This is a genomic window from Nostoc sp. JL23, assembly GCF_017115065.1.
GTDB classification, from domain to species: Bacteria; Cyanobacteriota; Cyanobacteriia; order Cyanobacteriales; family Nostocaceae; genus Nostoc; species Nostoc punctiforme_A.
Window position 1 is genome coordinate 1 of record NZ_JABXKN010000059.1, and the last position, 57,671, is coordinate 57,671.

The 57,671-nt window shown below is 39.5% G+C and carries 44 protein-coding genes (1 of these 44 running past the window's edge); 25 read left to right on the forward strand and 19 right to left on the reverse strand.

The features are described 5' to 3' along the window. Positions 1–244: 244 nt before the first annotated feature. The 3 genes from HWQ42_RS11815 to gvpA all read right to left on the reverse strand — a co-directional run bounded on the left by HWQ42_RS11815 (position 245) and on the right by gvpA (position 2,083). The gene (locus HWQ42_RS11815; protein ID WP_292812162.1) at positions 245–490 is read right to left on the reverse strand and encodes a hypothetical protein; all 246 of its coding nucleotides are present in this window, start codon (positions 488–490) and stop codon (positions 245–247) included. Between the two features lie 564 nt (positions 491–1,054). Continuing rightward, positions 1,055–1,525 carry a gas vesicle protein GvpC gene (gene gvpC / locus HWQ42_RS11820; RefSeq protein WP_292812164.1) on the reverse strand — a complete coding sequence of 157 codons (471 nt, stop codon included), beginning with the start codon at positions 1,523–1,525 and terminating at the stop codon, positions 1,055–1,057. Between the two features lie 342 nt (positions 1,526–1,867). Further along, the gene (gvpA, locus tag HWQ42_RS11825; protein WP_015080752.1) at positions 1,868–2,083 is read right to left on the reverse strand and encodes a gas vesicle structural protein GvpA; all 216 of its coding nucleotides are present in this window, start codon (positions 2,081–2,083) and stop codon (positions 1,868–1,870) included. Positions 2,084–2,530: 447 nt separating this feature from the next. On the opposite strand from gvpA, the gene HWQ42_RS11830 reads away from it, so the two are divergent. The 7 genes from HWQ42_RS11830 to HWQ42_RS11860 all read left to right on the forward strand — a co-directional run bounded on the left by HWQ42_RS11830 (position 2,531) and on the right by HWQ42_RS11860 (position 16,264). Further along, entirely contained in the window at positions 2,531–2,797 is a 267-nt protein-coding gene (locus tag HWQ42_RS11830; protein WP_292739129.1) for a hypothetical protein, read from the forward strand. Between the two features lie 977 nt (positions 2,798–3,774). Next, on the forward strand, positions 3,775–5,670 hold the full coding sequence (locus HWQ42_RS11835) for a CheR family methyltransferase (RefSeq protein ID WP_292812166.1): 1,896 nt from the start codon (positions 3,775–3,777) through the stop codon (positions 5,668–5,670). Positions 5,671–5,865: 195 nt separating this feature from the next. Continuing rightward, complete coding sequence (locus tag HWQ42_RS11840) at positions 5,866–7,950, forward strand: PAS domain-containing sensor histidine kinase (RefSeq protein ID WP_292812168.1); 2,085 nt, start codon at positions 5,866–5,868, stop codon at positions 7,948–7,950. 54 nt (positions 7,951–8,004) lie between these two features. Beyond that, positions 8,005–8,601: a tRNA isopentenyl-2-thiomethyl-A-37 hydroxylase MiaE gene (locus HWQ42_RS11845; protein WP_292739135.1), complete on the forward strand. Its 597-nt coding sequence runs from the start codon at positions 8,005–8,007 to the stop codon at positions 8,599–8,601. An 18-nt stretch (positions 8,602–8,619) separates the two neighbouring features. Continuing rightward, on the forward strand, positions 8,620–9,024 hold the full coding sequence (locus HWQ42_RS11850; protein WP_094353017.1) for a VOC family protein: 405 nt from the start codon (positions 8,620–8,622) through the stop codon (positions 9,022–9,024). A gap of 46 nt (positions 9,025–9,070) precedes the next feature. Then, positions 9,071–10,282 carry a precorrin-6y C5,15-methyltransferase (decarboxylating) subunit CbiE gene (cbiE, locus tag HWQ42_RS11855; protein WP_292812170.1) on the forward strand — a complete coding sequence of 404 codons (1,212 nt, stop codon included), beginning with the start codon at positions 9,071–9,073 and terminating at the stop codon, positions 10,280–10,282. Between the two features lie 363 nt (positions 10,283–10,645). Further along, positions 10,646–16,264, forward strand: coding sequence for an ATP-binding sensor histidine kinase (locus tag HWQ42_RS11860; RefSeq protein ID WP_292812172.1), 5,619 nt, complete (start codon positions 10,646–10,648; stop codon positions 16,262–16,264). 99 nt (positions 16,265–16,363) lie between these two features. Here the strand turns inward: HWQ42_RS11860 and HWQ42_RS11865 are convergent, their stop codons facing one another. The 4 genes from HWQ42_RS11865 to HWQ42_RS11880 form a co-directional block, all read right to left on the reverse strand. Then, the gene (locus HWQ42_RS11865; RefSeq protein ID WP_292812174.1) at positions 16,364–17,917 is read right to left on the reverse strand and encodes an NAD(P)/FAD-dependent oxidoreductase; all 1,554 of its coding nucleotides are present in this window, start codon (positions 17,915–17,917) and stop codon (positions 16,364–16,366) included. A 16-nt stretch (positions 17,918–17,933) separates the two neighbouring features. Continuing rightward, positions 17,934–19,571 carry a tryptophan halogenase family protein gene (locus HWQ42_RS11870; protein WP_292812176.1) on the reverse strand — a complete coding sequence of 546 codons (1,638 nt, stop codon included), beginning with the start codon at positions 19,569–19,571 and terminating at the stop codon, positions 17,934–17,936. A gap of 72 nt (positions 19,572–19,643) precedes the next feature. After that, positions 19,644–20,357: a hypothetical protein gene (locus HWQ42_RS11875; RefSeq protein WP_292812178.1), complete on the reverse strand. Its 714-nt coding sequence runs from the start codon at positions 20,355–20,357 to the stop codon at positions 19,644–19,646. A 522-nt stretch (positions 20,358–20,879) separates the two neighbouring features. Continuing rightward, positions 20,880–26,549, reverse strand: coding sequence for an alpha-2-macroglobulin (locus HWQ42_RS11880; RefSeq protein ID WP_292812180.1), 5,670 nt, complete (start codon positions 26,547–26,549; stop codon positions 20,880–20,882). A gap of 497 nt (positions 26,550–27,046) precedes the next feature. On the opposite strand from HWQ42_RS11880, the gene pbpC reads away from it, so the two are divergent. Next, positions 27,047–29,434: a penicillin-binding protein 1C gene (pbpC, locus tag HWQ42_RS11885; protein ID WP_292812182.1), complete on the forward strand. Its 2,388-nt coding sequence runs from the start codon at positions 27,047–27,049 to the stop codon at positions 29,432–29,434. 71 nt (positions 29,435–29,505) lie between these two features. Here the strand turns inward: pbpC and HWQ42_RS11890 are convergent, their stop codons facing one another. The 3 genes from HWQ42_RS11890 to HWQ42_RS11900 form a co-directional block, all read right to left on the reverse strand. Next, positions 29,506–31,110, reverse strand: a complete 1,605-nt coding sequence (locus HWQ42_RS11890) for an ATP-binding protein (protein ID WP_292812184.1) — start codon at positions 31,108–31,110, stop codon at positions 29,506–29,508. Between the two features lie 34 nt (positions 31,111–31,144). Beyond that, positions 31,145–31,666: a hypothetical protein gene (locus HWQ42_RS11895; protein ID WP_292812186.1), complete on the reverse strand. Its 522-nt coding sequence runs from the start codon at positions 31,664–31,666 to the stop codon at positions 31,145–31,147. A 666-nt stretch (positions 31,667–32,332) separates the two neighbouring features. Then, positions 32,333–33,262, reverse strand: coding sequence for an NmrA family NAD(P)-binding protein (locus tag HWQ42_RS11900; RefSeq protein WP_292812188.1), 930 nt, complete (start codon positions 33,260–33,262; stop codon positions 32,333–32,335). A gap of 230 nt (positions 33,263–33,492) precedes the next feature. On the opposite strand from HWQ42_RS11900, the gene HWQ42_RS11905 reads away from it, so the two are divergent. From HWQ42_RS11905 to HWQ42_RS11940, 8 genes are all read left to right on the forward strand, one after another. Next, positions 33,493–34,266 (forward strand): red chlorophyll catabolite reductase, encoded by a 774-nt coding sequence (locus HWQ42_RS11905; RefSeq protein WP_292812190.1) that lies wholly within the window; start codon positions 33,493–33,495, stop codon positions 34,264–34,266. A 39-nt stretch (positions 34,267–34,305) separates the two neighbouring features. Further along, entirely contained in the window at positions 34,306–35,340 is a 1,035-nt protein-coding gene (locus HWQ42_RS11910; protein ID WP_292812192.1) for a nitrilase-related carbon-nitrogen hydrolase, read from the forward strand. Between the two features lie 76 nt (positions 35,341–35,416). Further along, positions 35,417–36,835, forward strand: coding sequence for an aldehyde dehydrogenase family protein (locus HWQ42_RS11915; RefSeq protein ID WP_292812194.1), 1,419 nt, complete (start codon positions 35,417–35,419; stop codon positions 36,833–36,835). Between the two features lie 419 nt (positions 36,836–37,254). Continuing rightward, positions 37,255–37,701: a DUF3598 family protein gene (locus HWQ42_RS11920; RefSeq protein ID WP_292812196.1), complete on the forward strand. Its 447-nt coding sequence runs from the start codon at positions 37,255–37,257 to the stop codon at positions 37,699–37,701. A gap of 147 nt (positions 37,702–37,848) precedes the next feature. Further along, on the forward strand, positions 37,849–39,237 hold the full coding sequence (gene hisS / locus HWQ42_RS11925) for a histidine--tRNA ligase (protein ID WP_292812198.1): 1,389 nt from the start codon (positions 37,849–37,851) through the stop codon (positions 39,235–39,237). A 240-nt stretch (positions 39,238–39,477) separates the two neighbouring features. Further along, positions 39,478–39,894 (forward strand): XisH family protein, encoded by a 417-nt coding sequence (locus tag HWQ42_RS11930; protein ID WP_292812200.1) that lies wholly within the window; start codon positions 39,478–39,480, stop codon positions 39,892–39,894. Continuing rightward, complete coding sequence (locus HWQ42_RS11935) at positions 39,882–40,217, forward strand: XisI protein (RefSeq protein WP_292812202.1); 336 nt, start codon at positions 39,882–39,884, stop codon at positions 40,215–40,217. The genes HWQ42_RS11930 and HWQ42_RS11935 overlap by 13 nt, the downstream gene beginning before the upstream one ends. A gap of 128 nt (positions 40,218–40,345) precedes the next feature. After that, positions 40,346–40,921: a TMEM175 family protein gene (locus HWQ42_RS11940; RefSeq protein ID WP_292812204.1), complete on the forward strand. Its 576-nt coding sequence runs from the start codon at positions 40,346–40,348 to the stop codon at positions 40,919–40,921. 209 nt (positions 40,922–41,130) lie between these two features. On the opposite strand, the gene HWQ42_RS11945 is transcribed toward HWQ42_RS11940, so the two are convergent. The 4 genes from HWQ42_RS11945 to HWQ42_RS11960 all read right to left on the reverse strand — a co-directional run bounded on the left by HWQ42_RS11945 (position 41,131) and on the right by HWQ42_RS11960 (position 45,772). Beyond that, positions 41,131–41,865 carry a rubrerythrin family protein gene (locus HWQ42_RS11945; RefSeq protein ID WP_292812206.1) on the reverse strand — a complete coding sequence of 245 codons (735 nt, stop codon included), beginning with the start codon at positions 41,863–41,865 and terminating at the stop codon, positions 41,131–41,133. Positions 41,866–42,313: 448 nt separating this feature from the next. Continuing rightward, positions 42,314–43,054 carry an SDR family oxidoreductase gene (locus HWQ42_RS11950; RefSeq protein ID WP_292812209.1) on the reverse strand — a complete coding sequence of 247 codons (741 nt, stop codon included), beginning with the start codon at positions 43,052–43,054 and terminating at the stop codon, positions 42,314–42,316. A gap of 453 nt (positions 43,055–43,507) precedes the next feature. Further along, entirely contained in the window at positions 43,508–43,963 is a 456-nt protein-coding gene (locus HWQ42_RS11955) for a hypothetical protein (protein WP_292812211.1), read from the reverse strand. A 501-nt stretch (positions 43,964–44,464) separates the two neighbouring features. Further along, positions 44,465–45,772, reverse strand: a complete 1,308-nt coding sequence (locus HWQ42_RS11960; protein WP_292812213.1) for an efflux RND transporter periplasmic adaptor subunit — start codon at positions 45,770–45,772, stop codon at positions 44,465–44,467. A 613-nt stretch (positions 45,773–46,385) separates the two neighbouring features. Between HWQ42_RS11960 and psaK the strand changes: the two genes are divergently transcribed. The 7 genes from psaK (at position 46,386) to HWQ42_RS11995 (ending at position 51,347) form a co-directional block, all read left to right on the forward strand. After that, positions 46,386–46,646 carry a photosystem I reaction center subunit PsaK gene (gene psaK / locus HWQ42_RS11965; RefSeq protein WP_292812216.1) on the forward strand — a complete coding sequence of 87 codons (261 nt, stop codon included), beginning with the start codon at positions 46,386–46,388 and terminating at the stop codon, positions 46,644–46,646. Between the two features lie 116 nt (positions 46,647–46,762). Continuing rightward, entirely contained in the window at positions 46,763–47,014 is a 252-nt protein-coding gene (locus HWQ42_RS11970) for a hypothetical protein (RefSeq protein WP_292739176.1), read from the forward strand. 84 nt (positions 47,015–47,098) lie between these two features. Then, positions 47,099–47,578 carry a hypothetical protein gene (locus HWQ42_RS11975; protein WP_292812218.1) on the forward strand — a complete coding sequence of 160 codons (480 nt, stop codon included), beginning with the start codon at positions 47,099–47,101 and terminating at the stop codon, positions 47,576–47,578. 530 nt (positions 47,579–48,108) lie between these two features. After that, the gene (locus tag HWQ42_RS11980; protein WP_292812220.1) at positions 48,109–48,828 is read left to right on the forward strand and encodes a hypothetical protein; all 720 of its coding nucleotides are present in this window, start codon (positions 48,109–48,111) and stop codon (positions 48,826–48,828) included. A 200-nt stretch (positions 48,829–49,028) separates the two neighbouring features. After that, positions 49,029–49,166, forward strand: coding sequence for a hypothetical protein (locus HWQ42_RS11985; RefSeq protein ID WP_292812222.1), 138 nt, complete (start codon positions 49,029–49,031; stop codon positions 49,164–49,166). Continuing rightward, positions 49,147–49,914, forward strand: coding sequence for a DUF1350 family protein (locus HWQ42_RS11990; RefSeq protein WP_292812225.1), 768 nt, complete (start codon positions 49,147–49,149; stop codon positions 49,912–49,914). The genes HWQ42_RS11985 and HWQ42_RS11990 overlap by 20 nt, the downstream gene beginning before the upstream one ends. Before the next feature lie 296 nt (positions 49,915–50,210). Then, positions 50,211–51,347, forward strand: coding sequence for a SpoIIE family protein phosphatase (locus tag HWQ42_RS11995; protein ID WP_292739186.1), 1,137 nt, complete (start codon positions 50,211–50,213; stop codon positions 51,345–51,347). On the opposite strand, the gene HWQ42_RS12000 is transcribed toward HWQ42_RS11995, so the two are convergent. From HWQ42_RS12000 to HWQ42_RS12015, 4 genes are all read right to left on the reverse strand, one after another. Continuing rightward, positions 51,348–51,674: an STAS domain-containing protein gene (locus tag HWQ42_RS12000; RefSeq protein ID WP_289799397.1), complete on the reverse strand. Its 327-nt coding sequence runs from the start codon at positions 51,672–51,674 to the stop codon at positions 51,348–51,350. A gap of 835 nt (positions 51,675–52,509) precedes the next feature. After that, positions 52,510–53,175, reverse strand: a complete 666-nt coding sequence (grpE, locus tag HWQ42_RS12005; protein WP_292812227.1) for a nucleotide exchange factor GrpE — start codon at positions 53,173–53,175, stop codon at positions 52,510–52,512. A gap of 96 nt (positions 53,176–53,271) precedes the next feature. After that, positions 53,272–53,763, reverse strand: a complete 492-nt coding sequence (locus HWQ42_RS12010) for a Dps family protein (RefSeq protein ID WP_292739190.1) — start codon at positions 53,761–53,763, stop codon at positions 53,272–53,274. A gap of 141 nt (positions 53,764–53,904) precedes the next feature. Continuing rightward, the gene (locus HWQ42_RS12015; protein ID WP_094352334.1) at positions 53,905–54,168 is read right to left on the reverse strand and encodes a ParB N-terminal domain-containing protein; all 264 of its coding nucleotides are present in this window, start codon (positions 54,166–54,168) and stop codon (positions 53,905–53,907) included. A 115-nt stretch (positions 54,169–54,283) separates the two neighbouring features. On the opposite strand from HWQ42_RS12015, the gene HWQ42_RS12020 reads away from it, so the two are divergent. Then, entirely contained in the window at positions 54,284–56,011 is a 1,728-nt protein-coding gene (locus HWQ42_RS12020) for a SpoIID/LytB domain-containing protein (protein ID WP_292812229.1), read from the forward strand. Between the two features lie 268 nt (positions 56,012–56,279). Here the strand turns inward: HWQ42_RS12020 and HWQ42_RS12025 are convergent, their stop codons facing one another. Then, entirely contained in the window at positions 56,280–56,579 is a 300-nt protein-coding gene (locus HWQ42_RS12025) for a ferredoxin (RefSeq protein ID WP_094352333.1), read from the reverse strand. Positions 56,580–57,226: 647 nt separating this feature from the next. Here HWQ42_RS12025 and HWQ42_RS12030 point away from each other — a divergent pair. Beyond that, on the forward strand, positions 57,227–57,671 hold the 5' portion of the coding sequence (locus tag HWQ42_RS12030; RefSeq protein WP_292812231.1) for a Gfo/Idh/MocA family oxidoreductase. It continues 572 nt past the right edge of the window; the window shows 445 of its 1,017 coding nt (coding positions 1–445); it begins with the start codon at positions 57,227–57,229; the stop codon falls past the right edge of the window.

Sequence of the window (57,671 nt, forward strand, 5' to 3'; positions counted from 1 at the left end):
TGAGTTTGGGAACCTGAGCAATCAGGATATTAAGGCTGTAAAGTCTTAAGAATCTCCGCACCTTCAGGTCGGAGAGTGTCAAGAAGTGGTATATCTTGCTTTAAGTATGAATCTAAAAACAAGTTTTCAGATTGTGTTTTAGACATTTTTTACCTCAAAGACAAACATTGATGTAAGAATGCAATGGTTAGGTAATGTTAAAACATGAAAAATTAAAAAGTCTTTAATACCTTGCTGTTAATCACTAGGCTTCAAGCGGCCAGTAATCAGACAAGGAAGTACCAAAGTTTGATGGTACTAACTCCCAACCTTGAGCTAAAAGGACTTGCATAGTGTGATACCCCTTTGAGCCAGCTTTAATTTCATAATCTGGTAAGCAATATTCGGGAAAACTTGTATATGGTTGCCAAGGGTCTTGAGGAGACAAACGCAGGTGAAGGATTTTCTGATTAAATGGATGTGGCAAATACCAGCAAATTTGACTTTTCATTTTGACTTGCAACTAAAATTTCAGTAAATGGACAACCTTTGAGCTAACGAATGAGATTCACAACGAAAATAGAGAGCTAGGAGGTTAGGCTAGGATTCATTAGTTATTCGCAATTAAACAAGAAACAGCTTTTTTGCTGTTATTTGTAGCGATCGCCATAGATTACAATAAGGGAAAATAGCTTTTCGAGACAAAAAACTTAGAATGTTGCAATTGGTAACTTGATATGCTATTCTACTTATATAGAGTAACAAGCCAAAAGTTAACGCTTGTTAATTCTAAAAACCAAGTTCAAGAAAAACTTTAAGACTTGATAACTCAGTAACACTAAATTAATAGATAGAATATCTAAACTTTTACACTAAAACTCATTGTTAAATTTGCCCCCTTTTCTGACCAGTTATTTAACTGCAAGATTAGGGGGTTTTACTATTTAATCTAGTTCGCCAACAGATTACCAATTCTCTAAAATAAATCTACAAATCTAGAGCAAGGAGGAAAGGAGAATAAACTGTAATTTAGAGAAAGGGTATTAACTCCCTTGGTCAGAGCGTTGACTAACAACTAAATATGCGTGCCAAAAATGCTTACAAACAAATCCTGACGAAATTGATGCAGATATTGCTTTTGTGCTTTGGCTTGCTCAGTTCTGTTCTTTGCTGTTTCTGCTAGAAATTCGTGGGTTGTTTGCTCAAGTTCTTGGTAGAACTCCTGCAAAAACTTTGCTTGAGCTTGAGCTTGAGCAAACCTTTCTTTAGTAGCTTCTGTGAGAAACTCGCGGTTTGTTTGCTCAAGTTCTTGGTGGAGAGCTTGAGCTTCAGCAAGCCTTTCTTTAGTAGTTTCTGTGAGAAACTCGCGGTTTGTTTGCTGTAGGTTTTGGTGGAACTGATGCAGATATTGGGCTTGCTTTTTGGCTTGCTCTTCTCTGTTTGCTGTTGTAGCGGACAAGAATTCATGAGTCTCTCTAAATAGTTGGGATACTTCCTCAGCTATCGACTTATGCTCTTGCCGGATTTTTTCCATTAAAGCCGTCATGAGATTCTCCGCAATATTATGAAAATTGTAAATAAACTACATTAAATGGACAATTAATATCCAGATAATGTAGCTCATACAATATCTGCTCTTGACATTTTATTCTTTGATAAATCTTGATTGAGAAGTATCAAGATAATCGACGAAAAACAGAAGAACAATCAGAATTACTTCTACCAAGTCTCTATGAAGATATACTGGGATGCAAGTCTCTAAAAAGGAACTGCAAAAAACGCAAAGAACAACACAGGAAAACGGGAGAGCGAAATATCTTGGCGCAGCTGACTTCACGAAGAAACGGTATTAGTTTGTAATTCTAATTTGATTGCATCTACTTAATAATTAAGCAGGTACAGCAGCTGACTGTGTTAAGCCTACAGCTTCTGCATATTTCAAGTAGGTTTCAACAGAAGCAATGACGATCCGAGCTTCGATTGCAAGTAATTCAATACCAACTAGGGAAACACGTACCCAAGCATCTATAACGATACCTTTATCCAAGATCCGATCAATAACTTCTGCCAAGCTTGAAGAAGAATTGGTTTTTTCGACTGCCATGATTTTAGACCTTAACTCATTGTTGATTGTTAGTATTAGCTAGGCATTTGCCTTTGCTCTCTACTGAATCAAATAAAACATACGTTTTCAAGAATGTAAAGAGTTTACTTGTGTAAAAAATCTAAATAAGACAGCTAGCAAAAGCAGTTGATAGCTTTAATGTTAAAGTTATGTTGATTTTATACATGACTTAAATTTAAATGTAAGTTTTAACTTTAAAGTATATTTAGTTTGTAATATTTGATGTAAGCTTTCGGATTTTTGTTAGACTTTTAAATACTTTAAAAAATATATTTATTTGATGTTTGACTGTTGCTTTAATGTATTGAATTAAGTAAATACACCGCTATTTTTATCTATCTTTTTTAAATTACGTGATATTACAGTTACTAAAACCTTTGGTAAATAATATAGGATATTTTCAACAACTATTTGGTAACGAAAATCATGTCTATAGAAGCTAGTTCTGATCCAGTACGGCAGGAAGCCTTAGCAGGTTTAATTGGTAGTTTAGTAAATCAAGGTCATCCAGTTCAATATGCTCAAGTGATGGCAACTTCAATTATTTTTCAGACAGACCTAGATTTAAGAAATGCCCAGATGGCTCGTCTTTTAAACTGGTTAAAACAGGAACATAAAGATATCTATGCATCTTCTCTAGTTATAGTTGAAGAAACCCGTGAGGAGTTTGAACACCGAGTTCAAGAGGGTTGAGTCGAATGGCACCCTTGTAAAGCTCTAAGCTATGTACAATAAGTACTAAGTCAATGGCACGCTTGTAAAGCACTTACCAGTAATAAAATGCCCTCTATGCCACCTCATTGATAAGCCAATACGCTTTAGTTAAGGGTTATTGGTGTAGAAAATTGGTTTTTTAAGACGCGATAAATCGCGTCTCTACATCAGGGTTTTGTTGCTCATTCTGAACTGTATTGATTGATCAGGTACTTCCAAAAAATAAAATCCTCATAATTAGTAATGATAATTATTGTAGGGGGTGGGGAGTTAGGATAGCTTTATGCTGCCCTAACTCTCTTTTTTGTAGTAAGTTCAATTATGTAATTGATACTGCCGCACGGGCTTTTGTAAAAAAACGGTAAACTAAGGTGCTAAATCTTTCAGGTCTAAAGTTTGCTTGCTTTTAGAACTTAAAATTACCAAAGGTAAATGCTGATGTTTGAGTATAGTATGGATCTTAGCTAAAAGGTTTGAACAATCGATGTAAGCGATCGCTCCCTTAAAAATATAAGTTCAAACAAGAGGAGAAAAGGTAAGCTACAGTAAGCAACGTGTTAGATTTAACTCTAATTATTCTGCTTAACTGTTTGTTACATACTGATAAATTTTCTCCTCTACTTATACCAATTTTTTATGAAGACGTATAGAAAGAACCTCACCGCCTACGGTACTTCCCCAATACTTTGGGGAAGTTGGGAAGGGTCAAAATAACCTGTAAGTTCACTCACAGAGAATTGGTATAAATTGATATCGCTTTCTTATGCTTTATATCTAGCAAGCTTTTTGCCTTTTTATAACCGTCGAACTCACGTTGTTTTAGAATGCAACTTGGTGTCACCATAGTTTCATGAGTATTTGATATTCGTGAATGAAGTCTTTGATACTTGCGGACGTAGAGCGGAACTCCACCCCTCTACTCCTCTGCTCCTTTTCCTCCTGCCCCTTTTTACCTTATGACTTCCGCAGAAAGAGATCCCAAATTTGAAAATCTACTAATTTATCTCAGACAAAGCCGAGGATTTGATTTTACAGGCTATAAGCGCTCGACTTTAATACGTCGGGTATGCAAGCGAATGCAGTCGTTGAATATAGAAAACTTTGAAGAGTATCAAGACTATCTAGAAGTTTATCCAGATGAATTCAATTATCTTTTCAACACTATTCTAATTAACGTTACCGCTTTTTTTCGAGATTCATCAGCTTGGGAATATATAGCAGATCAAATACTGCCTAATCTAATTAAAAATAAAAAAAGTTCTGACCAAATCCGCATCTGGAGCGCTGGCTGTGCTTCTGGGGAAGAAGCTTATACGCTGGCAATGTTGATGACCCAAATTTTGGGAGCAGAGGAATTTCGCCAACGAGTGAAAATTTACGCCACAGATGTAGATGAAGATACTCTCAACCAGGCTCGACAAGCCGTGTATTCAGCGAAAGATGTCCAAGCAGTGCCAGATGAACTGCGGCAGAAATACTTTGAGATTGTCGGAAACCGCTATGTCTTCCGCCAGGATTTGCGCCGCTCAGTGATTTTTGGTCGCCACGATTTGCTTCAGGATGCGCCCATTTCACGCTTAGATTTATTAGTCAGCCGCAATACATTAATGTATTTTAATTCTGAGACGCAAGGGCGGATTCTGGCCCGGTTTCATTTTGCACTCAATGATAATGGCTATCTGTTTTTGGGAAAAGCAGAGATGCTATTGATGCATTCTAATCTGTTTACGCCACTTGACTTGAAAAACCGAATATTTACGAAAGTATCGACGGTGAATTTACGCGATCGCCTCTTAGTTATGGCAAATTCAATAGATGACGAATCTAGCAGCCGTTTGTCTCGAAACCTCCGGCTGCGAGAGATGGGTTTTGACACAGCGCCAATCGCCCAAATAATCGTTGATATCAATGGCACTCTGATCATGGTGAACGAGCAGGCGCGGACTTTGTTCGCCCTTTCCCCCAAAGATTTAGCTCGTCCTTTCCAGGATCTAGAACTTTCTTATCGACCAGTTGAATTGCGATCGCTAATTGAACGGGCTTATACTGAACGCCGTCCTGTAAGCCTAACCAACGTAGAGCGCTATTTGTCTAATACAGAAACCCAATATCTGGATGTGCAAATTACGCCTTTACAAGAAACAGACACCAGTTTTTTAGGTGTCAGTATCTCCTTTCATGATGTCACCCGTTATATTCAACTTCAAGATGCCCTGCAACGTTCACAACAAGAATTAGAAACTACCAACGAAGAACTCCAATCTACTAATGAAGAATTAGAAACTACCAACGAAGAACTCCAATCTACTAATGAAGAATTAGAAACTACCAACGAAGAACTCCAATCTACTAATGAAGAATTGGAGACAATGAATGAAGAACTTCAATCTACTAATGAAGAATTGCAGACAATTAATAACGAACTAAGCGAGCGCACCACAGAACTTAATCGCACAAATATTTTCATTGTCTCTATTCTCAAGAGTTTGCAAACTGGAATAGTGGTAATTGACAGTAGCTTTAATATCTCTATTTGGAATTACATGGTCGAAGATTTATGGGGCTTGCGGACTGATGAAGTTCTCGGAAAGTCTCTCTTCAGCCTAGATATTGGGCTACCCGTCGAGCAGTTGCGATCGCCTCTTCGCGAATCCCTATCTGGGAAAAAGCAGTTTCAAGAAATGCTCCTCGATGCTACCAATCGTCGGGGTAGGCAAATAAAATGTTATCTGGCAATTACTCCGCTACTTGGCATTGAAATGCAAGGAGCAGTTTTGATGATGGTAGATGTAGAGAGAGTCAATAGTATGATTTCTACTCAAGAAATGGAGGAACGGCGGCAGCAGAAATAAAAATTAAAAATTAAAAATAGGAATTTAAACTCCGGCTGTAGCAAGATTCACCAGGATAACTGATGCTATATGATAAAAATACTTATTTTATATGTATTATATTAAACTATTGTTCCCTATAGTCGCTTTACTGAAGCAGAGGTCAGTTTTCCTTCTGCGTTTCTTGATAAAAGCAATTATATGAGAAGACTACAAATGACTAAGGAAAATTTTCAACAAGCGATTGTCGAGGCGCATCAACGACTAGAAAACCTTTTGCAGCTTGCAACTATAGCGGCAGAGAAATCTATAGAGCAGGATGATCCGGCCGAGCTTTTGCAACAAGCGATTACCGAAATATCTATTTCTCTGGAAGAGTTACAGCAACAAAATGAGGAACTTATCGTTACACGCCATTTGGTAGAAGCAGAACGTCAACGTTATTACGATTTATTTAACTTTGCCCCAGATGGTTATTTGCTTACAGATGCTACTGGAATTATTCAGGAAGCTAACTATGCTGCGGCTAAGTTATTGAATGTGCGTCAGTCTTACCTAATTGGTAAACCAATGGCTGTGTTTGTGTATCAAACAGAACGGCAGAAATTTCGTCAAATCATGCTGGAATTGCAACAGCAGGGGCAAATCAGCAGAGAAGAGTTACGGTTTTTTCATGAAGAAGGAATTACAGACTTTCCGGCAGAACTAACTGCGATCGCTGTGGAAAATAGTAATAGTCAGAGTAAAATAGGAAACTTGCGCTGGCTATTCAGAGACATTAGCGATCGCCACCAGCAAGAACATAAAATTCGCGAACAAGCTGCCCTATTAGACATCACAACAGACGCAATTATTGTAGAAGATTTGCACAACCAAATCTTATTCTGGAACCAAGGCGCAGAGAAGATGTACGGCTGGCAAGTTCAGGAAGCTCAAGGAAAAAACGTCTGGGAACTTTTATCTAAAGAAACCTCTTCTCCACTCTCAACAGCTCAGAAAACTGTGATTGAGTGTGGAACATGGCAGGGAGAGTTACATAAATTTAAAAAAAATGGTAAAGAAATAATCATTGCTAGCCGCTGGACATTGATGTTCGATGCTGTAGGCTTACCTAAATCAATCCTGATTATTGACACCGATATTACCGAGAAAAAACAACTCGAAACTCACCTATTGCATAGTCAACGTTTAGAAAGCTTAGGCACTCTCGCCAGCGGTATTGCTCATGACCTCAACAATATTCTCACTCCAATCATGGGAATTGCTCATCTGCTGCCCCTAAAATATCCCCATCTTGATGACAGTTCGCTGCAAATGCTGAAGATGCTAGAAACCAATGCCAAGCGCGGCGGTGATTTGGTGAGGCAAATTTTGTCATTTACTCGTGGTTCTGAAAAAAAATTCACAATCGTATTAGTATCGCAATTGCTTGAAGACATCAAACAGATAGTCCAACAGACATTCCCCAAATTCATCGACATCAACACAGAGATAGCGCCAGATATCGGGATGGTTGTCGGAGACAGTACTGAACTGCATCAGGTGTTAATGAACCTAGTAGTCAATGCTCGTGATGCCATGCCCAATGGTGGTAAACTCTGTATTTCTGCCACCAAGCTATTCATCGATGAAAACTATGCCAGGATGCACATAGGGGCAACAGTTAATTCCTACGTGAAGATTACAGTTACTGATACTGGAGTTGGCATTGACTCAGAAATTATCGATCGGATTTTTGATCCCTTTTTCACCACCAAAGAAGTGGGTAAGGGTACGGGACTGGGTTTATCTATCTTGATGGGCATCGTCAAAAGCCACGGCGGTTTTGTGGAAGTAGCCAGTCAGGTAGGAATTGGGACTAAATTCCAAATATATCTGCCAAGCAAGGAAGGCAGGATTTCTCAAATAATAGATGAGATAGAACTGCCAAGAGGTCAGGGAGAATTGATTTTAGTTGTTGATGATGAATTAGCCATCACTCAGATCGGTAAAGCCACACTGGAAATCCATAACTACAAGGTATTGACTGCCCAAAATGGGATTGAGGCCATTGCCCTGTACACCGAGCATCAAGATAAAATTAGGCTAGTGCTGATAGATATAATGATGCCGTCAATGGGTGGAGAAACAGTCATCAGCACCTTGCAAACCATCAACCCAGAAGTGCAAATTATTGCGATGAGTGGATTAGCTAGCTCTGAGGCATTAGTCCAAAGTATGGGTATTGCTATCCAAGGATTTTTAGCAAAACCCTTCACCCCTAAAGAATTATTGAATTTTGTCCAAACAATATTCCGTTAAAATCAGTTTGCTACGATACTCAGCCAAATTTAAATTCTGGAGTTTTGTGACTCTGTGCTTACTCAGTTATCGACTATCAATGCCTTGAAACAGCCCACTAGTTCTGCTTGGGTTGAACAAGCGATCGCTAATTTAGATATCATCTTACTCGACCACTCCCACTGTGAACGCAAAGCAGCAGGCGTGGCCTTGAACATGATGTTTCGCTACCCTTCCAATACTAAAATGGTACGGGAGCTAACTGCGATCGCCCGCGAAGAACTAGAACACTTTGAGTTAGTTAACCAATGGTTAGAACGCCGGAATATTCCCCTGGCTCCCCTACCGCCGCCTCCATACGGCGCGGGTTTAAAATCTCAAGTACGCCCCAAAGAACCTGAGCGATTTCTGGATTCCTTGCTAGTTACTGGTTTAATCGAAGCTCGCTCTCACGAACGCTTGGGACTATTAGCTGCTCATTGTCCAGAGCCAGAGTTAGCAAAATTTTATCGTGGGCTAATGGCATCCGAAGCGCGTCACTACGGTATATATTGGGTTTTAGCTGCTACTTATTTCGACAAAGAAATTGTCATGCAACGGCTTGATGAATTAGCAATTGTCGAAAGCGAGTTGCTGGCGACTTTGCACCCAGAACCTAGAATTCACAGTTAGTAGACTAACCCAACAGATATGAAGCTTCAGCTAACACACCTGAGACTGCTTGTCTCCAACTACAAAGATTCTTTTCTGTTCTATCGGGATCTGCTGAAATTTGATGTCGATTGGGGCGATGAAGATAGCGGATATGCTGAGTTTAATACCGGATATCTCAAGCTAGGTTTACTCAAACAAGAATTAATGGCCGAAGTCGTCCCCAGAATTGAACAGCCTTCATACATTGTCAATCGAGATAAAGTTGTTCTGATTTTGGCAGTCGATAACGTGGATGAGGTCTATGAGCAAGTAAAGGATCAAAATGCGCTAGTTGTGACTCAACCACAAGATCGCCCAAGCTGGGGAATCCGCACAGCTCATTTGCGCGATCCTGATGGCAATCTGATCGAAATCTACAACAATCTAGGAATTATCAGTTAAAACTTCGCTACCAACAAGGTTATAAAGTAATTAATCATGAATTAGCATGATACAGAAATGGCTTTCTATTGTTGGCATTGGGGAAGATGGATTAGAGGGGTTAAGCGCGATCGCTCGTTCTCTAATCGATGGAGCTAAAGTAATTGTCGGAGGCGATCGCCATTTATCGATGCTTCCTCCAGATGACCAACGTGAGAAACTCGTCTGGACATCTCCCATTAGTGCTTCAGTAGAGGAAATTATCCAACGCCGGGGTCAGTCAATCTGCGTACTCGCAAGCGGCGATCCGATGTGTTACGGCATTGGTGTCACCTTGATGCGGCGAATTCCCATCTCTGAAATGACAATTATCCCTGCACCTTCAGCCTTCAGCCTCGCCTGTGCCAGGGTGGGATGGTCTTTAACTGAGGTGGAAACCTTGAGTTTGAATGGTCGTCCATCCTCCCTACTCCAGTCTTACATTTATCCGGGAGCGCGACTGTTGATTTTGAGTGAGGGCAAAGACACACCAGCGCTCGTTGCTCAAATTTTAACAAATCGCGGCTATAGTAGCAGTAAAATCACTGTATTGGAACGTATGGGCGGCACTAATGAAAGAATTGTGGAAGGTATGGCTGCATCCTGGAATGAAACTGAAGTTGCAGTGTTGAATGCGATCGCAGTTAATTGTATTGCTGATGCTGGGGTTATCCCATTACCAAGATTACCAGGATTACCAGATAACGCCTACCACCACGATGGACAGTTAACGAAGCGTGAAGTTAGGGCAATCACCCTAGCAGCTTTAGCACCCACACCGGGAGAATTATTGTGGGATGTGGGCGCGGGTTGCGGCTCAATTTCAATTGAATGGATGCGGAGTCATCCTCGGTGTCGAGCGATCGCGATTGAACAAAATTCCTCTAGAGTACTATATATTGCTGACAACGCCACCACTCTCGGTACTCCAAATCTGCAAATCATTGAAAGTAAAGCGCCCCATACTCTGAAAGATTTGCCAGCACCAGATGCAATTTTTATTGGTGGTGGGGTGACAGCAACGGGACTTTTTGATATTTGCTGGGAAGCACTGCGGCCGGGTGGACGTTTAGTAGCAAATGTTGTCACGGTAGAGGGTGAGCAAACTTTATTTCAATGGCATGAGCGAGTCGGTGGCAATTTAACTCGTATTGCCATTCAGCGGGCAGAACCTATTGGTAAATTTTTAGGTTGGCGAGCAATGGCGGCTGTGACGCAATGGGTAGTAGTGAAGTCTTAAAAATTGCATAGTTAAAGTTATAAGTTATAAGTGCGTAGACGCTTCTCCTGTCGGAGACGCTACGCGAACGTCTTGTCGCAGACATCGCTTTGGTAATTTTGTTATAACTTACGTAAATTCTTGCCTTGTTATACGCGGTATAGTTCGTAAAATGTATTTTGCTAAGAGCATGAATAATTGCAAGTATATTCTCTAGCTCTACATACAGCAAAATAAATATCCGCTATACCTAAAATCTGCTGTTAGTTGGTGATTAAGAGACTTAATTTTTACTATATCACAAAATCGCCCTGTTCACTGATAGCAGTAACTATCTCCTGGGTATACTAAACAATAGAAAGAAAATTATCATAACTAGATACAATGTTAATAGAATCAGACAAACTATTTCTTATACTTGGCTATCGCATTATTAAGCAATTGTATTCGGGTAAGAAAACCTTAGTTTATCGAGCTATAAGAGAAAAAGATCAGCAATTAGTTATTTTAAAATTGATGCGTAGTGCCGAGCCTAGTTTTGCTGAAATTAATCAGTTTCATAATCAATATGCTATTACCAAAAATATTGAAATTCCAGGCATAGTCAAACCAATAAGCCTAGAAAAACATGACAATAGATATATTATAGTAATGAAAGATTATGGAAGTATAGCCCTTAATCTCTGGCAGCAAGAAGAGAATAAAAAAGGAAATAATTCTGTTTCATTGAGCGAGTTTTTAAATATTGCCATTGAAATTAGTGCAACTTTGGAACAGCTACATCACCATCGCATCATTCACAAAGATATTAAACCTGCTAATATTTTGATTCATCCGATAACAGGTAAAACTAGGATCATCGACTTTAGTATTGCTACTCTATTACCAAAAGAAATTCAATTTCTCACAAATCCCAACGTCCTAGAAGGTACTCTAGCTTATATTTCCCCTGAACAAACAGGACGCATGAATCGAGGTATAGACTACCGTACTGACTTTTATTCCTTGGGTGTTACCTTCTTTGAACTCCTAACAGGACAGTTACCCTTCAGTACAACTGACCCGATGGAGTTAGTCTACTCTCACATTGCCAAAGAACCGCCAAAAGCTAGCTATATCAACTCCAATATTCCCACAATTTTATCTGATATTATCAGCAAGCTGATGGCAAAAAATGCCGAAGACCGATATCAGAGTGCTCATGGACTTAGGTATGACTTGGAGAGATGCCAAAACCAATGGACAGAGAAACAAAATATTACAGTCTTTGAATTAGGTAGTCGGGATATCTTAAATCATTTTGCCATCCCTGAAAAACTTTATGGTCGTCAAAGAGAGATTGAAATTCTACTCGCTACTTTTGACCGGGTAACAAAGGGAAGCACGGAAATGATTTTAGTCTCTGGTTACTCAGGGATTGGTAAAACGGCTGTGGTAAACGAAGTCCAAAAACCTATTGCTAGACAGCGTAGTTACTTCATCAAAGGAAAATTTGACCAATTCCAACGTGATATCCCCTTGTCAGGATTGGTGCAAGCTTTGCGGGATTTAATTGAGCAAATCCTATCCGAAACAGATGCCCAAATTCAACAGTGGAAAACCAAAATCTTATCGGCATTGAGTACGCAATCTCAGGTAATCATTAATGTAATTCCTGAACTTGAAATAATTATTGGCAAACAATCTGCATCTGCGGAACTTACTGGTAGCGCTGCTCAAAATCGCTTCAATTTATTATTCCAGAGATTTATCCAAGTATTCTCTACTAAAGATCATCCTCTAGTCATCTTTCTAGATGATTTGCAATGGGCAGATACGGCTTCCTTGAAGTTTATTCAATTATTAATGGATGGAACTTCTTCTCGGTTTGCTAAGGATACAGAGAATCTATCTGAAAAGAAAAGTAGTTTACTACTAATTGGTGCTTATAGAGATAATGAAGTTTCAAATCTACATCCGCTACATTTAACACTACAAGAAATTGTCAATACAGGAGGAATAATTAATACAATTAAACTCTTACCTTTAAGTCAGATTGATTTAAATCATCTAATTTCTGATACGCTGCGTTGTTCAGAAACAATTGCTATATCTCTGACTCAAATGGTATTTCTAAAAACTAAAGGAAATCCCTTCTTTGCATCTCAATTTCTCAAGTTATTATATGATGATGGATTAATTGAATTAAATTTTGATGCTGGTCATTGGAAGTACGATATTACCAAAATTCAAACTTTATCTCTTACAGATGATGTAGTAGAGTTTATGGGTATACAAATAGAAAAATTGCCCCAAAATGTACAAAATGTATTGAAAATAGCTGCTTGTATTGGTAATGAATTTGACTTAAAAACATTATCACTTGTTAATGAAAAATCTGTAATAGATACTGCATCTGATTTATGGCAAGCATTACTTGAAGGATTGATTATTCCTCAGAAAGATGGTTATAATTTTGCACTAGAAAATGATAGAAACCTTCTCAGCTTTTCGACTAGAGAATCAGAAAATTTCTCAACAAAAAATTCCCAACTGGCCAGATATAAATTCGTACATGACAGAGTTCAGCAAGCAGCTTATTCTCTAATTTTCAAAGACAAAATAAAGCAAATGCACTTAAAAATCGGGCTACTTCTCTTGAAGAATACCCCAGTTGCTGAACGGGAAGAAAATATTTTTGAGCTTGTCAATCATTTCAATATTGCAGCTGAATTTATCAGCCATCAAGCTAAACGTTATGAGTTAGCTGAAATGAATCTAATTGCTGGACGTAAAGCTTTAGTATCAACAGCTTATTCATCGGCACTTAAGTATTTAACTACTGGAATTGAGCTACTAGCAGATGATAGTTGGGAAACTAAATATAATATCACCTTAGCTTTGTATAATACAGCAGCAGAAGCAGCATATCTCAGTGGTGACTTTGAATATACAGAAAAATGTGCCCAGGTTGTGTTGGTGAAAGCGAAAACTCCACTAGATCGAGTCAAAGCTTATGAAGTTGAAATACAGTCTTATGGTGCACAAGGAAAAGAACTGGAAGCTGTCCATATTGCAAAAACATTTTTGAAAATTTTGGGAGTAGAGTTTCCTACAAATCCCAGCCAATCAGATATTCAGTTAGCAATAGAGGCAACATCTGCAAAATTGGTTAATAGATCGATTCAAGACTTAATTGAACTGCCGGAAATTACAGAAGCGCAACCACTGATAATCATGCGTATTCTATCAAGTACAATTGGTCTTGCTTATACAGTTGCACCAGAATTATTACTGTTTATTATTCTGAAACAGATCAATTTATCAATCAAATATGGTAATTCTCCTTTGTCTGCTTTTGCGTATGTCATGTATGGAGTAATGTTGTGTGGGGTAATAGGAGACATTGATTCTGGATATAAATTTGGCAAACTAGCTGATAGTTTGTTGCCTAATTTCCAAACAAAAGAAGTAACTGGCAAGGTTATGGAAACATTTAATCATCTTGTCAGACATTGGAAAGAGCATTTAAAGGAAACATTGAAACCTTTACTTGAGGCTTATACTACTAATCTTGAAGTAGGAGATATGGAATTTGCAGCTTATGCTCTTTATGGTTACTCTCAACATGCATACTTTACAGGACAAGAACTAATAAAACTTGAGCAAGATATAGAAATATATAGCAAGACTATTAAGCAAATAAAGCAAGAAAGAGTATTTTATTGGAATGAAATATTCCGTCAGACAATCTTGAATCTTATAGGAGATGTTCAAAATCCGCACAGTTTAATCGGTGAAGTCTATGATGAAGATAAAATGTTACCACTTCATCTTAAAGCTAAAGATGGAGTAGCGCTTTTTTTCTTATATTTCTGCAAACTTCACATATCTTATCTGCTGGCTGATTACCCTCAAGCTCTTAAAAATACAGTCATGGCAGAAAAGTACTTATCTGCTGGTGTCGGCATGTTTGTAACTGCTCAATTTTATTTTTATGATTCATTGACGCATCTAGCAGCATATTCTGATTTCGATGAATGTGAACAAAAAGAAGTCCTTCATAGAGTAACCGAAAATCAGAAAAAAATGCAAAACTGGGCAGAACAGGCTCCCATGAATCATCTGCATAAATTTTATTTAGTAGAAGCAGAACGGCATCGAGTTCTTGGTCAATATCTTGAAGCGATAGATAATTATGAATGTGCTATTTCCCTTAGCAAAGAAAATGAGTACATTAACGAAGAAGCTCTAGCTTGTGAATTAGCCGCTACATTTTATCTCAAATGGGGTAAACAAAAAATCGCCCAACTCTACCTCACTGATGCCTACTATTCCTATGTTCGCTGGGGAGCATTAGCCAAAGTTTATGACTTACAAAAGCGCTATCCTCAATTACTTCTCCCCATGATTCAGAAAGAAGGATTTAGCTATTCTTACAGTGAAAATAATCTACCTGAACTGAGCTTACACCTATCTACACTTAGTAATAAATCTACTCTGGTGACTAATGAAACTGTCATAGGCTCCAACACTAGTATTTCAGATATGTTAGATTTGGGAACTGTGATTAAAGCTTCTCAAGCAGTGTCTGGGGAGATTAAATTGGAGGCACTTCTTTCTACTTTAATGGAAGTTGTGATGGAGAATGCAGGAGCTTCTAAATGTGTGCTGATATTGAGTGAAGCTAATAACTTAGATTTAACTATTGCTGCAATTAGTTCTGCTTCCACTTTTAGAGATACTCACACAGAGTTTTTATCTATTCCTTTCGAGTCTAGCGATCTTGTTCCTATTTCTTTGATTAATTATGTCAAACGAACCCAAGAAATATTAGTAATTGATGACATTAAAGAGAAAGCTTATTTTGCAGTAGATAGTTATATTAAGCGTGAGGAGCCAAAAAGCATATTATGTATTCCAATGCTTAATCAAGGTAAATTGCTGGGGCTGATTTATCTAGAAAATAATTTAACTACAGGAGCATTTACACGCGATCGCTTAGAAGTTCTCAAGCTCTTAACTATCCAAGCTTCAATCTCTTTAGAAAATGCCATTCTTTACAATAATTTGGCTGAAGCGAATGAACAATTGGAGGACTACAGTCATATACTAGAGGAAAAGGTGGTAGTAAGAACAGCAGAACTTAATGAAAAAAATCAGCATCTGCAAGAAGCTCTAGAAGAATTACAAAGTACCCAAAGTAAATTAATTCAAAGTGAAAAAATGTCTTCATTAGGGCAAATGGTGGCGGGAATTGCCCATGAAATTAATAACCCTATCAATTTTATTCATGGTAATATCAGTCACGCCAGTGACTATGTTCAACAATTGCTAGATTTGATTAATATTTATCAGCAACAATATCCCCATCCCTCAGCAATAGTGGAGCAAAAAATTGGGGAAATGGATATAGAATTCCTGAGAGAAGACCTCCCAAGAGTTCTTGATTCGATGAAGGTGGGAAGTTCCCGTATCCGAACTATTATTCTGAGCTTACGTAACTTCTCTCGTCTAGATGAATCAGAAATGAAGCCTGTAAATATTCATGAAGGCATCGACAGTACCCTAATGATTTTGCAGCACCGACTCAAGGAAAAGAGCGATTGCCCGGAAATTCAAGTCTTTAAAGAATACGCGCAACTGCCGGATGTTATTTGCTATGCTGGTCAACTCAACCAAGTGTTTATGAATATTTTAAGTAATGCGATCGATGCTTTAGAGGACTACAAGAATAAAGAAGATTCTCCCAGCAAAAATCCTCAAATTCGTATTCGTACTGAACTAGGAGAAGTAAACACGTTGAAGATTCGGATTGCTGATAACGGTTATGGCATGACTGCACAGGTGATGCAGAAAATATTTGATCCATTTTTTACCACTAAGGCAGTAGGAAGTGGTACGGGGTTGGGGTTGTCAATTAGTTATCAAGTGGTAGTGGACAAACATAAAGGTCAGTTAAGCTGTGAATCGACTCCGGGAAAGGGAACTGAGTTTGTGATTGAGATTCCAATGCAACAGTGAGACAAGCTGTTAATACTGAAAAATTTACAATACTCAGCACTCAGTACTCTTCATAATACGGTTCGGTTTAGAACTTCATCGAACCGGATTATGGAGATATCAAGGAACGCTTTTTACCTCTACACTTGCCGCGATCGCAAAATCATTAAGAGATGAATGTTGTTTTTGTTTTACCTGTAATTCCTTACCCAGATGCTTGTAAGCAGATGGATCTATTGGCATCAGGAACTCCCCAACCAAGTTTCCTGGTTGACGGCGGCTACTCAAACCCATATCCTGAAGTAACTCATCAATGTAATGGAATGTAAAAGGAGTTACACATGCTCCACTGACGAAAGCATAAGGTCTATCTTTCTTCCTCCATTCCAACTCTGCTGTTACATCCTCTAACATCTGTTGCGGGGATGGTAAAAGTATATTTTCTTTGACATACTCTGATAACCACCTAGCACCAATCTCTGCTGATAACTGGGCACAGAAAGTATAGTTATAACCAACAAAACCCATCTGTGGAACATGAGGGTGAATAAGATGGCGGTAAAGATGGATAGTGCCTTCCTCATCAAATACGTGTCTGCGGTACTTCTCTTCTAAAAAGGGGATATCCTGAAGAAAACCTGTGCCAAAGACAACAACATCTGCCTGTATTTGTTCGCCGTTATCCAATTCCACACCACTAGGAAAAAACTTGTTGATCTTTGTCTTCACAGCACGAATTTTACCCGCGCGTACATGCTCAAAAAAGCCTTTAGGCACTAAGCCGATACTACAACCAATTAATTTGTTCATAGGTTGTTTGGGCACCATTCCACAAGCATCAAGGGGAAACTGTAAGCGCAGTATAGTCTCATTTAGGCGCCAGAATGCCCACACCAGTGGCTTCCCAAAACTATGCAGCCACTTTTCCCATCCTTGAAGTTTATGATAGGGCATCCAAGTTTCTGCAAACCGAGTCAGGAAAATATACTTGATGTTTAACAGACCGAGAAAGAAGTTGGGAACTTTCCACAGTGCTTGACGGAACACAAGGGTACATTCTTTGGCCTTGCTAGCTGCAAGATTCGCCAGATCGGTGGCTGACTTGCCAAAACCGACAACAACCACTCGCTTGCCCTCAATGACAGAGCCGTCATTAAAGTTGTTAGTATGTATTACCTGACCTCCGGCGGCAATGAACTCTTCCATCCCCGGCAAGTTAGGAATGTAGGGAATATCATAAGTGCCATTGCACACAATTACAAAGTCGAACTCGTAATTTTGTTTTCTGATCTCTTTACCATCTTCTTGAAAGTTAACACTAACCATCCATCCAGGAGTATTTCCTGATTTGCGCTCCACTTTAGTTACTTTCGCACCGAACTGAATTTTTTCTACTACACCAAAGTGTCGGGCATAGGATTCAAGGTAAGCGCATATTTGCTCTCCTGAAGGCCATTCTGGATAGGACGCAGGCATAGGATAGTCCGAGAAAGCATAGGTGTCTCTGGGATTTTGGATTGACAGTCCTGGGTAAGTTCTCGATCTTTCCCACACACCACCAAGTCCCTGCCGTTTCTCGAACAATGTAACTTCGTAACCTTCCTCAAGAAACGTCTTTGCTGAGACTAATCCGCTGACTCCAGCCCCAATCACGCATACTTGTTTCACTGTCATCTTGGGTTCTCCTAAATTATGAAACTAGTGTAGGAATCTGATATGCCCGATCGCTAACGCTCAGATACTCCGACTGTTCTTGTGACTTAATTACATGAGTTAAGTATTCATATTGAGATGGCAAGGTTGAAGTTAGGTAGTTGGCTCTTTCCCTAATTTCCACAAATGCAGCCTCAGCATTGTGATTTCCGACATGTTCAAAGATCGGAAGACTGCTTTCGGGTATGTAATTTAGCCCCAGCAACATTACCGAATAAGAGTAAGACTCGAAGCCGTGGTATTTCAGGTTGATAGTCTTATTGCTTGGCAGTCTATTTTTCCATAACCTTAATTTTTCCTGTAGTTCTTCTGGAACTTTGATATTGTTCTTGGTTGCTTTCCAGAAGTCTGTGTCGGTGCGATCGCTAGCATAGTAATGAAGTGTCAGAAATTCTCGCACACCATCTATGCAGTCAGCAATAACTTTGTTATAGCTGTGAATTAGCTCTTGATTGAAAGATTTGCTGGGAAAGTGGCTAACTAACTCTTCAATTCCATGTTGAATGAAGAAGATGCCAGTAGATTCTAGTGGTTCCACAAATCCACTGGAAAGCCCAATTGCTACACAGTTTTTCACCCATGAGTTTCTGTTACGTCCAATCCGCATCTTGATATGAGAGACCTGACGATTATTAGCAGCGGCTCCCAAATGCTGGCGAAATTCTTGTTCTGCGTCCTCAGCAGAAATGAATGCACTCGAATAAACATACCCTGTACCATCTCTGCCATACAAAGGTATATTCCAGACCCAACCAGACGAAAGCGCAGTCGCTGTAGTGTAAGGTTTGATGCCATCTTTTTTTATATCAGTTGGTATCTGCATTGCGATCGCGCGATCGCACAACAGTGAATCTGAATAAGAAATGAATGGCTCACCAAGCGCTTTGTTAATCAAAAGACCACGGAAACCAGTACAGTCAATGAAAAGGTCGCCACTGAGAATGCCATACTCTTTGGTTATGAGACTATCTATGCTCCCATCCTCAGTTAACTTAATATCCACCACATCATCAACAATTTGCTTCACTCCCCTTTCCATTGCATAATCTTTCATGAATCTTGCGAGTAGATTCGCATCAAAATGATAGGCATAGGGGTACTGAATGTTTAACTTATCCAGTATATTTTTCTTGACGATATCCTCTTGAGAAAATTCATTTTGAACTTTGCGATCGAAGACTTTACCATCTAAATATCTCGGAGATAGTTGATGGTCGCACAGCCAGGGAGTTAGAAAGCAGGCATAATCAAATGCTTCTTGGTCTTTCTTCATTTTCAGCCACCATTCAGAGATATCAAAGCCGTCAATTACCTCATATCTCTGGAAAGGATGGTAGAAGTGTTGGCCCTTCGCATTCCAGTTGACAAATTTAATTGCCATTTTATATGTAGCATTACACTTTGGCATCCATTCATGTTCTTGTAGCCCAAGAAAATCAAAGAATACTTTGATGGTACTAAAAGTTGCTTCTCCAACTCCAATTTTGGTGATGTTAGATGATTCCACTAGAGTAATATTAATATTTTTATCTAGTGCTTTGCTCAAATAAGCTGCTGTCATCCAACCTGCGGTTCCACCACCAACAATTACAATATTTTGTACATTCTGTGACATAGTTAAAGTTCCTCTTTGAGTCTAAAATTAAGTAGGCAGGGAGGTCAATTTCAAAAAAGCTTTCTCAAGAATTTATGCAGCTTTCAATTCTTGCTCAATTTGATGTGTTTTAGCATATGCCAAAAGCTCATTTGTAAATTGCGTGAAAGCTGTAAATAAGTTCTCAACTAATTCAAAAGCTTCTTGCCGATTTTCTTCTGATAGTTGAATATCTTGTAAAAATTGCTCTATTCCAGATAGACTTGTCATGTGACCAGTTTCAACATTCAGATGGAAATCTGCGAAGTATCGGCATGGTTTTTGGGTAATTGCTTTAATTTCTTTGCCAATCTCTGATGCCGTTGAAAACATGATGTTACCCGTTGATTCCGTAACTTCAATAACTATGATTTTCTGAATAGGAGTAGCTTGTGAAGTATATCGATAGAGTTGATAATTTAAACAGCGAGCATTCTTAGTTTCTTCACTCCAAAGAAATTTTAATGCTTCACTAAAATTCACTGATTTGTCAAATTCTAGGTTCTTCAAATCTTCCAGAAACCACAGCCAATGATGGTCATCTTCATAAGTATGCTTGTTAATTAATGTCTGAATTGGATCGTTTGTTGGTTCTACCCGCAAAAAATATTTATTCAGTTCTCCAAAATTCATAATAAAATGAGCAGCACATGGTGCCCAAGCTAACCTTTGTCTGGGATTTATACTTTGATCTTGCATAAATTTAAACAATGGCACTTGAGCAAATTCTTGTTTTTTTTGTTCAATCAGTGCTAGTACTTGTTGCATTTTGAATTGTGCTGATTTTCACGAAGTTCAATGTTTAATATTCAAGCAGAAGTAACTTTCCGACTTTGTTGTGGGAAGGATAATCTGCTCAAGCTTTGGTTGTTCAATTACCAAAGTTTTTTTGATAGTCATTAGCTCAAAACCCACTATTTGAATAGCAAATAATGTCTAATTTGTGATGTTGCAGGTTTAGTTAAGAGTGTGTAGATAATTGGTCTTTGAAGACACGATAAATCTCGCCTCTACATCAGGGTTTTAGGTGTATTGTGTTATATCGTATTGAGGCTAACGCTAAATTGTAACCAGCTAATTTACTGTTATTGTTTTTACTTTAACTTCAACATATCTATGTAATAAACGTAGACTTTACTTAAGTACGCTTGTTAAGAAAGGGTCTTATATGAGCCTTTCCTGCGCTCAAAAAAACCAAATCGGCTAGTTAAGCGTTCTACCCTAGCTAAAATTTGAGTATATACTTGGAAAGATTTTTAGATTTGTTGTATCTAAACATGGTATCAATAATTACTTCCCATCCTCAAGTATTAATATAGATTCAGCAGTGCGCCCAAATTCTTCTGGTGCATATTGCAAGTGAACTTCAGCACCAGGCCAAGAAAATGTCCCAGGTGTCACAGAACGGACTAAGTAATGCAGACTATAAACTCCTGGTTCCAGGTGGTCGGCGTAGGCGATAATGCGATCGCGGTACACATTCTTAAACCCAAGTTCCCAGCTATCGGCTTTTGCTTGTAATGCAGCTGTAGCAGTTTGAAAACTTGCATCTACCGCCTCAAATCCTGATGGTAGCGGATCTTTAATCACCAAATGATCCACAGGATGATCGGCGATAATTTCTAAACCAATATCAAACACCTGTCCAGAGGCTAAAGTCAAGGGTTTATCGAAAGCATAAAGACCTGTTTTTTGCAAAACTTTCTCTTGATTTACTTGACTAATTTCTCGTGTTATGCGTAGTCCGTTAAACCTGCCTGGTTGATTTCCTTGCAAGCGATAATTGTAAGCAACCAAATAGTGCAAAGTGCCATTACCTGATTTTTGCAGCGTTAAATCATTACGCCCACGAGGTAATTTATTCATCGGCACATTTAGCTGTAAGCTAGGATTTCTGTAACCTTCAAAGCGATTTTCTCCTAACTTATTACCAGCTAAATCCACTGTGGCAATAAAATTAGGTGGTGTGGGTTGCAGTTGACTATAATCTACCAAAGCTGTTAAAGCTTGAGCATTATTATAGTTGGTTTGCCATGTACCATCCCGTCGCAATGCCAGCAGACTTTGAAATAACTTATCTATAACTTCGGGTTTACTTTGTTTGACAATAAATAATCGTAAAGCTTGCGCTTGTGTCGTGGTAGATGAACTCATCCATGCCCAACTGCTGGGTAAACTTACAACTGCTGTGCGACCAGTCTCATAGATATTCTGTTGCAGCTTATTGACTAATTGTTGAGATTCATCTTGCCATTCTGGAAATTGAGATAAGTATCGCGCTAGTTTAATTTGAGTTGTTACATCAAAGTTATTGCGCTGTTGATAAATATCTGCGAGGAAAGTATTGCGTTTGTCTCCCAATTCTGCTAAAGAGATTAAAGCATTAAGTTGCAGTTGCCTTTTACAGAGTAGTTGTTTGCAAAACTCATATTCTCCAGGGTTCGCCAGAATTTTTTGTAAATAAGCTTTTAGGCGAGACACTATTGCAGAATCGACTAAATTAGGGAACACCTGACTTGTTTTAGCCAAAGATTCAGCCGTATAGGAAGAAACCCAAGGGTCGGATTTTTCTTGTCCGGGAAAAGTAGCAAAACCACCGTCGGCTATTTGGAGTTTTTGCAATTTTTCAATTGCTTGACTTGCTTGTTGGCTAGGATTAAATTCTACAAAGTTCTGACCATATTTTTGGGCAAGAATTTGCAGATTTGCTGCAATTATTAACTGACTGGCTGCCGGTTCTGTGAATGGTAAATCATCATCTTCTAAAACTTGTTTTGCTGGTGCTTTAATTTCTGGAATCAAAGTACTCGCCAACTGAATATCTAAACCTCCCGCATCAGGGAAGGTATTTTTATCAACATTCAGGGGAATCTTCACCTGTTTTTCAGTGACACCAGATTCAACGACTTGTTCTGTAATTTCAATTGGCTTAATTTCCAAAGGTACTTCAAAAGCATCTGCGGCTGTACCATTTAGCTGAGTCGTAAAGCGAACTTTACCAGTTCCCACGCTATCCGCCAGCATTGGAAAGCGATAAGCATGAGTTGCAGATTCAGCTTTGGTTTGCAAAGAAGTCGCTGTGGGGTTTTTGTCAGCAAACTTCACAGTACCGCTAAGTTCGCCATTAATTGAAAGATTTCCTGTATTTCCAGTGTTGTTAGTTACAGATAAACCAGCGAGGATGCGATCGCCTGGACGGGCAAATTGTGGCAAGATGGCATTAGTTAGCAGTGGCTTGGTGCTGATAAAGGTCGCCTCCCCATTCCCGAAACGCAGATTTCCATCGGTGGCGACAGCCATCACTCGCCATGTAGTTAAGTCATCCGGGAGTTTAAAGGTTATCTGTGTATTCCCATTTGCATCGGTGAGAACAGAACCTTTGTAGTAAGCTAAGGCTTGAAAATCGGTGCGAGTGCGAGTATTGGCTGCACCAGTTGAGAAACCACCGCCATAACCCCAACCTTTAGGTTTAGCTACATCTTGTGCTTGTAATATGACATCTGCGCGATTATCGTTAAAGCGGGTAGAAATTGGCTGTTCTGCATAAACTGTATCTACCAAATCTGGCGGACGATAACCAGAAAGTTGTAACACCGCCTCGTTTACCACCATGACTGTAAACTGTCCTTTGGTGGGATTGCCTTGATTATCCTTCAATTCTAGTTGTACTGTTTCTTCTGCACCGGGTTCTAATGATGCTTGCACTGGCTTAACTTGCAGTTTTAAATACTTATCTTCTAAATTAACTTTAAAAGGTGCAAAACCAATCTTCACCAAGTTATCTAAACTTCCCGCTTCCACTTGATTGATGGGTTTACCTTGTCTTACTAATACAGCTTCAATGGCTGCATTTGGCAACATTTCTGGTGTAACTTGAAACTGAATTTGTGGTGCGCCTCCCTGAACTTTGACAATCTGCTGATAAAGAGGTTTATCTTTAATCACAGCAAAGTATAATTCTGCATCTGGATAGGGAGATTGAATTAATACAGTAGCAGTTTCACCAGGTTTAAACTCTTTTTTATCTAACTTAACTTCTAATACATCATCTTCCTTAGAACCCCAAAACACCGGATTTACTCCAGTTGCCCAAATTTGTAAATCTGTGGCACTTAACTCGCTTCTGGCATCGCTAAAATTCACTCTAATCCGATATGAAGCGGATTCCGGTGCTGTTAAATTTACCGATTGCGGATTACTTGCAGATGTAATTTCTGCTTGTCCCACTGTTTTATATTCAACTTGATTTTTTGGAGTTCGACTACCTTCTACCAACTGCGTGACGCTGCTGTATTTAATCTGTTGTAATTCCACCCGTACCCGTTGACCTGTGATTGGTTTTCCTGTAGGATCAGTAACAATCACTTCAACAGGAAAAGCCTTACCAGCATCAGCGATAAAATTACTTTTTAATCCAATAAGGCGATTACTCGGTAAGGCTGTAAATGTTTTGGAATTCGCTACAGAAAGATTAGAAACATCTGCAACTTGCACATCCACCTGGTAAGTCATCGGATATGGTAAATCATTTGCCACATTCACAGTTTGACTACTTTTACCATTAGCATCTAGCTGGGCATTAGTTTGCAATACATCACTAGATATAGTAGGCGTTTCCTCTGGCCACAACCATTGCCTACCAAAAGTAAATTCCTCCCAACCTTTAGGCACAAAATCAGTCTGCTGACGAGTAATAAAATATTTTGCTTCTCCACCTTCTACAGGCGCACCAAACAAATAATTACTTGTAGCATTAATATTAACTTTCTCGTCAATGAGAGCAAATTCTTTATCTAAGTTGAGTTCGACTTTAAAGTTGGGTGGCTTAAACTCAGCTACCCGAAATTCTCCAGAAATTTCTTGTCCGTTTTTACCTTTAGCCTGGACTGTATAGTAGCCTAAGCGCTGAGTAGTTTTAATTGGCAGTTCTAGAGAAAAACTGCCAAATTCATTTGTAGTTTGCGTACCTAAGCTGGTTTTTTGACCATCGGGATTTACCAAAGTTAATTGGTAAGCAGCATTTTTATCTTGCTGGATTGCACCATTTTGTAAGTAGTCTGCAAAACCAGTTAACCAAGCTTTTTCACCTGGTTGATATAACTGTCTATCTGAGAAAATGACCCCGCGTGATTCGGGTTTAGCATCTTGCCAACCTGCATCAATACCGTAGCCATAAACACCGCTATATTCTTCAGTTCTAGCGAATGCCCAATCTTGATTTTCACGGGCAATTACTAATAACTGTGGTGATTTACTAGAGCTTTCATTTCCAGAATAACATTGCTGTAATCCTTCACTAGCAATTCTAAAAATTCCATTTTCATCAGTTTTACCTATTGCACAAGGTAAAGGTTCGGGGCGAGATTTTGCTTGTAATTTTGATTGATAAATTTCAACAGCCGCCGCTTTAACTGGCGAACCATCTGTAAGATGATTGACGCGAATTAAGCCTGACTCAGGAAACCACTGAGTAAATACGCCCAAATTAGTCAATTCAACTAAGCCATAAGTCGTAGGTTCGCGCCACAGTTCCTTACCATTGTCCTGATATTTATTAGTGCGGGCTTGGACTCCATAAGCTAACATTCCCGTAGTCGAGTTTATTTTTTCTCGCAAAGGAACAGCAATATCAACTGATTGATTTTTCTTACCCGATACCTTGAAGCTTTGCCAATCAGCAGGTTGTGGTAATAAATCACTACTATTATTAAAATAAACTAAATCTGTTGGTTGAACTACTCGATAAGCGGCTTTATATTTAGATTCTGGCAGATTTCCGGTACTAATATTTAGCTGTAAATCTTTACTTGTGGGGAAAATATTCAAATCTGATGGTACCCAGATATCACCAGCTAAATCTCCAGTATCATATTTAAGTGTGACGGGTTTACCCAAAGTTTGCCCAAACTTATCTTTGAGATTTGCACCGATAGTAATTGTATAAGTTTTAGCAGCTTCTAGCGCATAAGGATTTATGCCGACAATTTTATCTTCATCATTAACTTGCAGAATTCTCGAAATCTCTTTTGGTGATGGATTAATAGTAATATTTTCTTTAGCTGAATCTGGCAATAAGACATTATTAAATTTTAGCTGTGGACTACCTTTAACAAATCTTCCAAAAGTTCCCCCTGAATCTGGCTGTCCATAAAAGTTAATTTTCTGAAATGCCAAAGGCGAATAAGTTGCTAACTTAGTGGCAAATTCTTTCGCTGTAGGTAGATTGCCATAAGCAGGACGGATTCCGGGAGAAAATACCAGGCGATAACTGGTTGCTTTTTCCAGATTTTGCTGTGGGATAAGATTATAAATCCAATTGCGTGCTGAAGGGTCAAACTTTTCTAAAGGGTCTTCTTCATTTTTTAATGGTTTTTCTTCTTTGTTTAATTCAGCTTTAAAACCTATACCTTTATTTGTACCTTCGGGAATTAATTGTAAATGTTCTTGTACAGAAGCTAAATCCAATTCGGCATTGGAAGTAAACTGTAACTTCTGTTGTAAATCAATTGGCTCGATATCAGCCTTTTCAATAGGATTAACACCGGGTAAATTAGTCAGGTTGATAGATTCGGTATTGAAAGTCCAAGGTAAATCTTTGTCTAGGCGATGATTTTTTAAATCAGCTAAACCTGCTTTAAGAGTGACTTGAAATCGTGTCGCTATTGGCAAGGCTTTATCAGCTTGAAATCCCACCATACGCGGTGTTAAAAAGCGAAATTGACCGGGTAAAGGCGGCCAAAGGGCAAATTTTTGTAATATTTTTTGCTGTTCTGGACTATCAAGACTTTCAACTGGTATTAAAGCCTCTTTAAAACGGATGCGGATTTGATTGAGGGGTTTTGCATCTCCAATGGGACTAATTTGTTCAATCCAGTCTGGTAATTTTGGTGGTGTGATTGACGAAACTGCTGGAAGTTGTTTTTTACTTGAATTGATACCAAAAAAATTACACCCTGCCATCCCCAGTATAAATGTAAAGATAAGAAAAAACTGTATTGTTCTCTTCCGGCTTAAAGAACGTCTAATTTTTTTTAACGAACCGCTAAGAACGCGAAGAAGGCGATAGGTTATTTTATGCTGGAAACGCAGTAAAACTCTGATAATCATTTTTCTAGTAATTAAAAATAAAAAATTTACAAATTATCGCAAATAAAAACTTGCATTCCCTTATGGAGTCGGAAATGCCAAGGCTAATAAAGGACGCAAGGTAATTAGTTATTTTTACACAAGTTCATAGATGTAACGTATGTTTATTTACATAGATAACTAATCTAGTGTTATTGTTCCAAAAATAACTACAATTCTTAACCATAAAGAAGCATTTAAATTTCGCAAACATTAATTTACATCTGTTGAGTTAGTAAAAATTAATTATTAAGGATTTGAAATATTTACTGATGTAGATGTAATCGCTGCGTCAAGATTAAGGTAGGTTTTCTTGGACAGGGGATTCCCTGATGAAACTAATTTTACGATCGCTACTCAAACTTAAGCGCACTAGTAAAGTTATCCTAGCTGTGCTGGTAATCTGTCTCGTGGTACGCCTACTCCCTTATTTTGCGCCCATTCGTGCCGCAGATATTGCCCAAAATCAATTGGCAATGCAATTTAGCGATCGCAATGGTTTACCATTAGGAACATTGCTCACCCGCGACCAAGAGCATACATCAGTAGTACCCCTAAATCAGGTTTCGCCCCATTTTATTCATGCGATTTTAGCCGCCGAAGATGGCAGCTTTTACCATCATGGGGCGTTGGATATGAAAGCTGTTATCCGCGCCAGCAAAGAAGCCATCCACGCCAAACGAATTGTTTCCGGCGCTTCCACTATTACTATGCAGTTGGCGCGGATGTTAGATCCAGTGCCGCGCAGCTTCTCTGGTAAACTGAGTGAAATTTGGCTATCTTGGCGGTTAGCAGCAGGGATGAATAAAGATGAAATTCTCTCTGCATATATCAATCGGCTGCCAATGGGCGGGAATATATATGGTGTGGAAGCAGCCGCGCAGATTTATTTTTCCATCCCAGCTAGTGAGTTGAATCTTGCTCAAGCTAGTTTGTTGGCTGCTATTCCTAATAATCCCACATACTTTAACCCTTATGAACATTGGGAACGGCTGAAGCAACGGCAAAAATACGTCCTTAATCGGATGGTAGAGGAAAAGTACATCAGTGGTGCGATAGCTGCGCCAACGTCTTCGACGAACGCCACCCGAACACACAGCGAAAAAGTTGTGTTTCAATCTCGCCAACGGGGAATTATCGCCGCACCACACTTTTTATTTTGGTTAGCCAATCAAATCTCCCCAACACCCCTTGATAAAGGAGGCTTAATCCCCCCCTTTTTAAGGGGGGTTAGGGGGGATCAATCCGTTATCCGCACCACCATAAATCGCTCTTTGCAGCAGTTTGTCGAAGCACAGGTACAGCAGGTAATTTCTTCCCTCGCCGCTAACAATGTCCATGATGCAGCGGCGTTAGTGATTGATAACCACACTGGTGAAGTTTTGGCTTATGTCGGTTCGCCTGATTACTTTAATGAAGCCAAACTGGGACGCAATGATGGAGTGCAAGCGCTACGTCAACCAGGTTCTACGCTCAAGCCTTTTGTCTATGAATTAGCTTTAGAAAAAGGTTTAATTCGTCCAAATACCATTTTGGCAGATGTACCCGCCCGTTATGCAATTCCCGGTGCAAAACTTTATAGCCCTACAGATTATACTGAAAGGTTTCTTGGGCCAGTGCGGGTGCGAATCGCTTTAGCAAATTCCCTAAATGTCCCCGCCGTGCGCGTGTTAGAAAAAGTAGGTGTGGAAACTTTCTTAGAACGACTACATCAACTGGGGTTTGAACACCTCAATCAAACTCCAGAACATTATGGTTTGGGTTTAACTTTAGGTAGTGGTGAAGTCAGCCTCTGGGAATTAGCTCATGCCTACCTGACCATAGCACGACTTGGAGATGCTACACCTTTAGTAAGCACATTTTTCAATTCTCCAATCTCAAATCCAAGTTACGCTGGAAGCGTATCAAAGGTGCGACCTAAAATCCCAAATTCGACAACAATATGGCAATTAATCACCAACATACTCAGTGACAATCATGCTCGTGCAACAGCTTTTGGTGTAAACTCTGTATTAAATTTACCCTTTCCCTCTGCTGTTAAAACTGGCACTTCTTCCAATTTTCGTGATACTTGGACTGTTGGCTTCACCACAGATTACACTGTCGCTACTTGGGTAGGTAACTTCAACGGTGAACCGATGCGACAGGTTTCAGGTGTGACTGGGGCTGCACCCTTATGGAATCGAATTATGTTACATCTGCACGAACATCAAGAACCAGAAGGTTTTCCATCTCCAGAAGGTTTAGTGCAATTACCTGTTTGTGCAATTTCAGGGTTACGACCAACACCAGATTGTACCTCAGTAGTACAGGAATATTTCTATCCAGAAGATAAAAATAATTACGAAGGTGAAAATCAATTTAATTTGCCACCAGAGTATGATGAATGGTTGGCAAAACAACAGCAATCAAATTTTACTTCTACCAGTTTGAGAATTTTATCTCCGCATCATGACGATTTATTTTTACTCTATCCAGGTGAAGAAGGTAAGCAAAAACTCGAATTTAAGTTAGCAGGAAATAAATCTGCACCAGTTGAATGGTGGTTAAATGGGGAAAAGTTAGATACCAACTCAGCTAATTCTTTATTTTGGAATTTGCGTCCTGGAAAATGGACTTTGGAAGCGAGAAGTGGAGAAATGAGCGATAAGGTAAGTTTTCAGGTGGAGTTAGCCAATATTAAACCCACACGTCGAGGATTTTCTATTAGTAATTTTTAGGAAGATAGCGTAGATACCCAAATTTGTCGGCATCATTTGGATATGCTATATAGCTTTGTTAATATATTTGCTTACTGTACTTGCTTGATAGGAATCTCAATCACAAACTCTGTACCCTTACCAGGTGAAGAAATACACTTGATTTTTCCGTTATGCTTATCTACTATGATTTGGTAACTAATAGATAATCCTAAGCCAGTACCTTTACCTACAGGTTTAGTAGTAAAGAAGGGGTCAAACAATCTAGTCTTGACTTCCTCAGTCATTCCTGGCCCATTATCTTTAATACTAATAATCACGCACTCTTTATTCTTAACTTGAGTATGGATAATAATACAGCTAAGGTCTTTTTTAACCTTTCCTTTTAAACACTCTGTTTCCCATTCATATAAAGCATCAATAGCGTTAGTTAAGATATTCATAAACACCTGATTTAGCCCTCCTGCATAACATTCAACAAGAGGCAAATCACCATAATCTTTAATTATTGCAATTTCCTGCTGTTTATGCTTTTCCTTCAGACGATACTGTAAAATTAATAACGAGCTATCAATCCCTTCATGAATATCAACAGGTTTCATTTCTGCTTCATCAAGACGCGAGAAGTTCCGCAAAGTTAGCACAATCTCGCGGATGCGCTCAGTACCAACTGCCATTGAGGATAAAACTTTCGGCATATCATCAATAATAAACTCTAAATCTATCTTATTAATCAAACTAGTTATTTCTGGGTTGTGATTAAAATTTTCTTGCTGATATAGGTTAATTAAAGTTAATAAGTGCTGACTATATTCTTTAATATGTATCACGTTCCCATAAATGAAATTAACTGGATTATTTATTTCATGAGCAACACCAGCAACTAGCTGACCTAATGAAGACATTTTTTCAGTTTGAATAAGTTGTACTTGAGCGTTTTGCAAGTCTTGCAGTGTATGTTGTAATTCAAGATTTTTGTGCTTTAATTTTGCCGTTCTCTCTGTAACTTGCATTTCCAACCTATAATTCGTTTCTTCTAAAGCGGCTTGAGCAATTTTTTTAGCTTTTAAATATTGCTGTAATAAACGCAATACTAAAAGCCATGCCGGAATCAGCATTAATAAACTTATAATAGATTCTAAAATTGCCCAAAATATTCGTTTGTAATAATCATTAATTTTCTGCTGTAACTGAAGTGAGATATTACGCTTTCTTTTCGCAATACCATCAGCATAAATTTGTTTTTGATTTTCATACTCCTGGTTAAAAAGTAGTAATTGCGCTATCTCTTTCTGATTTTTTTTAACTAATTTAAAAGATTGATATTCCATTGCAACTAATCGCTGATTAGCAGCATCAATTTTTTTAGCGTCCTCATTTTCATATACTTTAGGAGCCAGTTTAATAGATTCTTTAATAGCAATATCCAGCTTAGGTTCAAATTGGCGATATCGTTCTTCCCAAATCAACTTTCCTGTAGCAGCATTCATGCGTGCTGACATTGTTAACACTTCATCAAGATAAGTAATTTCATCACTCAGCCTTTGGAGTTTAAATTCATATTTAGTAATACTATTAAAATTATCATATACTTGCCAGTTGAGCAAAATTTGAGGAATAAACAAGAGTAACGTCAGCAGTACTGTTAAAGTTACTATTTGAGAGGGAACTAATCTCAGTTTGTTAGGCAATTGCATTTTTATATATAGTATTTTTTAGATATATGTTAATTTATATATTAATCAAATTTAATTCATGTGTGAGTATAAATTTTATTTCATCAGTATTGATATCGAAAATATTTCTTAAATATCCTATATTTTGATCTTGATAAAGTTCAAAATTAATCTCGTTTATGTTTTTCATTTTGATTCTTCTGCCATAAATAAAGCCTAAGTCAAATTTTATTAAATCTAACGTTGAAAATTTATAAGGATATGGATATATAAATTTAGTAAAAAGTTTATAGATGAATAAATGTAGCTTATTAGTTTTTAAGTCATTACCCATTGTAAATCCAATTACGAAAGCTTCATCTTCAGAAGAAAGACCTCTACCTAAAAGTATATGAATATAATCATGATGGCGCAGACTAATTTTTCCAGGTAACGCCAATAGACTATTAGGATTCTCTAGTAACCAAATTACAAAAGGAATTTTGGGTTGATGAAAATTAAATACTATTGAATATACTTCGTTTAAATTCATTTTAGCTATGTCTAGCTGAAAAGTTTCATCTAAATCAAAAGCCATATTTATACTTGTAACAAAAGAACTAACTTATTAGTATTTGTTTTTGTTCTGATTTGTCTATGTTTACTAAGAAAATTATTTTTATTTTTACAATTAATTATAGCAAGAACTATTTTGTATAAAGTTTCAGTATTATTACTTAAATTAAAGTAAGCATAAAGGCATCTAAATGAGGAATCATAGATTGCTCACAGAGCGTCTTGTACAGTTGCAAAAGAACTTCAAAACCCTGCAAATGTTTTCTTTCACTACCCTATGAAAAGCCAGTTTCGACGTCTATATCCTACTCGAAATGACAGTATTATATTTTCTTATGCCCGTGTACTTAAGGATGTTGCTGCAATAGCTTTATCATGGTTTAGTTAATGGGCTGTTTTCCACAGTTCTAAAGTCGCTGAATGCGTTGCTTGATATGGGCAACGAGCTAGACACTAGAAGGTGTCAAAATAAACATTAAAGTTTATAGAAAAGCCTGCCACAGCCAAACTCAATCTCTGTTTCATCAGACTCATCCTCAAAAGGCTAGCGAATGAATAGATGTCAAATGGATTCTATAGGACTCATATTTGATTTTTGAAAACATTCAATATAGCTCAAAGAGGCTTCTTTGCTGTTGCCTTCCTACGCAAATAATTTCAGAAATTAAATCAGATTGCTATAGTCCAATCACAGACTCTCGTAAGTAAGTTCTGCATTTGCCCAGTTGGTTTCTGTCAGAAATTCCCTAAATGTGGTCAGAAGTCCAGGAAACTCTTCTTCTCGTAAACGCTGGACATCGGCTTGATAACCTCGCTTGCGATACCACTGAATCAAATCGAACAGTTCCTTTTGCAGCAAGAGTAAGAAAATCCAGGCGGGTGTCTCTTTGTAGACAACTTTCATCCCTTGTGCTTGAGAAAATGCCTCTGCCATTTGAAGAGGAGTCAGCATATCACCAGCTAGCTCAATTTCTTGACCAATATACTTGGTGGGATGTTTAATGACGTAGGCAGCAACGCGGCCCATGTCTTTCGTTGTAATTAGATGAAGGGGCTTGTTTGGCTGAATGGAAAATGGGAAACTACCTTTGAGGATGGAAGGTCGCGTGTACTTCTTCCAAAACTCCTCCATAAACAAGCAGGCTCGCAACATAGTAGTCGGTAAGCCAGCTTCTTTGAGAATTTTTTCTACCTGGTACTTTTGCTCTATGCGGGGGATTCCTGAATTCCTATCCGCTCCACCTGCGGAATTGTAGACAAAGTGCTTAATGTCAGCTTGCTTGGCAGCTTGTGCAACTCGCCTTGCCCTCTCCACTTCTAGCGGGTCAATTTTAGTAGAGTCCGCAGAAGTGGCGTGGCAGTAAACAGCCGAAATCCCTGCAAAGGCTGCTATGAGCGAAGTTTCATCATCGAGGTTGGCTTTTACCAGTTCAACTCCGGCATCGTTGAGTTTTGCAAGAGTTGGACGATTAAGGTCAATTTCTCTAGTGATGACTCGCAGGTTGGTTACTCCCTGTTCGAGAAATCCCTTGACGACATTTCCACCTGTGCCGCCAGTAACTCCGATGAGTAAAATTTTATCGGTGTTTGACTCTGTGCGATCGGGGAAATTTGACATTCTCTCTTCTACCTGGAGTTCTTTTATTTAAATTAAGTTTATACAAAGACAGGAGAAGCAAACAATAATTGAAGAAAAATTCAGAATTCAGAATACATCCGTCTGAATCACGGTGCAAGATGTAAGTTAACCCCAGAACAACTCTGACAGAAGCTAGATACTTGTATTTTGTTTTGTTTTGACATTATGCTTTGTTTGTATTCGTTATCTCACAAGGGTACATACAAACAGTGCTTGAGCAGCAACCTAATGTAAACAGTACAACCTTATCTGAGCAGTTATGGGGTTTGACAAACGAACTTCGTCAGAAAATAGACGCTCGTTTTGAATTACATCCAGATCCTTCTGTAGAAAATTTACAGCAATACAGCACTCTTGATGGCAATATGAAGGGTTCGCTGACTGCTTTTTCCGGGAAAGATATTGACTGGCTAGTACATTCGCGGCTAGGAAACTCTGAAAAATCAAACTTTAGCACCATGCGTCTCACGACTTGGTTGAAGTCGCATATTCAGGTTCCTCATTTGGCCTTTGAGTTTGGCACACTTCCAAATGGAAATATTTTATTTTATGTAGATTACATTGCCCGAACTGAGCTTTTAACCGATTTGGCATATCTCGATCGCTACTATGAGCCAGTTAACCCAACATTCTTAAAGTTACAGGAAGATTCGCGGCTCAAGGTATTTACTAGCAAAAGTGCTTATATCCGTCTATTTCAATCACCTGTTAGCTTGTGCTACACAGGCGCACCAACTTTTGAAACCCTCGAACTAACTCGCGCACTTGCACACGAAACACTTGATCGCTGGCTTACTTGGGTAGATGCAGCTGAACCTGTGCCAGAAGATGCACGGGAAGCTCTAGCTGCTCGTGATTTAGCGCTCCGCCGCATCAGTGCGGAACGCGATCCAGGTAATAAATTTGCCGCGCAGATATTTGGCTCGGAATTGACAGATAAACTTGTGCGATCGCTCTGGGGTGGTGATCGCATTAGTCATTAGTTATTTGTCATTGGTCATTTGTCCTTAGTCCCATACCCTATGCCCACTAATCTAGAATCATTCCGCGCTTTGGCACTGCAAGTTACCTGTCATGCAGTCAACCAAACTAGCGATCGCCACGAAGCACGATCGCTCATGCAAAACTCCATCAACCGCCTAGCTCAACAAATTGCTGCCAGTCTCGCTTTCATTGGCTTTGATTGTCGTTTAATTGTACTGCCAGAATATTTCCTGACTGGTTTCCCAATGGGAGATACTCTATCAGGGTGGGCAGAAAAAGCCTGTATAGAAATGGCTGGTGCTGAGTATGAGGCGCTGGGTAAAATTGCCCAAAAGCATAAAATCTTTTTAGCAGGTAACGCCTACGAAGTTGACCCCAACTTTCCCGGATTGTACTTTCAAACCTGCTTTATTCTTGACCCCTCTGGCTCAATCATCTTGCGGTATCGGCGGCTAAATTCCTTATTTGCTCCCACCCCCCATGATGTTTGGGATAAATATCTTGACTGCTATGGCTTAGAAGGAGTTTTCCCCGTTGCCAAAACGGAGATCGGTAATTTGGCTGCTTTAGCATCAGAAGAAATTTTGTATCCAGAAGTAGCGCGGTGCTTGGCGATGCGAGGAGCAGAGATTTTTGTCCATTCCACTTCGGAAGTATACAACAAAAATCTCACGCCCAAAGACGCGGCAAAAATCACTCGTGCCGTGGAAAATCTGGCTTATGTAGTTTCAGCCAATACCGCAGGCATCGCTAATATTGCCATCCCCATTGCTTCAGCTGATGGTGGCTCTAAAATCATTGACCATCGCGGAATCGTATTAGCAGAAACAGGTGCAGGCGAGAGCATGGCAGCATTTGCAGAGATTGATTTAGCAGCATTACGCCGCGATCGCCGCCGACCGGGGTTAAATAATTTACTTTCCCGCCAGCGATTTGAACTATACGCCGAAAGTTATCGCCAATCACACTTTTACCCCGCTAATACTATGCTGGAAGGAGAAGTAGACCGCAAACATTTCCTGCAAACACAGCAAGCCACCATTGAGCGTTTAACCCAATTGGGCATAATTTGAATTTGGAAATGGGGCATTAGGCATGGGGAAATAAAGAATAGATAACTTTTGACAAATGACTAATGACCAATGACAAATGACAAAAACAATAGAAGTCCGCAATCCCCGAACTGGCAAATTTGACTACGTAATTATCCCGCCGCCTCCAAGGCTGGTGGTACAACAATGTAAGCGCACGCGTCGGGCACAAGTTCGCTGGCAGCAATTGGGCTTAGAGGGGAGAATTGAAGCCTTACAGCAGTGGAAACAGGCGATATCATCTGGACGCGATCGCCTCACGGAAGCTTTGGTAAATGATACAGGAAGATTATCGACCTCAGTATTGGAAATAGACTCTTTCCTCTCCAGCATCGATCGATGGTGTCGGCTAGCACCGGAATTGCTGCAAGAATCGGCAAAAAATACAGCCATTCCGTTTATTGCTTTACAACAAATATCCGTTCCTTATCCTCTAGTCGGGGTAATTAGCCCGTGGAATTTTCCGCTGTTACTGTCTACCATTGATACCATCCCGGCATTATTGGCGGGTTGTGCTGTCATTGTCAAACCCAGTGAAATTGCTCCCCGCTTCGTAGCACCACTCAAAACAGCACTCAACGCCGTTCCCGAATTGCGCGATGTTTTAACTTTTGTGGAAGGAGCAGGCGAAACTGGATCTGTTTTGATTGAAAATGTAGATTTAGTATGCTTTACAGGCAGTGTAGCCACGGGGAGAAAAGTTGCACAAGCGGCTGCAAAACAGTTTATTCCAGCTTTTTTGGAATTAGGAGGAAAAGATCCTGCGATCGTTTTAGAATCAGCCAACTTAGAATTAGCAACCTCAGCAATATTGTGGGGTTCTGTCGTCAACACCGGACAGTCATGCCTCTCAATTGAGCGAATTTACGTTGCAGAATCGATATTTGAAAAGTTTTATCATCAACTAGTAGCCAAAGCACATCGCCTTCAACTAGCCTATCCCACAGTCGAAAGTGGAGAAATTGGCCCCATCATCGCCGAAAAACAAGCAGCCATTATTAGCGATCATCTCCTAGATGCAGTGGAAAAGGGAGCAGTCATTCACTGCGGTGGTGTCATTGAAGACTTAGGTGGCGGTTGGTGGTGTCGTCCCACAGTGCTTACCCAGGTTAATCATTCCATGAAAGTGATGACCGAAGAGACTTTTGGCCCCATTATGCCAATAATGCCTTTTTCCACAGTTGAGGAAGCGGTGTCTTTAGCCAATGATTCAATTTATGGATTAAGTGCTGCTGTATTTGCCTCGGAAACAGAAGCCTTAGAAGTTGCCCATCAAATAGATGCAGGTGCTATTAGTATCAACGATGCTGGACTCACCGCCATCATGCACGAAGGAGAGAAAAACGCCTTTAAATTTTCTGGTTTGGGAGGTTCGCGTATGGGTGCAGCGGCGCTGAAACGGTTCATGCGAAAAAAAGCTATTTTGATCAAAACTAACGCTACTAATGACCCTTGGTGGTTTAATAATGAAGTTTGAAGGAGGCAAGAGGCAGGAGACAATGTTTCGACTCCCTTCTCTACGAGAGGCTGCGCCAACGACTACGCTCAGGGCAAGTCGCTCAACAAACAGAAGGTAATGTTTTTAAGAGCAGTGTAATGCATCGGCTCACAATGCCATTGTTTTGACTCACAATGCCATTGTCTCGGCTCATAATGCCATTGTATCGACTTACAATGCGATTGTATCGACTCACAATGCGATTGTTTTGACTCACAATGCGATTGTTTTGACTTACAATGCGATTGTTTTGACTTACAATGCGATTGTCTCGGCTCATAATGCCATTGTATCGACTTACAATGTTAATGCTAACATTCAGCAGTTTTTGTAGAGTAAGCACTGCTTACCTGCTCAAACGGTTGTTTTTACCTAAGGTTGTTGAGAGGTGAATTACAATGTCAAATATTCGAGAAGGAATGCCCGTGCTTGCCCGTCATGAAGGAGATTGGGTAGGAACTTATACATTAATTGATATAACAGGAAAAATCATCGACAAGTATGAATCTCACTTAACTTGTCAATTTCCAGAAAATGGCCCTCATCCCTACTACCAAATCAATCGCTACAAATGGTCTGATGGGAAACGAGAAGAATATGAATTTCCAGGAATCTATAAAGATAATAAACTTTGGTTTGACACCGATCGCATAGACGGAAAAGCCTGGGAAGCCGATGATTCGATTGTTATTTTGTGGTTTAGTTATAAGACAAACCCAGAAATGAGCTTATATGAAATGATTTACATTAGTCCTGACAATAACAATCGTGCCCGCACTTGGCATTGGTTTAAGAACAATCAAATCTTTCAACGCACCCTAATTCAAGAAGAACGGGTAAGATAGTAATTTCTCCCCTCAAAGATAAATCTCATTATTCTCCAGTCCGCGCAGGTGGTCACTGAGCCTGTCGAAGCGCGGACTTTGTTTGTGTAGCCACGGCTTCCAGTCGTTAAGCTTTCATCTCCAATCTCAACTTAGTAAGGTACACGCATGGCCAAAGGTGACAAAATAAACTTTTCTACCCCTAGCGGGTTTCCAGAATTTCTACCTAGCGAAAAGCGTCTAGAATTACACTTGCTAGATATCATCCGTAAAGTTTTTGAAAGCTATGGATTTACACCCATCGAAACACCTGCTGTAGAACGTTTAGAAGTACTACAAGCTAAAGGAAATCAAGGCGATAATATCATTTATGGAATCGATCCTATCTTGCCACCAAATCGACAAGCCGAGAGAGATAGATCGGGCGAAACAGGTTCGGAAGCAAGAGCTTTAAAGTTCGATCAAACAGTTCCTTTAGCGGCGTATATTGCCCGTCACCTAAATGAATTAACTTTTCCTTTTGCCCGCTACCAAACAGATGTAGTTTTTCGTGGAGAACGGGCGAAAGATGGGCGTTTTCGTCAGTTCCGCCAATGCGATATTGATGTAGTTGCGCGTCGTGAACTCAGCTTGCTCTATGATGCTCAGATGCCTGCAATTATCACTGAGATATTTGAAGCAATTAATATTGGTGATTTCCTGATTCGCATCAATAACCGAAAAGTCCTTACTGGTTTCTTTAAATCATTAGGTATTGCCGAAAATCAAATTAAATCGTGTATTGGTATTGTTGATACTCTAGAAAAAATTGGTGAAACTAAAGTCAAACAAGATTTAGAAAAAGAAGGAATTTCAGCCGAACAGTCCCAAAAAGTTATTGAGTTTATTAAAATAGACGGTTCCGTTGATGACGTATTAGATAAGCTCAAGCATCTCGCCCAAAATCTGCCAGAAACCGAGCAATTGAGCTTAGGTATTACCGAATTAGAAACGGTAATTGCTGGGGTGCGTAATCTCGGAGTTGCCGAAAACCGTTTCTGTATTGATTTATCCATTGCCCGTGGTCTTGATTACTATACCGGCACAGTTTACGAAACAACCTTATTAGGACATGAAGCTTTAGGTAGCATTTGTTCTGGCGGGAGATATGAAGAATTAGTCGGGGTGTTTTTGGGCGAAAAGATGCCTGGTGTCGGCATTTCTATCGGCTTAACTCGTTTAATTAGTCGCTTGTTAAAAGCTGGGATTCTTAGTACCTTAGCTGCTACACCAGCCCAAGTGATGGTAGTGAATATGCAAGAAGATTTAATGCCTACTTATTTAAAAGTTTCTCAACATCTGCGTCAGGCGGGAATTAATGTGATAACTAACTTTGATAAGCGTCCCTTGGGTAAACAATTTCAATTAGCAGACAAACAAGGAATTCAATTTTGCGTAATTATTGGTTCTGAAGAAGCAGCAGCGCAAAAGTCATCGCTCAAAGATTTGAAAACAGGTGAGCAAGTAGAAGTGCTATTAGAAAATTTGGCTGAAGAAGTTAAAAGAAGGCTTACTTAAAATTTGATTTATCAAGTAGCAACTGTTTATGATGGTACCTTCCAGCTTCCACCTCACACACTTAAACTTATTTGGAAGTCCTTTATGAGTTTGTCAGATTTACCTAATCTCTGGGTTCCTCTAGCACTTTTAGGCTTAATTGTTATAGCTGCTGTATTTTTCAGCCGCAGCAATTGATATTGCGATGGAAATTGGCTAGTGAAAGTTAAATCTCTGGCGATCGCTTCAATGTGAGGACAAATGGCTGCTAAAGACCTATTTCATGATGCTGTCAAACAAGCACTTATCAAAGAGCAATGGGTGATTACAGCAGATCCGCTAAAAATCAGAATTGAACGTGTAAAGTTTGAGATTGACCTAGCGGCAGAAAAAATCCTTGCAGCTGATAAGGCGGGGCGAAAAATAGCAGTTGAAATCAAAAGCTTTCTTAATAGCTCTGCGATCACTGACTTTCACTCAGCGTTGGGGCAGTTTTTAAACTATCGCCTTGCATTACACATGAGCGAACCAGATAGAATACTTTATTTAGCCGTTCCCGTCGATACCTTTGACTCGTTCTTTCAGGAGCGATTCACTCAGGAAGCTGTCAAACTTTATCAAGTGAAGTTGGTGAGTTATGATCCAGTTCAGGAGGTGATTGTCGAATGGAAAGAGTAGAACAGTATCGCCAAAGCATCCGCCAAGTATTAACGTCTCACGCTACTTTTGAGAATGGCAATTCAAACATTGAATCGCAACTTGTGTTTGATACAGAACATGACCACTACCAGCTTTTGGAAGTTGGCTGGGAGGGACTTAAGCGAGTCTACAACTGTATCATCCATTTGGACATTAAGGATGGGAAGATTTGGATTCAGCGCAATATGACTGATGTAGATATTGCGCGGGAATTAGTAGAAATTGGTGTCCCGAAGGAAGATATTATTCTGGGTTTACATCCGCCGTATAAGCGTCCGTATACAGGGTATGGTGTAGCTTAAAGATCAAATATAAGTCCTATATATCAAGGATCATCTCGCAGACAATCTTCATCAATGGCGACTACTTGGTACGATAAAGTACAGAGTGTCACAACTTACTTTCAAGTAAATAGAAAAGGAATGCGTACATGGGAAAAGGGAGATTAGAAGCATTCAGCGATGGGGTGATTGCCATCATCATCACTATCATGGTGCTGGAAATCAAAGTACCGCATGGGTACGATTTAGCTGCGCTACGTCCATTAATCCCGGTATTTCTGAGCTATGTGCTGAGTTTTATTTATATCGGCATCTATTGGAACAATCACCATCACCTACTGCAAGCAGTCCGACATGTTAATGGGCATATCCTTTGGGCTAATCTGCATCTGCTGTTTTGGTTGTCGCTAATCCCCTTCGTCACTGGTTGGATGGGCGAGAATCACTTTGCCGCTATGCCAGTTGCCCTTTACGGTACGGTATTGTTGTTGGCTGCGATCGCTTACTTCATCCTTACCCGCACCCTGATTTATTACCACGGCAAGGATTCGACTCTAGCGATCGCAGTTGGTGAAGATTTCAAAGGAAAAGTATCAGTAGTTGTCTATGCTGTAGCAATTCCACTTGCCTTCATAAACTCATGGTTTGCCTGTACATTATACGCTTTAGTTGCAGTCATCTGGCTGATCCCCGATCGTCGCATTGAGAAGACTCTCACTTCCTAAATGAATTACAAATTACCTACAAGTGCAATACTTAAACACAAAAAATCTGAAAATTTAGCTCTAGATAAACTGGTTTCTGTCGTTCAAATTGGCTGTTATCTTCTGGTAAATCCATCATAAGACTCTGTGTATAAATAATTATGAACGCGAAGCATCTCTTAAGATGCTTCGCGTTTATTTGGTAAAAAAGTGCCTAATTGATTGTCTTCTTAAGCTGCAACTTTCTCCTCAAATGGTTTAAAGGTTTTTTTGCTAGCACCGCAAATCGGACATTCCCAGTCTTCAGGAATTTCTTCAAAAGGTGTACCAGGTGCAATTCCCGAATCAGGATCGCCAGCGACGGGATCGTAAATCATGCTGCATTGTCTACAAATCCATTTACGAGTTTGAGGTTCTTCACCAGCAATTCTGGTTGCTGCTTGTCCTCCGTTTAATACTTCTAAGGCTTCAGTGTAGCGATCGGCGTGGTAATTTTCGATGAATTTTAACAAGCCAAAACGGTGTGCAGCTTCCCGAAATGTGTTGGCATGATCGGTAGATTCTTGAACTTGTTTGAGAAATTCTTCAGCTGCCGGATTGTCGCGTTGGCTCTGCCCGCCGTAGGCATCGCGTTGGGCATCTGCGGCAAACTCTGGATACATTGTGGTATATTCATAAGTCTCGCCTTCAATTGCCAAAGATAAACAGCGAGATACAATTTCCCGCTTTTGTTCATCAGTTAAAGCAGCTGCATCTTCTACCACTAGTTCTGGATGCAACAATTTAAAATGTGCAAAAGCGTGTTCAGTTTCTTGATCTGCTGTTTCTTTAAAAAGTTTTGCCAAGTCTGTAAATCCAAGTTGACGCGCTACATCTGCAAAAAACAGATACTTACGATTTGCCATCGATTCACCACCGAAGGCTGCTTCTAAGTTTTGGAGTGTAGTGAAGTTGGACAAATCCATAATTTTTTAATGCCTGATAAGTGATATTTATTGCAAAAGCACAGACTCTAGAACTGGATAATCAGCCGTTATTTGTATAAGTTATAAATGCTTTATACAAACTTTGTCATCCCATATTTAGCAATCTGTTTTAATCGGAAGCTAGCACGGCTGTGTTCTCCTACTTGGACAATTATAAAACCGAAAAATTGTACAACTAACAAATTATATTTTTGATTTAGAGATGACTGTGATTGCTTTAATTTGTATGAAGTTTTAAAAATGGATAGTCGGGTATCCTGTAGCGTCAGGGGCATAAAATATTTTTGGATCTGGAGCGTTCAAATGTGCGTTAAGTTCTAAGCGTTTTGGTAAATTCATAGCTGAAATTTCGATTACGGCATTGCACATTATTGACTGAGGTTTTAAAACGGGGAATATCGCTTTTATCAGGAGAGCTTTGATCGCCTCACGCGATTCCACCGTTGACACGAATATTTTGCCCAGTGATCCACCTGGCTTCATCGCTGGCGAGAAACGCTACTACATCGGCGATTTCTTGCACATCTCCCAGTTTGCCAAAAGCCGCCATTTGGGCTAAACGGTCTATCTGTTCTTGTGTTTTGCCTTCTCGAAACAGTTCTGTATCCGTGGGGCCAGGAGAAATAACATTAACTGCGATCGCTTTTGCACCTAATTCTTTAGCTAGTACCCGCGTGATTTGTTCAACAGCACCCTTGGTTCCTACATAGGCACTATAAGTTGGCAGCATCATCGCCGTAGTAGATGAGGAAAAGTTGATAATCCGTCCTCCTTCTGACATGTGTTGCGTGGCTTGTTGGCAAGTAAAATAAGTGCCTTTGACATTAATGGCAAAAATCGCGTCGAAATCTTCTTCTGTCACCTCAGTAATTGGTTTATAGAAGGCAATTCCGGCATTGTTGACCAAAATATCGACTTTACCAAAACGTTCAAGTGTTTGTTCAAATAACCTTTTGATGTCGGGTACTTTGCTAATATCAGCTTGGATAGCGATCGCTTCTACTCCCAACTTTTCAATTTCTGCCACAACTTCTTGTGCTTTGCCTGCATTCCCCGCATAGTTGACGACAATAGATGCGCCGTTACCAGCTAACTTGAGTGCGATTGCTCGTCCAATTCCCCGCGATGCACCAGTGATAATTGCAACCTTCCCTGTCAAAGATGTCATAGATTAATCGAGTTTAATTTTGGTTAACTAAAGTGATTATCTATTGTTAAAGGTACTGTAGCAAGGTTAAATTTAGCGATCGCTGCTAAAACTGCCGACTTCATTCCAGCCAAAATCGCGCCAGCGAATTCAAGTAACTCTCAGGCGGGAGAAATGAAAATACTTTGCAAAAGGTGAGGATACGTACCCTCTTGGCGACATTTTCACAGCAGATTAAGATTTGCTACGGCTTGGCGAATATTGTTGAATATGTTGAGCTAAATCGAATTTCTGAGTCTTCATTGAGCTAAACACAATGCCTACGGCAGTAAACTACGCCCTACCGAACTTGACAGAATTTAAGTGCTGATGACACAAGTATTGTCTTGACCATAGTCTACAAACATCTTTTATAAATTGTCTGTTTTCGTTAACCAAAAGCTCATCTGGTTTATCATATCTGCGTGGATTAAATTATTTGAAGAAGGGATTTTCTGGACCTATCTCGGATTCAATCTCAATCGGACATGTTGGCTCAGATAAGAGTGTTCCATTAAATGTATAAGTAGTGCCTTGGGAATTGATAGCATTACCACTTATCCTCCGGTCTGGAACAAAGTCTCCTCTTACTTGACCGCTAAGTGCGATACTTTCTTCTGAATTTGGATTTGTTACTGCTTGCCAATTTCTCTGATCCCGACCTAGATTTGTACGGCTATAAGTAGCATCTAGTCCAACAAAACGAAGGCTGCTACCATTGGCGTTAAATTCAAAACAAGCAGTAAAATTATCTCCCTGACTCGAATTAACATTGACATCGTAGCTTTTGCCCTCCACTCCAGCTTGTACTGGCGCAGCCAACAACGTTATCTGTCCAAGTAAACAAGTTAAAACTAAACCGCACTTAGATTGGATGATTTTCACTGACATAATTGTTTACCTCTGTTACGTAATCAAGTAATTGCTTACTTTTACTCATTGGTGACAGGTTAAGGTCATTAACCATTTGCCAATAAGTAGTGGTGATCAAATTTAATCAAAATCGAGGTTACAAACGTAAATTTCCAGCTTGTGATGCCTTCACATAGCGTTTTATAGACAAGACTAGCTACGCCTACGCATATTTAAAAGCATCGTTTATCCTTGCCATAAAACTTACTATAAAGCTTAATTAGATACTCGATAGCATAGATAATTTACAGCGTAATCACTATTGACAAAACGAGTTATATCTTAAAATTTCACCAATGCTTTCTTTATTAGGAGAAAAGAATGGAAGTGAGTTCAGAGTGTATTGCATAGATAGACACCTAGAGACTACTCTACAAGTTCTCCAACAAAGAGCGATCGCTATAGTAACGCTCTTGGGTGAAGATTGGTAGGAGACAAGATTGAGACTTCTCCCCTGCTCCTCCTCTCTACTCCCCTTAATTAAAATTCTGGAACGATCGCAACACCATCCCTGAGATTGAGCAACCCTGAAATAATAACTTTATCTTCTGGCTGTAATCCTTCAATAACTTGGTAATTATTACCTTTGATCTCGCCTAGCCTCACTCGTCTTTGTCGAGCTACTTGTTGAGATACACCTTGGGGGGATGTCTCTGTTTCAACTACATAAACAAAAGTGTCCCCACCTACACGAGTCATTGCTGTTGTGGGAATTAAAACTCCGGGGCGCTGATTCCAGAACACTCTAGTCCTGACCAATTGATCTGCACGTAGCTGACCGTTAGTGTTATCAAAAAGTGCTTTGATCAGTATTGTTTGTGTTTCATTGCTGGCATTAGGTGCAATAAAAAATATCCTACTTCTACCAAGCTTTTGACCTTGTGTGTTCATCACCTCTACTGGCATACCCTTACGCAATTTGGGACCTTGCTGTAGTGGTACAGAGATATTCACTTCTAAAGGTCGATTTTGCGTAATATTAACTAATGGTGTAGAAGTATTAACTAAATCACCGACTTTTACAGGGATGTTGCCAACTGTGCCACTAAAAGGAGCGGTAATTTTGTCAGACTGGGGCTGTTGTGTTTGAATATTTACATTAGATTGCTGCAAAGATTTTTCAGCCTCTAAGATGGTGGCTCGTTGTGCTTGAATCCTGGAATCAATTGCATCCAGACTAGTCTTAGCATTAGCGAGCCGATTAGCAAACTGATTGCTAGTCTGTCGAGACACGGCTCCTTGTTCAGCTAGGCTGACAAACTTATCGTAGTTCTGCTGGTACAATTGCAGATTCGCAACGTAGGATGGTCGTTCTGCTTCTAAAGATTTGAGTGTGGCGCGGGCATTTGCCAGTTGCATTAAAAATGCTTGAGGCACAGGATTATTCCTAGCGATCGCTGCCTGTGATGTAGGATCTACTTGGAGAATTGCTGCTCCTTCGACGATTGGATCTCCTGATTTGACAAGTATCTGGCTAACTTGACCCTGAATCCTCGGCTGGAGCGTGACTGAACGCAGGGATTTTAGACTAGCAATAAAATCTGAACTTTCCTCAATTATGCCGCTTTGTACTGTTGATATTTTGACTCTTACCCCTTGAGGTTGAGCGTTAGCAGTTGAAGGTGCTGAATTTTGCGGAGTGAGTAAACGCCATAGAGTTGCTCCGCCCCCTAACAATAGAAGTGCGGCTAAACTCAACCAAAGCCACCGCCGTTTTCCAGAAGGTGGCTCAAATGACGTTTGTGGAGCTTTTTCTCCAAAATCAGTTTGAGGCTCAGGGGATGTCATGGCTTTTGAGGAACTTAAGGAACAAATTAACTAGATTCAATCAAAATTTCATCTGTTGATCTTGAAATTACTGATTTAGCATGAGGTTTTGTGGCAAATTATGTGTTAGCACATCCAAATATACAATTTTGATGATTCTGTCTAAATCTACCGAAAGGTGAATCCGCTGCTTAAATTTCTGACTTCAACTGTATCCTTCAAAAATTTGGGGATCATTTTGTTCGTAACTCCTGCACAGATTTCTATAGATAGATTGACATAATTTTATCGGAATCACTTTTATCTACAGCAGATTTTAAGTTCGGGAGGTACGCAAGTTAAGTCTGTTACCCAGGTATCAAGCGTATTTTACTCCTGTTAGCGCAGCGGGGCGTAGCCCATTCTGTATTTAGAATTCTGCTGTAAGTATAAATCAAGACTAACTGGTTGCTTGTTTCAGACCTTGAAATACAAACTAGCTAGCACAATCAGCTCACTGCGTTGAACTCATATTGTATTAAGTAGTAAGAATAACTGTTAAATATTGATGCAAAATCGGGTAATTTCTTGAATTTGCTTCGGAAAGTTTCAGATTATGTTTTCAACCATTAATAAATTTCAGGAGCAAATCTAGGTGTTGACTTCAACCTTACTCGCTGCTGCAACTACACCTCTGCAATGGAGTCCTACAGTTGGACTGATTATGATTATTGCTAATATCGTTGCCATTGCCTTTGGCAAATCTAGCATCAAGTATCCCAACGCAGAACCAAAACTACCCTCAGCCAATTTCTTTGGTAATTTTGGTTTGCCAGCCCTTTTAGCAACTGCCGCTTTTGGTCATATCTTAGGAGTGGGAGCTATCTTAGGGTTGCATAACCTGGGAAGAATCTAGGTTCTTACCCAAGTTAGCCTTTATTTGATGATTCTTTTGTCTCCAGCTTTGAGCCAGAGAACTAACTCTCTGGCTCTTTTTTATGAGACACTAAGTAATATCAGTATCTCAATAGCATGACAGATATAACAGATTTATCAAAAAGAATTGCCAGCAAAGGCGATAATCCGCTAAGTTTGTCACCTGTCAACTTGCAGTCACAAGAAGACGTAGAACTTGAGCAAAAACTGCGAGAACTCAAGTTTAAACAAGAACTAAGAAAAGATTGGATTTTATTTATTGTCAGGGATGTAGTAATTTTTCCTGCCGCCATCCTTTTTATTTTTGCTGTCAGTGGTTATTCCCTATTTATGCAGATTCATGGGTGACATATCTGGCTACAATTTTTAGTCAACCGCAGACAGAGGCACAGAGTACACAGAAAAAAGAGATAGAAATAGTTTGGAATTGTTGTGTTGCAGTTAATACTATGGCATCGTCTGCAACCTAGTATAAATCCCACATCTACTACAACGGTAGAATTCACCTCCATCGAACAGATTTGGCCAGATAGTCTATTAGTATTGTCCGTAATTGCCCGTGTCGGACACTCTCAACCTGATGCGTCTACTGAAGACATCGCCTATGCTTTTCGTTCTGGAGTTTTTCGACTTCCCAAAGCCGGAGAGCAAGAAAAACCAGAAATACCATTAAGCTGTAATTTTACTGAACTCAAGAAAAGTATTGAGCGCCTGCGTCTTGCCACTCCTGAACTCAAACAGGCTATTGTTGATGCTTGTGCCCACACTGTACTATTAGATCACAAAGTTACCCCTTCAGAAGGAGATTTACTCAGAGCGATCGCTATGACACTAGACTGTCCCATCCCCCCATTTTTAAACCCTCAGCCTGGTGTTTCAAAACAGAAACAACCTTATCCAAAGCGAAGTTAATGTAACGAATAAGACATGATTAGTTCTAACTCAACAAATAAAGTCCGTTTTTGCGGATTTTTCCATTATTAAATCACCGTTTGCCAGAACAATAACCTATTGCCTTTTGATTTTATTTACAGATAATTAATTTGTTTTTTATCCTGACTATTACATAGCAATCCTATTTGATTTGTGAGAATTGTAACCCGCAAATTCCCGATTTCTTAAATAAGTTGGGGATCTTGTTTCTCATGAATAAGTTAGGATTGCTATAGTCTCAAGAAGATTTCAAGTTGCTGAGGTACACAAGCTAAGTTTGTTACACAGGTATAAAGCGTGTTTTACTCCTGTTAGCGCAGCGGGGCGTAGCCCATTCAGAATTCTGCTGTAAATAATTATCTTGGCAAAGTAGTATCGTATTGTACAAAAATCTTGACATTGCCTATAAGTATTAATTTACCTGAAAAAGTTTAGACAAAATGCCAGCATTCTAGAAATTTGATTGCTATATTAGATTAAATAACTATTCTGGCAAGGGTTTAAAAGCTGTGCGGGATGATTTACAGGGCTTGGAAATTAGTCAGGATGATCTGCAAAAGCTGACTAATTTACCTGTCAGTGGGGAACTTTTAATCATTACAAATCCTCTCAAGAGATTAGCCAATATATATTTACAAAAAATTAAAAGCTCTGAAGGAGCAACTGTAGTTTTTATTGGATTTTCTACATTTGTCTTCGTCTATATTTTATTTGATATAATTATTAAAATGTTTGTTACGTGGATAACAATTCCATCATGGATATTATTAATTTTCTTAGGTCTTTGGATTGGTGGTCTGACACAAAGCATTTTATATTTTATCTGGAAAAGTAGAAGTAAGCTTGTGAAAGCTAATATGACAAAATCTCTACAAATCCTGTTAAATGAGGTTAATAGATATAATACTGTTATTAGAGTTATAGATATCAATGACCAAATAGAAGAAGCTGGTAATCCAGAAGTGATTATAAAGGAAAGAGAGGATGTAATCGAAGCACTTAAACTCACCAAAGATGATTTAGTTCGCGCTTTAAAGACAGAAAGGATTTTGAGAGAGAATAAGAATTTTATCCTGAGTAATACAGAACTATTTGTCAACAATTTAGCAACTTTAACAGCTATGCAAGTAACTGAGGAGGCTACTGAGCATGGAAGGTTACTCAATGAAGCATTACAAATTGCATTAGATGTACAATACGAGATGAAAAGATTACAGACTCAGCGTTAAGATAATTCGTAATGAAGCTTTCTACGAGACGCTAAAAGCGATCGCAGACTCGCTAACGTAATTAAGTTTTGTAAAAGGAATTTAAAAAGCACTCCTGAGTTCACTCAGCATCGCCTAAACGCCCCGCTACGGTCAACAGCACGAAGTAAGCAGTTGGAAGCGTAGGTGCCTGCTTTTCGTTAGTCCATAGATGCTGCTGGGTGGATTGGTTTCCAACCTACGCACCAAAGATTATCAATGGCTTTTTCCATAATCTTTCCCACGGTTGCAATCCCCGGTCTAACATAAAGAATATTCGTCAAGCGATCGCTTATCGGCATGGACTGGAAAGAAATTAGAGGGAACTGGGTAATCATTCCCCGAAATCCCATAGGTATCGTTCATTTTTTAGGAGGTGCATTTGTCGCCACTGCACCGCACATCACTTATCGCTGGTTACTCGAACAACTGGCAAGTAAAGGCTATGTTGTAATTGCTACGCCTTTCGTCAATACATTGGATCATACTGCGATCGCAAAATCTGTGCTGTTAAACTTTGACCGCACCCTCGAACGATTGCATGATTCTGGGGAATTACGCAAGCTTTACTTCCCCATCTACGGCGTTGGACACAGTATGGGCTGTAAACTTCACTTGCTGATTGGTAGCCTTTTTAAAGTAGAACGTGCAGGCAATATTTTAATATCTTTCAACAACTACGCCGCTAAAGAAGCTATCCCCTTAGTAGAGCAGTTTAATTCTACTTTGAAAATCGAGTTTACCCCCTCGCCATTGGAAACTAACAAACTTGTCCAAGAGCGTTACAATATCCGGCGCAATTTATTAATAAAATTTAGTAATGACACCATCGATCAGTCGGCAGCTTTAACCAAAATCTTGCAAGAACGTTTTGATGAGATGGTAACAGCGCAAACGTTACCAGGAAATCATACAACACCTTTAGGTCAAGATATTAAATGGCAAACGGGAACATCTTTTACTCCCTTTGACGCTTTAGGGCAATGGTTTAAGCAAGAAGCATATCGTGACTTGAATCAGTTAAAAAGCAATATCCTTTTATGGCTAAATCCTCTGGCAGCACCATAATATTTTATGACTGTTAAACAGTCGTAAATTCGATGGGTAAATAGAAATGAGTTATAGCGCTTCTCATTTGAGTCTAATAGAGACCAAACCCTCAAATCCTTGCACCAGTTGCTACAACTGAGGGAACTCTCTATTTTTAGGAGAGAGGAATCGAAGTAATGTCATCTATTGCATAGATAGACGCGTAACGTCTTCCTCTGGGGTACGATAAGCGCTATAGCAGCATTTCTGTATTGATACTACTTTATTTCCTATTTTGACAAAAAATTATTAATGAGTGTTTTCAACGACTTTCTATGTTTCAAATACTAATAATTGATGACGACTATTCAATAAAAACACTCCTGAAAAGGATGTTAGAAAAACAGGGTTATGAAGTAGTTACTGCCAGTAGCGGCGAGGAAGGAATAGAAAAGGCACTAGCTTATAGTCCAGCATTAATTATTTGTGATTGGATTATGCCGGGGTTGACTGGTCTGGAAGTTTGCCACCGCATTAAGACAGACCCCAAATTTTTCACCACATTCTTTATTTTATTAACATCCTTAGATTCCGTTGCTGATTGCGTCAAAGGTCTAGATGCTGGTGCTGATGATTTTATATCTAAACCTATTGAGCATAATGAATTACAAGCACGAGTAAGAGCAGGATTACGCCTGCATCAGTTGAGTAGAGATTTGCAGGCTCAAAAGTTGCTTCTAGAATCAGAAATGTCAGAGGCAGCAGAATATGTGCGATCGCTGCTACCTCTTTCTATGACTGAACCCTTCAATATAAATTTTCGATTTATTCCCTCGCGACAACTCGGCGGTGACTGTTTCGATTACTATTGGCTCGATGATGACTATTTGGCAATTTACTTGCTCGATACTGCCGGACATGGACTCAAAGCTACTCTTCCTTCTGTTTCAGTGCTAAATCTGCTGCGTTCCCGTGCCCTCAAAGGTTTAAATTATTATCAACCTAGTGATGTATTGAGGGCTTTGAATGATACCTTCCAGATGAATTATCAAAATGACAAATATTTTACGATTTGGTACGGAGTTTACAACCGAATCAACCGCCAGTTAATTTATGCTAGTGCAGGTCATCCACCAGCAGTTTTAGTAACCGGCCCATCTCCAAGAAAATCTGAAGTTCAACTATTGAAAACCCCTGGTATGCCAGTTGGCATGTTTCCAGAGGCAAAATATCTTGATGGGTTTTGCAATATTGAAAAATTCAGTACCCTTTATATTTTTAGTGATGGCGCTTATGAAATAACTAAATCAGACGGCACACTTTGGAGTTTGGATGCTTTTATTCAGCTCCTGGTTAGCTTACAAGATACTGTTGATAACCAACTCGATCGCGTACTAAGTTATTTAATCGCTCTGAACTCCAAAGATGCTTTTGATGATGATTTATCTATTTTGCAAATGAAGTTTGATTAATTACGTGTTAGAGACTAAAACCTGATTAAATGCATCTTGACTGGGAAATATTTCAAATACTTTATCCATATTAGTCAGTTCAAATAATATCCTGACTTGCTCATTAATTGAGCAAAGAACAAGCTTAGTATCGGCTGCTCGCAAGGTTTTGAAAGCTAATACTAAAGCTCCTAAACCTGAACTATCCATAAACGTTACATCTTTAAAATCAACTAACACAATTTTCGCACCCGTTTCTAGAATATCAGTGATATTTTGTCGAAAGTCTTGTGAAGTTGTGGCATTCAAATTACCACTGAGCTTAATAACTTTTACTTGTTCTCTCATAATTATGTCACTCTGCGTTATGTAAATAATACTCTGATTTCGCTATTATAGAACATTTGAAAATGCTTGTAAAATAAATTTCAAGATTAAATGTTGAGCAATCATTGATAATTAATCAGTAAAGATAAAGATTAATTATAAAATTTTGACTCTAGTTTTTTGTAATTCTAAAAAAATATTAGCTTAATTAAGTATAGTTTTCTTACTAGAAATAGACCAATTATAAATAAACACGCTAAGTAACTTGGCATGATAAAAAGCTGGTATATTTAGTTTTGCAAAAATGTTGAAATGACCAATTTATAAGCCGTTCGTTGATTTGATGTTTTATCATGTATATTAATTTTTTAGCGCCAGCTTAATTGCATCTCATAGATTTAGATATATACTTACTTATATACAAGCTGAATTTACTGCTTTTCAGATTATTTACCAAAAATTTTTGCAAAACGGAGATTCTCCAATCAATCTCATGATAGTAGCTGTCATTGAGCAATTCAAAATTCAACTAGTCGTAGCGATGCCTGGGGCGGGCTACGCATAGCTAAACCGAGTCTAGCAGTAGCTTTTTCTCCCTGAGTGCTTATGATAGTAACTAGGATCTACCTTTATTTATGTCCAATTACTTACATAATTGAAAGAATTTATCTCTGGACTACCGCCCTAGAGCCAAAAATTTAGGTTTCAAGAGCGCCAAGCAAGCTAGAACCGAAACCAAGGCTTTAAAAAGGCGATTGCCTCTGCTATCTTAAGTATTCCCAATATCTCTCATTTCTCGACAGACAATACAAAGAGTAAAGAGTTGTGAATTTCTTACTCCTAACTCCTCACTGCCTCAAACAGGACTTACTTTGGCTCTGTAAAGCAGCTTCTCACCTTGAAGGTAGCCAGTGTAGCGGACTTTGACTGTTTCTCCAGGTTGTGCGGTTCCCTCCAGCAATTGGTGCAGTTGGGGATCGTAAGGTAATTCTACTCCCACAGGTGCGATCGCTTCCACTCCCCACGCCTGTAAAAGCTTTTCCAGGGGTTTCTGCACCAACGGTACTATTTTGACTGCTGCTAGCTGGGGATTTTCCTGCGCTTTCTGTGCTGCTGTTGGCCATTGCAATAATAAAGACTCCAGCAGTTGCAAGCTCGACTGCTGGAGTTCTTGTAGTAATATTTCTCGCTGTTGTTCTAATTGAAACTGGGAGCGATCGTACTCTCTTCTTAAATCTGTAATTTCTTGTAACAATTCCTGAGTAGGCGCTGTTTTATCTTGTAACAACTCTACGGTTGAAAAAGTTGCGATTAATTCATTCAATGACATCTGTAGCACTGACGACAGCTTGAGCAGCACATCTACCCGCATCTGCTCTAACTTTCCTTGGCGTAAGTGCAAAAGTTGACGCTCTGAGACACCAGCAGCGCGACTCAGCCCTTTAAAACTAGAAATACCTACCTGTTGCATTAAATCTTGCAACTTTTGAGTATGGGGCATTGGGGATTGGGTATTGGGCATTGGGCATTGGGGATTGGGTATTGGGCATTGGGGATTAAGTTTTTTCTCTATCCGCTATTCCCTGTGCCCTATGCCCCATTCCCTATTCCCTAATTCCTATTCTTCCAGTAAACTTCTCAACATCCAAGCGGTCTTTTCGTGTACTTGCATCCGTTGAGTCAATAAATCGGCGGTAGGTTCGTCGTTAACTTCTTCTATCACCGGGAAAATAGACCGTGCAGTTCTGACTACGGCTTCTTGTCCTTCCACTAATAAGCGGATCATCTCCACAGCTTTAGGAACTCCGGGAGTTTCTGGAATCGAACTCAGTTTGGCATATTCGCTGTAGGTTCCTGGTGCGGGATAGCCAAGCGCTCTAATTCTTTCGGCTATTAAATCAACTGCTAAGGCTAATTCTGTATACTGAGTCTCAAACATCAAATGTAACGTTTGGAACATCGGCCCCGTTACATTCCAATGGAAGTTATGAGTTTTCAGATACAGTGTATAAGTGTCAGCCAACAGGTGAGATAAACCGTCGGCAATTTTAGCCCTACTCGCCTCGTCAATGCCGATATTTACATTTTTGACTGTTACTTTCGATGACATAATTTTCTCCTAATTAGGTTATATGTAATTGGGGATTGGAAATTGGGGATTGGGCATTGGGCATTGGACATTAGTCAGGAGCTAGCATAGCAATTATTCTCTCTTCTTCCCCTGCTCCCCCTGCCTCCCTACTCTCATTCTCTATGCCAAGTGCATCTTCAAAACACTACGGGGTGCTTTACGGACTCTGGCTAAAACGGTTTCTTTGCCTAAACGCTGGCAAGCTTCATACCGATGGCAACCAGAAAAGCCATAATATTGTCCATCTACTTCTAGAACATCAATAGGTTCTTGCTGCCCAATCGCCGCAATCGATTCCATTAAGGCTTGGACTTTATTTGGATCGTTTGTACGGGGCAATGGCCGTTTTATCTGATTTAATGGAATTTCTTGGACTTTAACCATAAAGAGTTTATCCAACTAGTTCTGTTTTTTGTCTCTAAATAAATCATAGTCATTATGACTTCGTTTTGCAACTAGTATTTAGGGCAAAATTGGTAATGGTATCATTGGAGCATTCATGCGACAAAAAAACCGCGCTACAAAGCAATTGGAAAATCAGCTCCAACGACTCATTAAGGGGCAGAAGACCCTCTCTACGAGAGATTACTCACGATCGCAACTCTTGGAGACGCTACGCGAACGCTATCAGGTGGCCATGAAATTTTCGTTTTGGCGTTTTCCCCACACTGTGCTGACAACATTTTATCTATTGGGACTGACGGCTGCATCAGGGCCTGAGAGCAACATCCAGGATATAGAACTGAAAATTGGGATTGTGCAGCGATTTGGCGCCGAAGCCACAGCCAAGCTGCAACTAGAACCCATAAAAGGCGATCGCTTAAAGCTAAAATTTAAAGCGGGCAATAAGCAGCAAACCCTAGTTACCAAGAACCCTGTAAAGCTGGAAACAGTCATGCAAGCTTTACCCCAGCCAGCAGTCGAAGAAGTGGTAATTTTGGGCACATACCGCACTTTTGAAACCGCAGAAGATAGTGCGAATAAATGGCGTTCTCAGGGAATGGAAGTGGAAATAGCCCAGCCAGAACGCTGGCAAGTTTGGGCAAAACGAGATGTTTACAGCACTCCTTTACTGCGACGCTTGTTATTACAAAACATCCAATCTTCTACCAAAGAAAAAGTATATCTTGATACTAAAATTTTAAAACAAGTGCCGCGAGTCAGTTGGGTGGTGGATGGCAATCGCTACAGCCCGAATGATTTGGAAATTAGCACTGAGAAAAACTTGATTCGGGTGAATAAAAGCGAAAAACCAGAAAATGCTCGTCTTTATGCCGGGCGAGTGAATTTGCAGCCAAATGCATACGGCACATACACTCTAGTTAATCAAGTACCTTTAGAAACTTATTTGCGTGGGGTTGTGCCTTACGAAATAGGCACGGATGCACCAACAGCAGCGCTGGAAGCCCAGGCAATTCTCGCCCGGACTTATGCCTTGAGAAATTTACGCAGGTTTGCAGCAGATAACTATCAGTTGTGTGCTGATACTCACTGCCAAGTTTATTATGGGTTGAAGGGAGCAGCTGCCAAAACAGACCAAGCGATTGCCTCAACTAGGGGTAAAGTACTAACTTATAAAAATGAACTAGTAGACGCTCTGTATTCTTCTACCACTGGTGGCGTCACTGCTTCCTTTAGCGATGTCTGGAATGGCGACGATCGTCCCTATTTGCGCCCTGTACTGGATGCTCCAACTAATTTTTGGGACTTTTCTAAGCAGAATTTAGCAAATGAAAAGAATTTCCAGAAATTTATTAATACGCAACAAGGATTTAATGAAAGCAAGTGGGATATGTTTCGTTGGCATAAGGAAACCCCTTTAAAGGATATTATCAAGGACTTGCAGAAATTTTTACAGGTGAAAAACAGTCCCCATGCCAAATTTAAAACAATTCAGGCTATGGCAGTAGTGGAGCGAAGCCAGAGTGGACGTATCCTGGAACTTGCAGTTAAAACCGATCGCAGCACCTTTATTTTACACAAAGACGAAGTTCGCAGTGCTTTTGCAGCCCCTACAAGTACGCTTTTTTACATCCAACCCCTGAACAAAGGCAAACCGGAACTCTGGGGATACGCTTTTATTGGTGGTGGATTAGGACATGGAGTCGGCTTGAGTCAAACTGGCGCTCAGAATTTAGCGAAACTAGGTTGGTCAAGCCCAAAAATTCTCCAATTTTACTATCCTGGTACTCAGATTCAAATTCTCAACAAAGAGATTAAGCTTTGAGCTATTGGCATTCAAGTTGCATCTTGAGCTAGGAGTCGGGAGTTAAGAAAAGGCAAAAAATAGAGAGGAAACTCCATTCTGAAAAAATTAAGCAGGAACACAGTCAATCTTGTGTTCCTGCTCATCATAAAATTAGACCTTTTGTCAAAGTCGCTTTCAGAGGTACACACGGTATTGCATTGCAAAGGTGTTAACTCTGGATATTCTGCTTCTATTTCGTCGACATTAGTAACTCTTGCAAGAGGTTTATGTTTGAGTCGCTTAACTCTTAGTAAAGGTCTTCTTCTTTGTGAGTTTCGATTGTTACGTCAGAGGTTGGGTAAGCAACACAAGTCAGTACATATCCCTTTTCTATTTGTTCATCATCTAAGAATGACTGATCGCCCTGATCGACAGTACCCTTGGTGATTTTACCTGCACAGGTCGAGCAAGCACCAGCGCGGCAAGAGTAGGGCAAGTCAAGACCAGCTTCTTCGGCAGCATCTAGAATATAGACATCATCATCAACGTCAAGTGTTTGGTTCAGACCTTCGGCTTCGTTGAGTAGTGTCACTTTATAAGTTGGCATTGAGTAATCCTCTCTTTTGAAAACGGCAGTATAAGTTATCTTAAGGCAAAGGTCACGGCTGTTCTGTGGAATTAGCCGCTGGTTTAAATTTGCTTCAATTCTGATACTACGAGAAAAATTAAACGATGTAACTGGAAATTGAACCCGATTAGTAATGAAATTTAGTTACTTAATCCCGATAAGTTTTCTTTATATTATTTTCTACCCTAGTCAGGTTGTGATTAGAAAAAGTTATATTTACGCAAAAGAAACATGAGCAAGATTAATGTTACCGATATTTTGTAGGACTTACGTAGAAGAGATTCCCCAACTCCTTTAAAAAGTAGGGCTGTTTCATTTATCTAATCTGATTTAGACGCGCCCGTTCTAAATGAAAGAAACATAACAGTACAGTAAAGATGTAATTTTTCTTTTGCCATTTTTTAGTTCATTGTATTGACAAATTTCTGACATTATGATTTAAAAGAGGGTTTTCTTTTGAAGTCTGCCTTTTTGAGTATACGTAATTCTATCTAGCTTCCAATAAAGTCTTATTTGTTCTTGAGGGGGTAGGACGAATGTTGTAGAGTCTAGACTGGTAAACCCCATGAAGAGAGAATCTCACCACTAGAAGCGTGGGAAGATCAAAAACAGAACTAATGAGGATCATGTATAATTCAGAAGCAGCTTTGGAAAAAGCAAGAGTGCGTGTAGGTTTGGTAGGTACTGGGTATGCGGCAAAGTTTCGGGCTGAGGCGTTGTTCCATGATGAGCGATCGCACATAGTCGCAGTTGTTGGTCATACAAGAGAAAAAACCGAAAACTTTGCCAGAGAGTACCAGATTGAAGTCTTGAATACTTGGCAAGAGCTGGTAGAACGTGAAGATATAGACCTAGTAGCGATCTCCACTATTAATCGAGATCATGGTGCGATCTCTCGTGCAGCAATTACCAACGGCAAACATGTAATTATAGAGTATCCTCTTTCGTTGGATGTATTTGAAGCTGAGGAACTGATTGCCTTAGCCAAAGCACAACAAAAACTCCTACACGTCGAACATCTGGAACTTTTGGGTGGTTTGCATCAAGCTTTGAAGCAAAACTTAGACAAAG

What these genes read in the sequence shown, in the direction of transcription:
- HWQ42_RS11815 (WP_292812162.1), bottom strand. Translation starts at nt 490, where the DNA reads ATGAAAAGTCAAATTTGCTGGTATTTGCCACATCCATTTAATCAGAAA.
- HWQ42_RS11950 (WP_292812209.1), bottom strand. Translation starts at nt 43,054, where the DNA reads ATGACATCTTTGACAGGGAAGGTTGCAATTATCACTGGTGCATCGCGG.
- HWQ42_RS11875 (WP_292812178.1), bottom strand. Translation starts at nt 20,357, where the DNA reads ATGCAACAAGTACTAGCACTGATTGAACAAAAAAAACAAGAATTTGCT.
- HWQ42_RS12010 (WP_292739190.1), bottom strand. Translation starts at nt 53,763, where the DNA reads ATGTCATCGAAAGTAACAGTCAAAAATGTAAATATCGGCATTGACGAG.
- grpE (WP_292812227.1), bottom strand. Translation starts at nt 53,175, where the DNA reads ATGCCCAATACCCAATCCCCAATGCCCCATACTCAAAAGTTGCAAGAT.
- gvpA (WP_015080752.1), bottom strand. Translation starts at nt 2,083, where the DNA reads ATGGCAGTCGAAAAAACCAATTCTTCTTCAAGCTTGGCAGAAGTTATT.
- HWQ42_RS12020 (WP_292812229.1), top strand. Translation starts at nt 54,284, where the DNA reads ATGCGACAAAAAAACCGCGCTACAAAGCAATTGGAAAATCAGCTCCAA.
- HWQ42_RS11970 (WP_292739176.1), top strand. Translation starts at nt 46,763, where the DNA reads ATGACAGATATAACAGATTTATCAAAAAGAATTGCCAGCAAAGGCGAT.
- HWQ42_RS11860 (WP_292812172.1), top strand. Translation starts at nt 10,646, where the DNA reads ATGTTAATAGAATCAGACAAACTATTTCTTATACTTGGCTATCGCATT.
- hisS (WP_292812198.1), top strand. Translation starts at nt 37,849, where the DNA reads ATGGCCAAAGGTGACAAAATAAACTTTTCTACCCCTAGCGGGTTTCCA.
- HWQ42_RS12015 (WP_094352334.1), bottom strand. Translation starts at nt 54,168, where the DNA reads ATGGTTAAAGTCCAAGAAATTCCATTAAATCAGATAAAACGGCCATTG.
- HWQ42_RS11940 (WP_292812204.1), top strand. Translation starts at nt 40,346, where the DNA reads ATGGGAAAAGGGAGATTAGAAGCATTCAGCGATGGGGTGATTGCCATC.
- HWQ42_RS11880 (WP_292812180.1), bottom strand. Translation starts at nt 26,549, where the DNA reads ATGGCAGGGTGTAATTTTTTTGGTATCAATTCAAGTAAAAAACAACTT.
- HWQ42_RS11920 (WP_292812196.1), top strand. Translation starts at nt 37,255, where the DNA reads ATGTCAAATATTCGAGAAGGAATGCCCGTGCTTGCCCGTCATGAAGGA.
- HWQ42_RS11850 (WP_094353017.1), top strand. Translation starts at nt 8,620, where the DNA reads ATGAAGCTTCAGCTAACACACCTGAGACTGCTTGTCTCCAACTACAAA.
- HWQ42_RS11895 (WP_292812186.1), bottom strand. Translation starts at nt 31,666, where the DNA reads ATGGCTTTTGATTTAGATGAAACTTTTCAGCTAGACATAGCTAAAATG.
- HWQ42_RS11835 (WP_292812166.1), top strand. Translation starts at nt 3,775, where the DNA reads ATGACTTCCGCAGAAAGAGATCCCAAATTTGAAAATCTACTAATTTAT.
- HWQ42_RS11900 (WP_292812188.1), bottom strand. Translation starts at nt 33,262, where the DNA reads ATGTCAAATTTCCCCGATCGCACAGAGTCAAACACCGATAAAATTTTA.
- HWQ42_RS11830 (WP_292739129.1), top strand. Translation starts at nt 2,531, where the DNA reads ATGTCTATAGAAGCTAGTTCTGATCCAGTACGGCAGGAAGCCTTAGCA.
- HWQ42_RS11840 (WP_292812168.1), top strand. Translation starts at nt 5,866, where the DNA reads ATGACTAAGGAAAATTTTCAACAAGCGATTGTCGAGGCGCATCAACGA.
- HWQ42_RS11870 (WP_292812176.1), bottom strand. Translation starts at nt 19,571, where the DNA reads ATGTCACAGAATGTACAAAATATTGTAATTGTTGGTGGTGGAACCGCA.
- HWQ42_RS11930 (WP_292812200.1), top strand. Translation starts at nt 39,478, where the DNA reads ATGGCTGCTAAAGACCTATTTCATGATGCTGTCAAACAAGCACTTATC.
- pbpC (WP_292812182.1), top strand. Translation starts at nt 27,047, where the DNA reads ATGAAACTAATTTTACGATCGCTACTCAAACTTAAGCGCACTAGTAAA.
- HWQ42_RS11995 (WP_292739186.1), top strand. Translation starts at nt 50,211, where the DNA reads ATGTTTCAAATACTAATAATTGATGACGACTATTCAATAAAAACACTC.
- HWQ42_RS11960 (WP_292812213.1), bottom strand. Translation starts at nt 45,772, where the DNA reads ATGACATCCCCTGAGCCTCAAACTGATTTTGGAGAAAAAGCTCCACAA.
- HWQ42_RS11915 (WP_292812194.1), top strand. Translation starts at nt 35,417, where the DNA reads ATGACAAAAACAATAGAAGTCCGCAATCCCCGAACTGGCAAATTTGAC.
- HWQ42_RS11865 (WP_292812174.1), bottom strand. Translation starts at nt 17,917, where the DNA reads ATGACAGTGAAACAAGTATGCGTGATTGGGGCTGGAGTCAGCGGATTA.
- HWQ42_RS11955 (WP_292812211.1), bottom strand. Translation starts at nt 43,963, where the DNA reads ATGTCAGTGAAAATCATCCAATCTAAGTGCGGTTTAGTTTTAACTTGT.
- cbiE (WP_292812170.1), top strand. Translation starts at nt 9,071, where the DNA reads ATGATACAGAAATGGCTTTCTATTGTTGGCATTGGGGAAGATGGATTA.
- gvpC (WP_292812164.1), bottom strand. Translation starts at nt 1,525, where the DNA reads ATGACGGCTTTAATGGAAAAAATCCGGCAAGAGCATAAGTCGATAGCT.
- HWQ42_RS11890 (WP_292812184.1), bottom strand. Translation starts at nt 31,110, where the DNA reads ATGCAATTGCCTAACAAACTGAGATTAGTTCCCTCTCAAATAGTAACT.
- HWQ42_RS11910 (WP_292812192.1), top strand. Translation starts at nt 34,306, where the DNA reads ATGCCCACTAATCTAGAATCATTCCGCGCTTTGGCACTGCAAGTTACC.
- HWQ42_RS12025 (WP_094352333.1), bottom strand. Translation starts at nt 56,579, where the DNA reads ATGCCAACTTATAAAGTGACACTACTCAACGAAGCCGAAGGTCTGAAC.
- HWQ42_RS11945 (WP_292812206.1), bottom strand. Translation starts at nt 41,865, where the DNA reads ATGGATTTGTCCAACTTCACTACACTCCAAAACTTAGAAGCAGCCTTC.
- HWQ42_RS12000 (WP_289799397.1), bottom strand. Translation starts at nt 51,674, where the DNA reads ATGAGAGAACAAGTAAAAGTTATTAAGCTCAGTGGTAATTTGAATGCC.
- HWQ42_RS11935 (WP_292812202.1), top strand. Translation starts at nt 39,882, where the DNA reads ATGGAAAGAGTAGAACAGTATCGCCAAAGCATCCGCCAAGTATTAACG.
- HWQ42_RS11990 (WP_292812225.1), top strand. Translation starts at nt 49,147, where the DNA reads ATGGACTGGAAAGAAATTAGAGGGAACTGGGTAATCATTCCCCGAAAT.